Raw genomic sequence first — 44556 nt, 5'->3', positions numbered from 1 at the left:
ACCGTCTCTCCGATGCGTCTCAACCGTCTTTCCAGTCCGTCAGGCCGTCTCTCCGACCCGTCAGCACCGCCTCAGCAGCGCCGGTGAAGGGCGTTCTAAGTATAACATCGGGGAGCCGCAAGCGAAAAAATCAGAAATCGGCGAAAAAACTGCAACTTCCATATTTATTAATAAATTACATAAGGTTACCGGACCCCTCTGCGCGCGCAGACCTGCAATCGAAGCAATCGCAACGCAAGAAACTGAACCACGGGCGCGTTATTCACATAATTACCCACAGACCCGGGCAAAGTTCAGGCGGAATCGGCCGGTCCTGCACGAGTCATCAGGCTCGGCAACGGCAATCGCGCCACTAAAAGCCCGATGATCGCCGAAAGGTAGAGCAATGGCTCAAGCTGAAATCCCTTGACCAGCATCACATAGTGAACCCCGCCCAACAGAACCGCCGGGTAAACCAGTTTATGCAGCTTCCGCCAGCGCACCCCCAAATGACGTACCGACCAATTGTTCGAGGTCACTGCCAGTGGCAGCAGCAGAATAAACCCGGCCATGCCGACCGTAATATACGGGCGCTTCAGGATATCGGCCCAGATCTGGCTGAGCAGTTGCACGTCGAGCATCAACCAGACCAAGAGATGCAACGCAACATAGGCAAAGGCCAGCACACCAATTGACCGGCGAAACTTCATCAGGTTCAAGCCGAGATGCTGACGCAAAGGTGTAATAGCCAGACCTAAGATCAGAAGCTGCAAGGCCAACAGACCCAGCTCGTGTTCCAGCGCCTTTATCGGCTCGACCCCCAACCCCCCGGTCAGGGCAAGGTACAAAAGCCAGGGCGCTGGCAACGCCCCAAGCGCATAGACCGCCCAAATAGGAATCTTGCGCAAGGTCTGGTTCACACTCTGCATCGGCTCAGTAGTTCTCTTTCAGGTTCATACCTTCATACAGGCTCGCGACCTCGTCTTCATAGCCATTGAACATGAGCGTCGGGACGCGCTTGGCAAAAAGGCCACCGCCGATCTGACGTTCGCTGGCCTGCGACCAGCGCGGATGGTCCACATTGGGATTCACATTGCTATAGAAGCCGTATTCACGCGGTGCGGACATGTTCCAGCTGGTGGGTGGCTCGTCCTCGGTCAGGGTGATCTTCACAATCGACTTGATCGATTTGAACCCATATTTCCATGGCACCACCAAACGCAGCGGCGCGCCGTTCTGATTGGGGATGGGACGGTCATAAATGCCGGTCGCCATGATTGTCAGCGGGTGCATCGCCTCATCCAGACGCAGGCCTTCGCGATAGGGCCATTCCAGAATCGGGAAACGTGTGCCGGGCATCTCGTCTGGGCGATAGGCCGTCTCGAAGGCCACGTATTTCGCGCCGTCCTGAACACCTGCCATGTTCAGCAGATCAGCCAATTCGAAACCATTCCAGGGGATGACCATCGACCACGCTTCGACACAGCGAAAGCGATAGATGCGCTCTTCGACCGTCATCTCGGACATGATGTCCTTGAAGTCATATTCGCCGGGGCGGTCGACAAGGCCGTCGATCTGAACGCTCCAGGGTTCGGTCACCAGAGTATGTGCGTATTTGGCCGGATCATCCTTGCGGGTGCCGAATTCATAAAAGTTGTTGTACGAAGTGATCTCTTCCCAGGTATTCGGCTCAAGCGCGTCCTGCGCCGCCGCAGGCTGCGCCATCCCTGCCAGGCCCACACCTGCCAGCCCGGCCATAACCTGCCGCCGGTTCAGAAACGCCGCCCGTGGGGTGACGTCGGCATGTGTCAAAGTGTTGGTCCAGCGATGCGCCATCTAGGTCTCCGTAATCAGTTGTCCTCGGGGTTGAGGTAATGTGCTGATAGCACAGAGCCAAAGAAACAGGCGTAACGATTGAGCGAACGGATTGTAACGTATCGGGCGGATCGTCCGAGTTGTACAAGTTCAATCCTGATCTTGAGCAGCCCGGAAACCGTCACGCAAAGCCACAGTTTCGCCGCTTAGCTATGAAATTACTCGTTGCACAAATTTGGCCACCATTAAATATACAGATCATGTTCCGATCCCTGCTGTTCACGTTATTGCTTCTTGCCAATCCCGTGTTCGCTGATTTGCAATCCTGTCAAAAACTCTTTGATGCGGCACCTGCATTTCTAAGCGATCTGAAACAGACCGGCTCTCACAGCTATGAGGATGAGAAACCCGGCCTCGGGTATTCGCGGAGATTCACCAACCCATCCTCCAAGCTGACGGTTTTTTTCTACGACCATCAGCGGGACAAAGTGACGCCTGAACTGGCGCTGGAAAGCTTCAAACAAGCGGCGCGCGACATATTGATCGTGGCTGAGAGGAAAGGTGTGCAACTTGGAGAGATCAACGCCTATCAAATACAGGACGCGGAACAGCTGCTCCCTTTGCGCGCCGAGACGTTTTCATCGGACGGATCATCCGAACTGCTGGCGCTGGGGGTGGTTGACGACTGCATCGTAAAACTGCGCTTCACCGTGCGACTGCCCGTCGACAAGGCCAAGGATAAGCTCGATACCGTCATCGGTCATCTGCAACAGGGTCTTGCCAGCCCCATATGAAGAAGACCCGCCAATGCGGCGGGTCATTCATGTTTAGTGCACAACGGCATCATCCGGACGGGGCCGTTCAGAAGTGCCCAGCCGATCGCCGATGATCAGGCCATCCGAGCCCGCAGAGACCGGAACGGTTTCACCATCCCTGATCTCACCGGCGAGCAGCGCCTCGGCCAGCGGGTTCTGCAGGGCGCGCTGGATCACGCGCTTCAGCGGGCGTGCGCCAAAGACCGGGTCATAACCTTCGTTGGCCAGCCATTCCTTGGCGCCATCGTCCAGGGCCAGCTCGATCTTGCGGGCGGCCAGACGTTTCTGCAGACGTGCCATCTGGATATCGACGATGCCATCCATATCGGCCCGCTTGAGGCGGTCGAAGATGATCGTCTCATCCAGACGGTTCAGGAATTCGGGCCGGAAATGCGCCCGGACCGCATCCATCACATCCCGCCGTGCCTGCGCGCTGTCCGCACCTTCTGGCAACTGGCTGAGCGCCTGAGAGCCGAGGTTCGAAGTCAAGATGATCAGCGTCTGCTTGAAGTCCACGGTGCGGCCCTGACCATCGGTCAGCACACCGTCATCAAGAACCTGCAACAGCACGTTGAACACATCCGGATGCGCTTTTTCGACCTCGTCGAACAGCACGACTTGATAGGGCCTGCGCCGCACGGCTTCGGTCAGCACACCGCCTTCGTCATAACCAACATAGCCCGGAGGGGCACCGATCAGACGGGCAACCGCGTGTTTCTCCATGAACTCGGACATATCGATGCGCACCATCGCGTTGTCGTCATCGAACAGGAAGTTCGCCACGGCCTTGGTCAGCTCAGTCTTACCCACGCCAGTCGGTCCGAGGAACAGGAAGGAGCCCAACGGGCGGCCTTCGTCATTCAAACCCGCACGCGCACGGCGCACGGCGTTGGCCACGGCTGTGACCGCCGCATCCTGACCGATCACACGGGAATGCAGATCGTCTTCCATCCGCAGCAGCTTCTCGCGCTCACCTTCCAGCATCTTCGAGGTCGGGATACCAGTCCAGCGTTCAACCACCGAAGCGATCTGTTCCGGACGCACCGTTTCCTCAGCCATCATCTGGCTGCTTTCGGCGTTCTCAGCCTCGGTCAGCTTTTTCTCAAGCTCGGGGATGACGCCATAGGACAGCTCCCCGGCTTTCGCCAAGTTGCCTTCACGCTTGGCGATCTCCAGATCAGCGCGCGCTTTGTCGAGCTGTTCCTTAAGATCACGGGCACCCGCCAGCTTGTCACGTTCGGCCTGCCACTGGGCGGTCATCTCAGCGGATTTCTCCTGTAGATCGGCCAGGTCCTTTTGCAAGGTTTCCAGACGATCCTTGGAGGCTGCGTCGTCTTCCAGCTTCAGCGCCTCTTCCTCGATTTGCATCTGCAGGATCTGGCGATCCAGCTGATCGAGTTCCTCGGGCTTGGAATCCACCTCCATCCGCAGACGCGATGCCGCTTCATCGACAAGGTCAATGGCTTTGTCCGGCAGGAAGCGGTCGGTGATATAGCGATGCGACAGGGTCGCCGCCGACACCAGTGCCGAATCCGATATGCGCACACCGTGGTGCAACTCGTACTTTTCCTTGATGCCGCGCAGGATGCTGATCGTGTCCTCGACGGTTGGTTCAGCCACAACAACGGGCTGGAACCGGCGCGCAAGGGCTGCGTCTTTTTCGACGTACTTGCGGTATTCGTCCAGCGTGGTCGCACCGATACAATGCAGCTCACCCCGGGCAAGCGCAGGCTTGATCAGGTTGGCGGCATCCATCGCGCCGTCGGATTTACCCGCGCCGACAAGCGTGTGCATCTCGTCGATGAACAGGATGATCTCACCGGCGGCTTCGGTCACTTCGGTCAGAACGGCTTTGAGGCGTTCTTCGAACTCACCACGGTATTTCGCACCGGCGATCAGCGCACCCATGTCGAGCGCAAGCAGCTTCTTGTCCTTCAACGATTCCGGCACGTCGCCATTGACGATGCGCAGGGCCATACCCTCGGCAATCGCGGTTTTGCCGACGCCGGGCTCCCCGATCAGAACCGGGTTGTTCTTGGTTCGACGCGACAGAACCTGCATCGAACGGCGAATTTCCTCATCCCGCCCGATGATCGGGTCGATCTTGCCCTCAGCCGCAGCCTCGGTCAGGTCGCGCGCGTATTTCTTGAGCGCATCATAGCCCTCTTCCGCCGAGGCGGTGTCAGCGGTGCGCCCCTTGCGGATGTCGTTGATCGCTTCGTTCAGTTTCTGGGCGGATACGGCCCCGGCCTCCAACGCCTCTTTGGCTTTGGATTTCACCATGCACAGCGCCATCAGAACGCGCTCGACCGGGACAAAGCTGTCGCCCGCCTTGGTGGCAATCTTTTCGGCCTCATCCAGAACCTTCGCGGTCTGGCCGTCCATGTAAATCTGGCTCGCATCGCCGCTGACCTGCGGGATTTTGGTCAACGCAACATCCAGCGCCTCGACCACGCGGCTGGGCGCACCGCCAGCGCGTGTGATCAGGTTGCTGGCCAGCCCCTGATCGTCATCCATCAATGCCTTGAGTATATGTGTGGGCTCCAGCCTCTGATGCCCCTCGCGCAGCGCAATCGTTTGCGCGGCTTGCACGAATCCCCGTGCCCGCTCGGTGAACTTGTTCAAGTCCATTTTATTCTCCTTCTCTCAAGCGCCCCGGTGTGACGCGCCCGCCAGGCGGCACGCATCGGTCGAAGCCTCACATTCAATCTGGGAAATATCTCTGGCGGTTCAAGAGGCTGGACTACAGAATCCCGCGCTATTCGCGCTGGATCGTATAGACGGTGTAGCCTCCGGTTTCGGCCACCTGAACCGCGCCCAAATCATCGACAAGCGATTGCGCCGCCGCGCTGCCTGTCGGGCAGGAAACGAGATCCGCCGTGTGATCAAGGAAATTGCCGGTAAATGCCGTTTCACCGGTGAGCTGGCACCAGTCATCCTCGGATCTGTAGCCACCCACCAGACGCAAATCGTCATTTGTCGGGGCGGGCGCGGCCCCGGTTTCCGGCGTCTCCAGCGTTGGTTCTTCACAAGCGGCCATCATAAGGACCACGCCCACCAAAAGCAGTTTCTTCATTTCCTGTCCCTTTCTTTGCGAAATGCTGTTTTAAATTGACGTCATCATAGCACAGGCCGGCCACCTCGCGCATGGACAGAGAGGCCCGAACCCGTTAGGACGCAGTCGTTTGCCAAAAAGGAGCCCCCAATGTCCGATGACCGCCTGATCGTAGCCCTTGATGTTCCCAACGCCCTGCAGGGGCTGGCCATGGCCGAGCGGCTGGGCGACAGCGTCTCGTTCTACAAGATCGGGCTGGGCATGCTGACCGGTGGCGGGCTGGCGCTGGCCAATGAGCTGAAACAGGATCACGGCAAGCGCATCTTTCTGGACATGAAGCTGTTCGACATCGGCAATACGGTGGAAAACGCTGTGCGGGGGCTGGCGCAGTTCGATCTGGATTTCCTGACCGTGCATGGCGACCCGCATGTGGTGCGGGCGGCGAAAGAGGGGGCCTTGGGCAAGGATCTGAAAATTCTGGCGGTGACCATCCTGACCTCGCTGAACCGGGACGATCTGGATGCCAGCCTGCTGAAGGCCGGCGACGTTCAGGAGCTGGTGGTTGAACGTGCGGCGCGCGCGCTGGAGGCCGGGGCCGATGGCGTCATCGCCAGCCCGCAGGAGGCGGCACTGATCCGCGCCCTGCCCCAGGCCGAGGGCCGGTTGATCGTCACCCCCGGCGTACGGCCTGCGGGGGCTGCACTGGGCGACCAGAAACGTGTGGCCACCCCGGCCAATGCAATCGGAGATGGTGCGGACCATATCGTTGTGGGCCGTCCGATCTATCAGGCCGACGATCCGAAGGCCGCAGCGCAGGCAGTTCTGAACGAGTTAAATTCTTTGACACGGCATTAAATCCCGCGCGGAATCAGCGGGTATTAGGGCGGTTATGGCAGACAACCAATTGACGTAACGTCAATTTTTTCCGTTTCTGCGCCAAAACGTCCCTGTGCCCGAAAACACACATGAAACATGCGAGTTTTCTAATTCAACGCTTACGCCTATCGAAAACAGCCAATTTAAGCGATTCTTGGGGCAAGACACTCCCCAACGGACCGTGACTTCCTGAGGTCCGTTACCTTTCCCCCCGCCGTTGCGGGGGGTTTTCTTGTAAATGCTGTTCCTGAATCAAAGTTTGTTTTCTTCAAACAGGTAATCCCGAAGGCGATGTCTGAAATGTGGGATTGCCAGCGGGTTCGACAGAAAATCGCGTGGGCGCATCAACTGCCACCCCTGCCCTTCGTCGCCAAAGCGGATCAAGCCGACATCCCCGGGCGGACGTCGCGCGACGAAAAACCAGCTCTGATCATACTGACGAGACCAGAACAGATCGTCTGCCTGCAGATACAGGCCAACCTCTTCGGCTGTTTCCCGCAAAACACATGCCATTGGCGTTTCCCCGCTCTCGCGTCCCCCGCCCGGGAAATCCCAGTGGTTTGGGAAGGGAATGCCCGGCTTGTCGTCGCGCTGGATGACAAGCAATGCCTCGCCAAGGAACAGGGCGACTTTGGCTCCGGTAAACTCCATAACTAGCTTTTTCTTTGTCATCAGGCGCGATAGATTCTACCCCATTGATCGAACATTCCAAGGCGCTTCGGATCCGGGACCCTGCCATGCCAGCCATTTGCCGAGATTGCCTGACCATGCTGACCGACGAACGGCGATGCCCGTCCTGCGGCAGCCCGCGCGTGAAATCGCATCCCGAAATGTTTGACCTGACCATCGCACATATGGATTGCGACGCGTTTTATGCGTCAATCGAAAAGCGCGACAATCCCGATCTGGCGGACAAGCCTGTGATCATCGGGGGCGGTAAGCGCGGCGTAGTCTCGACCGCCTGTTACGTGGCGCGTATTCGTGGCGTGCGCTCGGCGATGCCGATGTTCAAGGCGCTGGCCCTGTGCCCTGATGCGGTGGTGATCAAGCCGCGCATGTCGCTTTATGCCAGCGTCTCCCGCGAAATCCGCGCGATGATGGATGAACTGACACCGGATGTGGAGCCCCTGTCACTGGATGAGGCTTTCATGGATCTGTCCGGCACCCAGAGGCTGCACGGCGCGCCGCCTGCGGTGATGCTGGCCCGGCTGGTCAAACGGATGAAGGATGAGCTGGGACTGACCGGGTCGATCGGGCTGAGCCATAACAAGTTTCTGGCCAAGGTGGCCTCGGACCTCGACAAACCACGCGGGTTTTCGGTAATCGGTAAGGCCGAGACGGCGGAATTTCTGCACGACAAGCCGGTGCGCCTGATCTGGGGCATTGGTCCGGCAGCGCAGGAGACGCTGGACCGGGCAGGCATTCGTACCTTCAGCGATCTGTTGCGCTGGGATCAGGAGGCGCTGACCGCCCGGTTCGGGTCGATGGGCTATCGCCTGTGGCATCTGGCGCGCGGACAGGACAAGCGCCGGGTTTCGGCCCATACGGCGATGAAATCGATCAGCAATGAGACCACATTTTTCGAGGATACGGCCAGCACCGATATACTGGACGGGCATATCTGGCGTCTGTCCGAAAAGGTGGCCGACCGGGCCAAGGCCAAGGGGCTGGCCGGGCGGGTGGTGACGCTGAAACTGAAACGGGCCAATCACAAGATCATCACGCGGCGCGTGTCACTGCGCGATGCGACACAGTTTGCCGACCGCATCTATCGCACCGCGCGTGGCCTGTTCGATCAGGTGGGGGATCAGGGCCCCTATCGCCTGCTGGGTTGCGGGTTGTCCGATTTGTGCCCGGAAGATCAGGCCGATATCTCGGGTGATCTGCTCGACCCCGGCGCGGTGCAACGTTCGCAGGCGGAACGCGCCACCGATGAAATCCGGCGGCGGTTCGGAACGGATGCCATCGTGAAGGGCCGCGCGCTGCGCTAGGTTATTCAGCTGCCAGTTGCTGCGGCTCGGACCCGATGGCGGCGATATCCGCCGTCACCCGCCGCAGCAGATCGCGGAAGGCCTGAAAATTGCCATTGGGCTGAATCGTATCCTCATCCATATAGAGCGAGCGGTCGATCTCGATCTGGATCGCGTGCTGATGACGCGCGGGCCGGCCATAGGTCTGGGTGACATAGGCCCCTGCAAAGGGCGTGTTGCGCACCACATTCAGCCCCGCCGAGGCAAAGGCCGATTCGATCTGATCCACGATCACGCCCGAGGCCGATGCGCCAAACCGATCCCCCAACACGATCTCGGGCCGTGCGTTCCGCGCGCCATTGGCCATCGCCACGGCCTCATGCGGCATCGAGTGGCAATCGATCAGAATCGCTTGTCCGAAGGTTGCGTGCGATTCGGCCAGCAGCGTTTTGAGACGCTGATGATAAGGACGCCAATAGGTGTCGATCCGCAACCGCGCCTCGTCCATCGTCAGCTTACCGTTGTAGATCGCCCGACCGTTCGCAACGACGCGGGGAATCACGCCCAGACCCGAGGCAACGCGCGGGTTGTGCCCCTGTCGGCGTGCGCCTTGGATCAGAGCGGGATCCAGCTCATCCGCGCTGCGGTTCAGATCAAGATAGGCGCGCGGCATCGCAGCGGCCAGCAAGGGCGCCCCAAAGACCGGGGCTGAATCAAACAGCTGATCGACAAAGGCATCTTCGGAGGAACGAATCACATTTCGGTTCAACACCGATCGCTTCAGCAACGAGGCCGGATAGGTCCGGCCACTATGCGGCGAGGCAAAAACCACGCAGGACGTGCGCCTGGCAGGCATATCCAGTAGATAGGTGGCGTTGGATGCAGCTATGGTCATGTGCCCTTCCGTTCATTCGCATTGAACATAGACCGGAAAATAGTTCTTCCAAACCCCTTGATCCCCCCAACGACTCCTTTTATAGACCCCGCTACCGGCGCGGGGTTCCGCGCCCCATTTCGTTATGGGGCAGGTCACGCAAAGGTTTCAGTGGGCGGTTAGCTCAGCGGTAGAGCACTTCGTTGACATCGAAGGGGTCACAAGTTCGATCCTTGTACCGCCCACCATGAATTCACTGTTCCGGGCATCCGGGACACCCGACAAACCCAGGCGCTGGCCACGTCTTTGATGAAGGCGCCGCAGATTGGAGACAGACCCATGAAGGTCAAGAACTCGCTCCGCTCGCTCAAGAACCGGCACCGTGACTGCCGGGTTGTGCGTCGCAAAGGCCGCGTCTACGTGATCAACAAGACGCAGCGCAAGTTCAAAGCTCGCCAGGGCTAAGAACTGCACATTCCGAATTGAAAAAACCGCGCCTTCGGGTGCGGTTTTTTTATGCGCAAAGAGCGCCTGTGTTCGCTGGCAGAAGACCTGCTGATGGGAATTATTTGTTGGAAGACGCGGCAATTTCGAGAACGAACTCTAAAATCGCATTGGCCAACACGTCAGGTCGTTGAACCGGTGCGCCATGGCTCACTCCGGGCACTATCATCAGCGTTGCGCCATCAACTTTTTGATACGTATATTCTGCCATCAACCGGTACTGTTCCAGAGTATTTTCTCCGTACATGATCAAGGTTGGGCAACCGATGCTGGCAAACTCTTGAGGTGAAAGCGGGTTGGCTGTTTCTGCATTTAAATCGGGCAGCATCGTATGGCGATTTTCCAGGTGCACTTTCTGAAAGTTTGGGTGAAGTTCTGAGAATCCTCCTGCCTTCAAATTGTAAACCGCTTCAAGACCAACACTTATCCCGCGCTCCAAATCGCCGCTTTGGGCCAACTTATAAGCCTGCTCCAGACGATTCCATGCGACCTCCCGCGCAAGTTTTAGCGATCCGTGTTCTGTCGGTGGCTCGCATTCAAAAGATGGCTCAAAGATAGCCAGCGAGAGGACACGTTCGGGTACCGTTGCCGCCGCGCGAAGCAAGATGCCACCCGCGTATGACCAGCCAGCAAGATGAACGGGTTTCTCTAACGCGCACAAAATATCGATCAGATCTTCTGTGTGAACGCGGCGCGCAAACGGTTTATCGTCCGGCCAGTTCCAATCACCGAAATGACGCTGGGTAATCGCCATGAATTGCGCCTTGCGCGACACCGATTGCCAAAAGCCACACCAAATTCGGTGGTCTGCCCACGCACCATGTACAAACAAAATGGGCTCGCCATGACCAACATCCACCATCGGAAAGCGCGTTCCGTTGACGACAAGTGGCCGCGCAACAGGCATACCCGATAAGTCGGCAAAGTGTGCATTTGGCTGCATGCAGGGCAGCCTAGTCAATGAAGGCCGGGCAGGCAAATTTCCGATCTCAGCGATAGCCGAACAAGCATGGCCGCACTGAGCCGGTGCTCTTCAAATTCATTTTTCCTTCGCGGATACCAGCGACCTTTTGCCCAACTAAATTTGTCGGATTACCTTGCATCCCCGTCAGAATCGTTTAATTGACTAAATCAGTCGGGTTATGACCCGCAGCGTATTCTAATTTTGGGACACATCATGCTGAAATCCTCCACCTGCGTCGCAGCCGCACTGACCACCTTGGTTGCCACCTCGGCCATCGCCGAAGGCGAGCTGAACCTCTATTCCTCGCGCCATTATGACACCGATGAGCGTCTGTATTCCGATTTCGAAGAGGCCACCGGCATCACCATCAACCGCATCGAAGGCAAAGCGGATGAGCTGATCGCGCGGATGGAAGCCGAGGGCGCAAACTCTCCTGCAGATATCCTGTTGACCGTAGATACATCGCGCCTGGCGCGCGCCAAGAACGCGGGTATCTTGCAACCGATCGAAAGTGCGGTTCTGGAAGAGCGCATCCCTGCGAACCTGCAGGACAGCGACAACCAGTGGTACGGCTTCTCACAGCGCGGGCGCATCATCTTTTTCGACAAGGAAAATGTCGAAAACCCGCCTGCAACCTACGCCGATCTGGCGAAACCGGAATACAAGGGGCAGGTCTGCATCCGGTCGTCGACCAATACCTACAACCAGACACTGCTTGCATCGATCATCACGCATGAAGGTGCCGAGGCCGCAAAAGACTGGGCAGTGGGTATCGTTGACAACATGGCCCGTGACCCGCAAGGGGGTGATACCGATCAATTGCGTGGTATCGTGTCCGGTGAATGTGAGATCGCCGTTTCGAACACATATTACTTCTCGCGCGCGATCCGCAAAGATGTCAAAGGCCTTTCCGATGACCTTGACAAGGTTGGCTTCGTATTCCCGAACCAGGACAGCTATGGCGCGCATATGAACCTGTCCGGCGCCGGCGTTGCGGCCAACGCACCCAACAAGGAAAACGCTATTCTGTTCCTCGAATATTTGGCCGGCGATCAGGCGCAGCAATATTTCTCGGCAGGCAATGACGAGTTTCCTGCTGTTGTGAGCGTCGACCTTGCAGACTCGGTCAAACAACTTGGTGAATTCAAAGCGGATGAGGTGAACCTGTCCGGGGTTGCCAAAAACATCCCTGAGGCGCAGAAAATCTTTAACGAGGTTGGCTGGAAGTAAATTCCATCCCTTTGGGCAGTCCAAAGAGCGCGGTAGATTCCGCGCTCTTTTTTGCTTACACGATCAATAATTTAAAGCAATAATCCCACATATGAGCATGATTCCCATATATGACCGATGTTAGATAATCTTTCTCATCGCCTTGCTGCGCGGCTGAATGAGTTGCGGCAAAGCCGCGGCTGGTCCCTTGATCAGCTGGCCAAGCAGAGCGGCGTCAGCCGCGCCACGCTGTCCCGGATGGAGAAAAGCGATGTCAGCCCGACGGCGGAAACTCTGGGTCGCCTTTGCGCGGCCTATGGCCTGCCGATGTCGCGCCTGCTGATGATGGTCGAGGACAGTTTCGAGCCGCGCGTTCCCTTTGAACGCCAGCCCGAATGGCGCGACCCCGAAACCGGGTTCACCCGCCGCTCCGTCTCGCCCCCAGCCACGGGGTTGAGTGGCGAGGTCATGGAAGGTCACCTGCCCCCCGAGACCGAGATCAGCTATGACAGCCCTCCGAAACCGGGGCAGGAACATCATCTGATCATGTTGGATGGCGAGTTGACTTTGACGGTGGATGGCGTCGATCACACTCTCGGCGGTGGCGATTGCCTGCGATACCATCTGTCTGGCGCGACCCGGTTTCAGACCGGCCCCGCACGCGGCGCGCGATATCTGTTGGTGCTGATATGATCACGCGATTGTCTGACGTAGATTTCGACGGGGCGCTTGAGGATCTGACCGACATCCTGCATGGCTGTGTCCACGATGGCGCCAGCATCGGGTTTATCCTGCCCTTCGCGAAAGAGGACGCCCGCAGCTATTGGCGGGATCACGTGCGTGCCGAATTGCAAGCCGGGATGCTCGACCTGTTCGCGGCTTATGTCGACGGGCGCATTCTGGGCACGGTGCAACTGATACCGGCTGCGATGCCGAACCAGCCTCATCGCGCGGACGTGGCTAAGCTGCTGGTCCACCCCCGGGCGCGCCGTCGTGGATTGGGTCGGGCGCTGATGGCGGCGCTGGAGGAGCGTGCGCACCAGTTGGGGCGCACAGTGCTGGTGCTGGACACCCGCAGCAGCGACCCCTCGCGCCTGCTGTATCAATCGCTGGGTTTTCAGATTGCCGGAGAGATTCCGAATTATTGCCGCAATCCGTTTGAAGATCGGCTGGAGCCAACCACCTATATGTACAAGGACATCGCCTAGCCGTTGGATTTGCGCACATTTGCGGCAAAGCAATAGCCGATCCCATGCACGGTCTTGATAAATGTCGGCGCGGCGGGATCGGGCTCGATCTTCTTGCGCAGGCGCGCAACATGCACGTCGATCGTGCGGTCGCCCACGAAGATCTCGCGCCCGCGCGCCTTGTCGAGCAGCTGATCGCGTGAAAACACCATATGGGGGTTGGTGACGAAGGCCTGCAACACTTCGAATTCGGTGGTGGTCAATGGTGTGGGCTCTGCCGCTCCCGCCGCGGTCAGGCTGCGTTGGTTTACGTTCAGAATCCAGTCCCCGAAAGTGATCAGGGGCATCTCGGCGCCGTTGACCGGCTTCTCGTCGGGACGGGCGCGGCGCAAGACCGAGCGGATGCGCGCCAAAACCTCGCGCGCTTCGAACGGTTTGGTGATATAGTCATCAGCGCCAAATTCCAGCCCAACAACGCGGTCAAAAATCTCGTCCCGGCCCGACAGCACAATGATCGGGATGTTCGAGTTCAGCCGCAGCTCGCGCGTGATGTCAAAGCCGTTGCGTCCTGGCAGGCCGATATCCAGCAGGATCAGGTCGATCTCTTCCCGCTCCAGCACCGCGTCCATGGCATTGCCCTCAGCGACACAGGTCACCTGACAGCCCTGCTTTTCCAGATAGCGTTGCAGGAACGAGGTGATCTGCGGGTCGTCATCGACAACAAGGATATGTTCTTTGACCATAGATATCTCTGGCTGGCACGGATTATTTGTAGACGCTGCCGCTGGCCCCTTGCAAGAACAGGAGGCGCGCGGCGGAACGGGGTGTGATCTGTTCAGAACCGGATGAAATCCAGCGCGCCACCGGCTGGCAGCGCCTCGGTCTCGGCCGGAATGACCGTAAGGCCATCAGCCTGCGCCAGAAGGGCAACACGTCCGCTGTAGGACGCGGCCATCAGGCGCAGGCGCGGTGTGCCGTCCGCTGTCGTGCCTTCGATACGGACCGGGCGGTACTCCCTGCGCCCTGACTTGCGTTCAAGCGGTTCGGCCAGAACAGCGCGTTCGGGGGTGCGTTCGGTTTGGTGCAGCCCTGCGCGGCGGGCCATCATCTGCGCCCCGATGATCTGCCAGGTGACATAGGCGGATACCGGATTGCCCGGCAGCCCGACATAAAGCGCGTTGCCCCGACGTCCGAACATGATCGGCTTACCGGGTTTCATCGCCACTTTCATCACGTCGGTCTCGCCGCCGATTTCGCTGAACAGACGCGGCATGTGATCTTCGTCGCCCACCGACACGCCGCCGGTGGTGACGATCAGATCAGAGGTATCGCAAGCGTCGCGCAACACCTGCTCCAACAGCGCAGGCGAATCTTCGACCGGCCCCTTGTCAGTCAGATCGATCCACGGCTTGTCCAGCAGGGCCAGCAGCATGTAGCGGTTCGAGTTATAGATCTGGCCCGGCCCCAGCGCCTCGCCCGGCTGGCGCAACTCGCTGCCGGTCGAGAAGATCGTGACCCTGAGCTTGCGGTAGACCTTAACCTCTCCATAACCCGAGGAGGCCAGGGCGGCGGCCTCGCGTGCGGTAATCTCGCAGCCGCGTCGCAAGATCGGGGCACCGGCCTTCAGATCTTCGCCCGCGCGGCGGATGTGCTGACCGGGTTCGGGGCGGCGGCCGAACTGGATGCGATCGCTCCGGAGGTCGCAATCCTCCTGCATCAGCACCGCATCGAAATCGGGTGGAACGGGCGCGCCCGTGAAGATGCGCAAGGCGCTGCCTTCAGGGGCCTCATGGGCGCCGCTGTCACCGGCGGCCACGCGCCCGGCCACCGGCAGTTCGAACACGGGGCCCGCGCCCAGATCACTGGTCCGGACGGCATAGCCGTCCATGGCCGAGTTGTCGAAGGCGGGCATGTCGATCTTGCTGGTGCAATCCTCGGCCAGCACCCGACTGATCGCCTGCGTCAGCGGCAAAGTCTCGGTATCCACAAGGGGTTCGGCAACGGACAGACCTCGCCGCAGGGAGTCGTCCACTGACAGGTACATATGGGCGTGGCGGTCGCAGCCGCAGCCATCAGCCATTTTGTGCCTCCAGATAGTCAAAAAGTTCCTCGAAGCCGGCGCGTTCCGCCTCGCCAAGTTTGGGCAGGTAGGCCTTGGCTTCTTCCAGATTCACGCTGGGATCGCCGACCACCAGCAGCATGACCATTCCGTGTCGACCATGCACGCGGCAACGGATGCCGTAAACGCCTTCCTTGTCGAAGGTCAGGTCCATCACCGGCTTGCCCCGGATTTCGAAACTGCGCGCACCCACCGGGATCATGCGCAGGATCGCCGAAACCGTGTGCCGCCCGGTCGATCCCTTGAACCGCACCGTGGCCCCTGCCGGAACCTGCAGCAGCTTGGGTTCAAAGCGAAAGGCGTGGGCGGGTGTGTCGGCATTCAGATCGATGATCTGATGTACCACGGCGACCTCGGGCAACTCTTCGGCCTGTGCGGAAGAGCCAAACCCCGTCGCCACCGCAATCACCAGCGCTGCGATGGCCTTGCCTGTGCGTGTCATCCGTTCCTCCGGCAGTCAGGCCGCGCGCGAGGGAGCCCTCAGCAGGTCGGCCAATGCGTTGATCATCACTGGCCACTGGGCGCGCCGGTCATGGTCGCGCAGTTCGGTCAGCAATCTGCGGCCAATGGACACCAGCGCGGGGGTGTTGTCATTGACATAGGTCACGATGCGTTGTTCCGGATTGGCCAGCAGGAAGGGCACAATGGCCGCCCCGGCCTGATCCGGCGCCATGTCCGACAACAGCCGCATCGCCGCCTGCCTGACCGGGGCCGACACGTCGTCCAGCAGGCTGCGCGCCACATCCGGGGCGCCGTCCCATCCGGTCAGGATGCACATGGCGTCGATGCGGAACGGGGTGTCGCCGGTTTTCAGCATCGCCCGCAGCTTGCCGCGCAGCGCGTCCTGCGGCGGCAGGTCCGACTGCTGCAGCAGATTGAGCGCCTGCAGGGACAGATTCGAATCGGTGTGCGACATGGCTTGGGTGATCAGCTCCACCAGTTGCTCCTGATCCAGCTCTGCCCCATAGCGCGCGACTGAGACACCCAGCGCCGAAAGCGCCTGAGCGGCGATGTCGGCCTCGGGGTCCTTGGCGATTTGCGCCAGCATGATCTGCATTCCCTTCACCTCGCCCAGCAGACGGATGGCGGACATACGGGTTTCACGCTCCAGCGCCTCGGCATTGTCGTCCAGCGCGACACGGCGGCGTTTGGGATGACGCATGGCCTTGGCGAGCAGCGCCTGCTCGCGCGGGGTGAGAGGCTGAACCTCGTCCTCCGCGGCCTCCTGCGTCATTTCCGCCGCGATGGCGTCATGGCCAAGGATCGCACCAAGGCTGGAGGTCGGGCCGTTTTCGCCCCCTTCCGAGACATCCAGCCCGGCCTCTTGCAGGGCGGCAATGTCGGTTTGCGGGGCCTCGACCTCGGTCTCATCGGCGATCGGCATCTGGGCCAGTGCGAAAGACAGCAGCAATTCGCGACCCTGCTGCTGGTTCACATGCGGGCGGGCGTCATTGGTGACGATCATCGCCAGCGACGCCACCGCCTTCAGCCGCACTGAGCGGAAGGGTGAGCGGCAGGCGCGTTGCAGCCATTCCGCCGCCTCGCGCAGGGGCGAGGTCGCCAGCGCATCGACGATGGCCCATTGCAGGCGTTCGGCCTGAAGGTCATCCGCGTCAACCGAAAACAGCGCGTTCAAACGGTCGGCCACCAGTCCGGGGGCCAGCGCCGCCAGCTGGCCCAACGCCTGTGCCGAAACCTCGGGCTGTTGACCGGTGGCCAGGAAATCCAGCACCTGCCAGCGCAGGTCGTCATGGTCGGAAATCGGCGTGCTGCGGTCGAGGCGATCGAGCAGGGCCAATTGCACCTTGGCCCCGGGGTCGCGCATCATGCGGTCCAGCAGTTCGGGTTCCGAGAAGCCCGATAGGTTCAGCGCCGAGATGCGGATGCCTTCGACCGCATCGGTCAGAGCTTGCTCGACCAGCGCCGGGTCGTTTGGCATCAGTGCCTCATAAGCGATCAGGCGCACCGCTCCGTCCTTGTCCTTCAAAGCCTTGCGGAGAATGCTTTCGGCCTCGGCGCCGCCAATCGTCGCCAATGTCCGCAGGGCGCGGTGGCGCAGGCGGCGGTTCGAGGATTGGGCGAATACACCCAAAGTCGGTACGGCAGGCTCGGCAATCCGCCCCAGCGCTTCGCAGGCCACATCGCCAAGTTCCTGCCCGTCTTCGTCCATCAACGCCATGACGATGGGCTCAATCGCCTCAGCGTCACCCATCTGACCCAGCGCCTTGATCGCGGCGATCTGGGTATCAAGCCAGTCGTCCCACTCGTCCTGATGCAACTCGTCCTCGTCCCATGTGATCTCCTCCCCACGCCCGATCACGAGGGTGCGCAGGTAAGGCGCGGCGTCTTCGGATTTCAAGGCGGCCAGAGCGGTGACGCAGGCCAGTTTCACATCGCCACAGGGATCGTGGATCAGGTTTTCCAACAATTGCGGCGCGGCGTCCTGCACGCCCAGCGCGCCCAGCGCCTGCGCGGCGTCCTGACGGACGTCTTCGTCGTCATCCAGCAGCGCCTCGACAAGTGCCGGGCTGTTGCCTGCGCCGATGGTGCTCAGCGCCTGAATGGCGCGCAGGCGGATCACGTCATAGTCGGATTTTGCCAGTTCGGAAAACAGGCTGGTGGCCTCGTCGCGCAGGGCGGTATCGGAATGGATATTCATATCGGGTCTGCCATGTTTGCGGTCGGGACAGGTTGGGTGAATATGGAAGGCAGGTTTCCCAACCGATACCTGCCTTCCAGTGAACCGGGGACGCCCAGCCCGTGGTCCCTTCTGCAGTGGGACCAGACCCGAGGGGCGGCATGGCGACCGCCCCCCGGAAAGCCGTCAGGCGATATCGCGCGGCGCGAAGGACATCGTACGGAACGAGGTCTTGTAGGGGCTTGGCCCCAGTTTGCGCAGCTTGGCAACGCCCATCTTGTAGTTGTAGTTTCCGCTGATCCAGTCGACGATCCGGCCCTCAAGCGCATTCGCGGGTTGCTGCATGTGCAGGAAGTCCATGTAAACCACGCTTTTCTTGATGGCGGGCGTTACCATGGCCACGGCAGTGATCGCCGCCTTGGTCAGTTCGATATGACCGTTTTCCATCAGTTTCGAGAACTGGAAGTCGTCGCCCTCCACCCCCAGCAGCGTGTGCTTGTTACCCGGCACGCGTTCCGAGTAGACCATCACATAGTCGCCGCTTTCGATGCCGCGCTCGGCCGCATCGTCGGGGTGAATCTCAACCCAGTTTTCCGGCCAGCGCTGCACGATATACGGGCGGCGACGGTCGTCAAAGCCAGACTGCCAGCGTTCGTTGATCCGACCGGAGGTCGCCCACAACTCGCCTTCTTCCTTGTTGGGTTTCAGCCATTCCCAATAGTCCGAGAACAGACCCCACGGCGATTTCTGGATGTTGCACTTGCCGGTCTGACTGTTGAAATGCGTCAGCTTCTTGTTGAACACATCCGCGCCAGCTGCTCCGGTATCGGGCAGGGTTCGGGTGGTGTCGTGCAGACGCTTGGTTTCAATCAGCGTGACGCCATCCGCATCCAGCATGACCGGGCATTGCACGCCGTCGGTGCCGAATTCGCGGACTTTCTGGTGCAGGCCTTTGCCTTCCTTCTTGGCCAAACGATAGACGGCGTGGAAGTCCTTGCGTGACCCGCGGGTAAAGCGCACGGCCTCTTCCGCGACTTCGTTCGAGCTCTGCCAGTCAAACCCGTCAAAGCCCATGCGTTGCGCCAGTTGCGCGATAATCCACCAGTCGGGTTTTGCCGCACCGGGGGCATCATAGAACTTCTGGTACAGGCGCAGACGACGTTCGCCGTTGGCCCGCAGGAAGTCCTCTTCGCCCCATGTCGCCGCTGGGAACACGATGTCAGCATAGCGGTTGCCGATCGGGTCCTGCAAATAGATGTCCTGGTTGATCACCACCATACCGCCGCTGTCGGCGCGGGCCTTCAGCGTATCGATCATCTCTTGCTTGTCGAAGCTGGCGATCTGGTGCGGGTTGCGGACGGTCAGCTCCTCGAACTTGTCGGCCAGTTGCTGGCTGCCGCACATGGATTGAATCCATGTTGTGCCGATCACATGGGCCATACGGGTATGACCTGCGATCAGATACCGGTCGGTATCCATGGCGCGGCGACGGCGGCCCGGCAGTTTCTCGGGCGATTTGTTGCGCGGGTATTTCCCGCCCTTCACGCCGCCCCGCTGGTGACCGCCGGCCCGGCCAATGACCTGACCCGGACGCCCGCCGCAGCCGCAGATGATGCCCAAAGCGGAAATCGCCTGCGTGTTGCCGGTGTTGTTGGACCAGTAGAACCCCTTCTCGATCATCACCGAGGTTTTGGGCCGTGTGCCATCTGCCTTGGGTTTGGCCAGCCATTCGGCGGCAGTATAGATTTTCTGCACGTCGATTTCGGCCATGGCGGCAGCGGCCTCAGGCGAGAACTCGTCCTGCGACAGCAACCATTCTTTCCAATCCTCGAAACCCTTGGTCTGGAACTTGCCCCAGGTCGTACGCCACTGCCATGGCGTGTTCCGAGTGCCCTGACCGAAGCCCGAGGAGCTCTCCCACTTGTTATTGACCCATTTCTTGATCCAGTCGCTGTCCTCCCAGCCATTTTCCACGATGACACGGGCAATGGCGTTGACGACCAGCAGGTCGGTGCCGGGCAGAACGTCGATATGCAGACCGCCCATTTTCTCAGCATGGGCCACACCGGCCGACCGGCGCGGGATCAGATAGATTTCTTTCTGACCGTTCTGCATCCCCTTCATCATCCACTGGGTATAGAGGATGGTCTTGGTCTCATACGGATCAGTGCCGCAGACCAGCAGGGTTTCCGCATCCCGCCAGTCCTCATATGACGGGCCAAAATTGTCAAAACCCGCATCCCGGAAACCGGGGGTCGAGGTCACGTCGGACGGCGTGTCGTGGAAGGTGAAGTTTGCGGTGTTGATATGGCGCAGCGCGTATTTCGAGATCGCATAGGTGTTCTCGATATACTGATAGCTGAAGGTCTTGACGCCATAAGCATTGGTGCCGTGTTTGGCGATGACGTGGTTGCCCACCTCCGCCGCCACATCCAGCGCCAGATCCCACGGAACCGGCATCAGGGTGCCATAGATCCGCATCAGCGGCGTCTTCAGACGGTCGCGCGTCGGTGTCTGCGGGTTATAGCATTTCTGCGCGATACACCCGCCACGTAAGGAGCTGTCGCCGTCGGTGTTGACGTATTGCGTGTCCTTGTCGGGAATGATCACCACATGGTGCGGCTGACCTTTGTGCAGGACGATATTGTGCTGGTTTGGCGCGACCCAGGCACCCAGAGGTGCAACGGGGAAATCCTCGCCAAAGGCGTTTTCGTCCGCAGTTGGACCACCGGGTTTGGCCGTCACAGGCCAGCGATAGACTTTGTAACCACAGGCCACGATGCAATAGTCGCAGGCGGTCGAGATGACCTCGGCGCCTTTGGGCGGCAGTGGGACGTTGGTTTCGGGTACGTAATACGGGGTTGCCATTGTCAGTCTCCCCTCCCCTTATGCAATCAGGTTGTCGTAGCGGCCGTAGATCAGGCCGAACATGCCAACGGCGTAGATGTCATCGCCGTCCAGTTCCAAAAGAACCTGCGGCAGCGACTGATAGGCCTGCCCCGAGACGAGGATGCCGTGCCGTGTCACGTCATAGGTGGACAGGTGCAGCGGGCATGGGCCCAGCACCTTATGTTCGGGCTTGTAGCTGTCATACATCGACCCGCCCTGATGGGTGCAAGTGAGGTTGAAGGCCACAACGTCCCGCTGCGGACCGATGCCACCGCCGCTTTCCACGCCGGTCTTGACCAGGATCGAGTCCGAATAGTCGCCCTCATCCGGGTAGTAGAACTCGACCGGCACATCCTGCTCTAACTCAGAAAGCTTGCCGATCAGCTTGCGCGGATAGGTGGACACCAATGCGGGCACCTGTTCGGCTTGACCGTGGCGGGTAGGCATGGCCACCATCACGGCAAAGGTCGTGGCACCCGAGGCGAACAGGAACTGGCGGCGGTTCACGGTGCAGGCCTTTTTGGCCTCGCCCGAACAGCTGCATCCGGTTGCGTTATGATCTGTCATGACGCTTACTCCTCTGCTGCCGCAGGAAGCGGCTGATAATCCGGCAGGTCGGGTTCCTCGATCAGGATTTCCGCGCCGGACAGGGATTTCAGGAAGGCCACCAGATCCGCCTTTTCCTGATCGTTCAGGCCAAGGGGTTGGATCAGCGGGGATTTGTTTTCAGCGAACTCGTTCTCACCGCCGCCCTGATTGTAGAATTCAACCACATCCTCGAGCGTCTCCAACATGCCGTTATGCATGTAGGGTTCGGTATAGAGGGTATAGCGCAGGCTTGGTGTGCGGAACTTGCCCTTGTCCGCCTTTTCCTTGGTGCGGAAATAGAAGCCGGGGTCGTCCTTGGTATGGCGGTAGAAATCCTCGGTCGAGCCTTTGGCATAAAGCTCGTACCGGAAGGTGACCTGCGCCAGCCCGTCCTCTTCCCAGCCGTCATAAGGCGGTACGCCGGTGTTGTAGTATTTCTCATCCGACAGCAGCGCGCCGTTATGGCATTCGGAGCATTGCGCCTTGCCGGTGAACAATTCCAGCCCGCGTTTCTGTTCTTCGGTCAGCGCCGCATCGTCCCCGCGCAGGTAATTGTCGAAGGGGGTGTCGGTCTGAACGATGGTGCGTTCAAATGCGGCGATGGCTCGCCATGCGTTCGATATACGCGGCCACTGGTCGCCGAACACGTCGTTGAACCGTTCGACATATTCGGGAACGAAGGCCAGCCGCGCCTCCATCATATCGGCCTCGCCGTTGCCGGCGACCGCACCGCCCGCGGCGGATTTGGCCTGACTTTCGAGGCTTTTGCTTGAACCCGCCCAGAACAGCTTGCCGTAATAGGCCGAGTTCACGATGGTCTGGCTGTTGCGCCAGTGAGTTGTGCCGGGATAGCCGAACGAGATCGGTGCTTCGACGTCCCAGCCCACATCGGGCAAGTGACAGGCCGAGCATGGGGTCGACGGGTTACCGCCCAGACGCGGATCGAAGAACAGCATCTTGCCCAGTTCGATCTTGGCCTCGGTCTGCGGGTTGTCCAGCGGGATGGGCGGCTCGCCCAGCGCCACCAGCGGCGCGTCGGGGTCGGGGTCAGCACCGCCGATACCGGCCTCGATCTCCATGCTGGTTTCCGCAATCGCCTGCGACCCGAGGACGGCAAACAGGGCAGCGGTGGCGATTGTGCCTGAAAGGTAAGACTTGAGGTCTTTCATGGGTCCACTCCTCAGTTTGTCGTTTCACGCCAGTTTTCGATTGGCTCGTAGAAGGCATCGATCTCTTCGGCGACGAAATCGGGGCCAGTCAGCGGCTCGCCGGACAGCGCCCGTAGGAAGGCCACCAGTTGCGCTTGCTCGGTCTCGTTCAGACCCAGTGGCTTGATGCGCGGGTCCTTGTTTTCATCGTCGCCACCACCGGCGTTGTAGAAGGCCACCACGTCTTGGAGCGTCGCAATCGAGCCGTTGTGCATATACGGCGCGGTGTAGGTCAGCTCGCGCAGCGTGGGGGTCATGAACGTGCCGAACGTATCGGCGGTGTGGGTGCGGATATACGCGCCCGGGTCGGCGCGCAGGTTCATGTAATTCTCGACGCCGAGGAACTTCATCATCGTCACGAAGGTGATGTGGCGTTCCGGTGTCGCCCAGATATCGGGGTTGTCGCCGACGCCGATATTGTGCGGCAGATCATCGGTGAACCGCTCGCCTGCGTGGCAGGAGTTGCAGCCGCTGTCATTGAACAGCTCATAGCCTGCCTTGGCCTCATCCGACATCTCGCCGGTATCGAACGGCGCGCCGCGCGAGATCAGCGTTTTCAGATATTCCGGGATGGCGTTGCGGGCCCCGCCGTTCGACGGTTCGCCAAATCCGGCGGCTTCGAACATCTCGACATAAACCGGATCCTGCTTGATGCGTTCCTGCATCAGACGCATGTCCATGTTCATGGAGTAGGTCTCGGTGATGCTTTCGCGGGTCACGTCGTTGAGATTGGTGCCGATGCGCCCGTCATGGAACCATGCGGCGCGTTTCGCACTGTTGATCAGCGTCGGCACGTTGCGGAAATGCAGGCTGCCGGCATAGGCGTCCGACAGGGCCTGCCCGTCCGTGAAACCGTTCTCCGGCTGGTGGCAGCTGGCGCAGGACAGCTCGGTATCGCCGGAAAGTCGCGGGTCGAAAAACAAACGTTTGCCAAGGGCCGCCTTGGCTGGGTCGAACTCTATGGCTTCGACCGGGCCCGGCTCTTGCGCCTGGGCCTGGTGAACCGGGAACGCGACGCCCATCGTCAGCAGTGATACTGTCGACAGCGCCGAGAACCATGTTCTGGCTTTGGTCATCATCTAAAAGCCCCTTTTCGCTATTCCGATCTCTCGGTTGGCCGAGGACCGGCTTTGCAAAGAGTAAAGGGCAGTTGTTTCGCGAGAATTTGATCCGGATTAAAATCTACGAAAAGATGTTAAGAAATGTAACGAACTCTAGCCGACCGATGCCCGGATGAAACGGGCAAGCTGCTGAATTTCAACCGGCTTCTGCGCCATGATCAGATTGTCGGCAGCCGTCAGATTTTCCATGTCATCGAAATAACTGCTGATCAGGATCGCGGGCACATCGCCCCTGACGGACCGCGCCGCATCGATCAGGGCGTTGCCCATCAGGCCCGGCATCTTGAGATCGGTCACGATCACATCATAGGCACCGGGATCGGTACTGAACGCCTGCAGCGCCTTGGTTGAATCAGCATAAGCTTCGACCCGGTAGCCATACCGCGTCAGCAACTGGCGAGTGATATAAAGCACGTTGTCGTCGTCATCTACCAGCAGCACATGTTCGTCTCCGGTGATTGCGGTGACTTCGGCTTGTTCCTCGTGGCTGAGGGCTGGCATCAGCGGATAGAACAGGCTGAAACACGTGCCTTCGCCGGGGGTTGACTGCAATGCAACCCGGCCGTGGCATTCCTCGACACTGTTATGCACGATGGTCAGGCCCAACCCGGTTCCCTTGCCGACCGGTTTGGTCGAGAAGAAGGGTTGGAAAATCTGCTGCTGCAACGCGTCGGACATGCCGGGGCCATTGTCCTGCACGTCCAGTTGGATAACGCCGATAGCATCGTCGGGCAGATCGTCCAGTGCATCGCGTCCGGCCAGCCCGATGCGCAGCACCACCTCGCCCGGCTGATCGCCCATCGCCTCGAACGCGTTGTGGCACAGGTTCAGCAGGGTCTGGAAAAACAATGTGCCATCGAAATCGGAAAAGGCGCTGTCGACGCCGATCTCGAAACGGGTTTCCACATTGGGCGGGGCCGAAACCCGGATCAGATCCAGCGCCTCTTGCGTGGCCTTGACCATATCGCCGCGCACGGGGTTGCGCGGGCGCTGCCGCGCGAAGGTCAGCATCTTGCGCACCAGGGCCTGCGCCCGCCGTGCCGCGATGCGGATGTGGTTAACCGAGGTCTGGATGTCCGCGTTGCCCTCGGCGTCCAGCTCGATCAGGTCGGCATTGCCGGTAACGCTCATCAAAACGTTGTTGAAATCATGCGCGACCGAGCCGGCAAGGATGCCGACGCCTTCCATCTTCTGCACCTGCGCGAACTGTTCATGTGTGCGCCGGGTTTCGGTCAGGTCCTCGCCGATGCCGATGTAATGCGTGATGGCGCCATCCTGCCCCACCAGCGGGAAGATCGCCGTCGAGGCCCAATAATGGGTTCCGTCCTTACGCAGATTGCGGAACACGCCATACCAGCTTTGACCCTGTTCCAGCCGCTGCCGAAGGTCGCTATAGACACCCTGCCCGGAATGGCCCGATTGCAGCATCTTCGGCGTATGCCCATAGATCTCATCCGGCGCATAACCGCTGAGATCAAAGAACTTGCGATTGGCATATTCGATCTTCAGATCGGTGTCGGTGATGATGATCGAAGCGGGGCTTTGTTCCACCGCGCGGGCCAGTTTGCGCTCGGCAAGTTCGACCTGCTCGCGCAGCTCAAGCTCGGTCTTGAACCTGTGGTTGGTGCGCAGAATGTTGGCGATCAGCAACGTGGTCAGAATGGCGATCACGCCGACCACGATGACCAACCCGACCAGAAAGACCGAGAAGTTGCGCACCAGACGCTCGCCATCCGAAAAGGCCCGGACCATGCCGGACAGGCGATCATCGCGCTCGGCAATCCAAAGTTGCTCCAGCGTGGCCAGTGCGGCAAGGGCGTCGCGGTCGTCGACCCGTACCAGCGCATCGACCTCCTCGGCGCTCAGACCGGCGGCAATCCCGGTCTCGATCCTGGGGATGTTGCCGATATATTCATGCGCAACCGCTTCGATCCGGTTCAGCGCATCCAGTTCGGGCGCAGACGGTCCCGCGCCGCGATAGGCTTCGATGGTGGCAAGCAGGTTGTCGGATTGCTGGCGCAAGGTCGGACCATAGGATGGGTCCTGCCGCAGAACATAGTTCTTGAAGTTGTGGATCAGCCCACCATAGCCGAAATATTCCCGGATATCCGAAATCCAATAGCCGCGCGGCGTGGTCTCCACCGAATAGCTCTGCCAGGCCGTCCGCATATCGCCGATCCGGCTGCCGGTTTCGCGCGACATGTACAGGAACACCGACAGGATCAGCGCAAGCGCGACACCGATCCCGATTGCCACCAGCCACAGCCGTTTGGGATAGTCTTCCGGTATGCCCTGACCCGTCGCCATGCGCACGCGACGGTCTAGGTGTCGATATCCAGCGCCAGCGCATGAATGCGCGGGACGATGTCGCCCAGCGCCTTGTGCACAGCGCGGTGACGCGCCACACGCGTCTGCCCGCCAAACGCCGCCGCACGGATGCGCACGTTGAAATGGCTCTCGCCGCCTTCCTGATACCCCGCGTGGCCGCGGTGGCTTTCGCTGTCGTCGATCACCTCAAGCTCACGCGGGTCAAAGGCTGTTTGCAGACGGTCGCGGATTTCGTCGGTCACGCTCATTTTTATGCTCAACGGCAAATAAATTGCCGCTCCCCTCTTCTACTTTCGGCTGCTTAGATTAAACTGCTGCCTCCGAGTCGAAAAGATGCCTTCGTGAGGATGAGCAGATGGTAAAGTCAGATCCCTTCGGGTTCGATATGTCCGTGTCCAGCGCCAAGAAAAAGAAGCCGCGCGGTCGTCGGGGCATGTCCGGCGCGTCCGAGACCTCGACCCGAATCTGCGACCACGAGGGCTGTGAAGAGGCCGGCAAGTTCCGCGCGCCCAAAGCGCCGGATGTGCTGGATGATTTCTTCTGGTTCTGCCAGCAGCATGTGCGCGAATATAACCAGAAGTGGAACTTCTTCGACGGCACCACCGAGGCCGAGCTGAACGCGCAGCGATCGAAGGACAAAGTGTGGGAGCGCGAGACCAAGCCGATGGGCGACCCCGAGGCACGCGCCTGGGCCCGTCTGGGCATCGAGGACCCGCATCAGGTGCTGGGCGAAAACGCCACCAAGAACCCCGGCCGCGCCAATTCCGGCGGCCGCCGCCTGCCCCCCACCGAACGCCGCGCCATCGAGATCCTCGAAGCGCAGGACAGCTGGTCGAAGGCCGAGATCCGCAAGGCCTACAAGAAGCTGATCAAGGTGCTGCACCCGGATATGAACGGCGGCGACCGGTCACAGGAAGAACAGCTGCAAGAGGTGGTCTGGGCCTGGGATCAGATCAAGGACAGCCGGAGTTTCAAGTAAGGGACGCGATTAGAACCGAAATCTGCGGAGGTCCCCGCTCGCAATTCGCGGGCGGTCGCCGTTTTGCAAGGTCCGCTTGCGTCAAAGGTACGTGTCTTCTTCTGAGCACGCAGCCCCGAATGAAGTGCGTATTGGAAAATCGTGTGAATTTATGAGAGACTCAGGCCGCGAATGACGCCACCCTGAAACTCAAAAAGAGCACACAGAACGATTTCTGAGCAGGGTGATTTCAAGAGGTTTGGGCAGTTGCATCATTCCAACTGGCGGTTTGATACGCCAGCTTTAGGAAAGGACATTGCTTATGCGCCTTTTGGCAAAGTTGTTTTTCGGAATTGCGTGTATTGCATCCTCTCCAGCGCTCGCCGAGGGCTGCTTTCGTGTGCAACTCGACCGCAATTTCACGATCGGGGATCTTCCCGGTGATGCCCCTGCAGAAGGGTTTGTCTGCTATGATCTGTCCGTTCCCAGCGGCCAGAATATGAGCATCGAACTCGTCAGCGGTCGAAACGTATCGATTACCGTTCCCGGATATTATGATGCGCGCAATGACAGGATGTTTCTGGGCGGTTTGCCTGGACATCTTGAGATACGTGTTTTCCAGTTGATGCGCGCAGTCCGGTCAGAGCCGTTTCTGGTCAGACTGAGATTTGAGCCATCCGGTAACGGCTGATCTCACTCGGTGGTCTCAAGCCGTCGAAGGTTGAAAGTTGTGCGGTTTGCCACGGCTCTGTTGCGTATTTCGGCCTGTTTCGAATTGTGCATTTGGCTAAGCAAAAAACACTGCCAGCCCATAGCCCGCACCAGAACTTCACCCCTACTCCGCGTTCCACCGAGGCGCACCAATTGATGCCGGCACACGGGGCTGCCCAGCCCCTTGCCGGCCGAGCGAATAAGGCCAGTTTCAAAGAAAACCCCGCTCAGCTTTTCAGATACGCCTCTTTCGCTTGCCCTTGTCCGCAATATATTGCACCACACTCGGGTTCAAACCCGGTGAACGGGCCAGAGGATAAGGACAAGGCGCATGGCTGACGGATCGATCGATATCAACGCAAAACCTACCGAGGATATCTCGGTCCGTGAGGTGTTCGGCATTGACAGCGACATGGCGGTCAAAGGCTTTGCGGAAGCCAGCGACCGGGTTCCGGCCATCGACCACACCTATAAGTTCGACCCCGAAACCACGCTGGCGATTCTGGCGGGCTTTGCCCATAACCGCCGGGTGATGATCCAAGGCTATCACGGCACCGGTAAATCGACCCATATCGAACAGGTTGCAGCGCGCCTGAACTGGCCTGCGGTGCGGGTGAACCTGGACAGCCATATCAGCCGGATCGACCTGATCGGCAAGGACGCGATCAAACTGCGCGATGGCAAGCAGGTCACCGAATTCCACGAAGGCATCCTGCCCTGGGCCCTGCGCAATCCGGTCGCCATCGTGTTCGACGAATATGACGCGGGCCGCGCCGACGTGATGTTCGTGATCCAGCGCGTGCTGGAGCATGACGGCAAGCTGACCCTGCTGGACCAGAACGAGATCATCACGCCGAACCCGAATTTCCGCCTATTTGCGACTGCAAACACCGTGGGTCTGGGTGACACCACCGGTCTGTATCACGGCACCCAGCAGATCAACCAGGCGCAGATGGACCGCTGGTCGCTGGTCTCGACGCTGAACTACCTCAGCCACGATGCCGAGACGATGATCGTGCTGTCCAAGGCGCCGCATTATAACACCGAAAAGGGCCGCAAAACCGTCAGCCAGATGGTGACAGTGGCTGATCTGACCCGGACTGCGTTTATGAACGGCGACCTGTCGACGGTGATGAGTCCGCGCACCGTGATCAACTGGGCTCAGAATGCCGAGATTTTCCGCAATGTGGGCTACGCTTTCCGCCTGTCCTTCCTGAACAAATGCGACGAGCTTGAGCGTCAGACCGTGGCCGAGTTCTATCAGCGTTGTTTTGATGAGGAATTGCCGGAAAGCGCGGCCTCTGCGAGCTTGGGGTGATTGCATTCTTTGTCATAGCTTCGGTCTGGGTCGTTTTTGATTCAGTTTGGCTGTTTGACAAAGTAGATTGGAAAAAGACGGCGCCTTCGGACATGACGGCGTCGCAATATGTTCACCTGACACGGTTGCGTTGGGAGTGTGTCATACTCTTCTTAGCAACAATGATCTGGAGTACGTTCATTGTCTAAACCAAACGACAACCCTGCTGATCCGTTCAAGAAGGCTCTGGCCGAGGCTACCAAGGTCATGGCCGATGACCCCGAGCTGTCGGTGACCTATACGGTCGACCCCTCGGGCATGTCTGGCGAGTCGATGCGGTTGCCGCAAGTGTCGCGCCGGATGACCCGCGAAGAGGTGCTGCTGGCGCGCGGCACGGCGGATGCTCTGGCGTTGCAGCGCAAGTATCATGACGATGCGACCCATGCCCGCTATGCGCCGCCGGGCGATATGGCGCGGGACCTCTATGAAGCGATGGAAGTTGCGCGCTGCGAGGCGATGGGCGCGCGGGATATGCCCGGCACCGCGTCCAATATCGACGTCAAGATCGGGCATGAAGCGATCCGGCGCGGTTATGACCAGTGCAAACAGCCAGCGGATGCACCTCTGGCGGTGGCGGCGGGCTATCTGATCCGGCATCTGGCCACCGGGCGCGATCTGCCGCCTGCGGCCGAGAACATCATGAACCTGTGGCGTGGGTTCATCGAAGAGCAAGCTGGTGGGACGTTGGAGAATCTGGACGAGATTCTTTCGGATCAGGCGGAATTTGCCAAGTTCGCGCGCCAAATGATCAAGGATCTGGGATACGGCGACCAGCTGGGCGACGACCCGGATGAGCTGGACGACGAGCAGGAGGATCAGGCCGAGGAAGACGCCGAGGAGCAGCCCGATCCCGACAGCACCGGTCAGGATGATCAGGACGAACAGGACGCCGATGCGACGCCTGAGCAGACTCAGGAAGAGCAGCAGGACCAGTCTCAGGCGCAGGTCTCGATGGACGAGATGGCCGAGGATGAGTTGGGCGATGAGGCCGAGATGCCCGAGGGCGAGGCCCCTCTGGAGCCGCCTGCCCCACCGCCAGCGTCCGAGGCCGATCCCGATTACAAGGTCTACCTGAACACCTACGATGAAGAGATCGCTGCCGAGGATTTGGCGGAACCGGCGGAACTGGAACGGCTGCGCGCCTATCTGGATCAGCAGCTTGAGCCTTTGAAAGGCGCTGTCAGCCGTCTGGCCAACAAGTTGCAGCGCCGGTTGCAGGCACAGCAGAACCGGTCGTGGGAGTTTGATCGCGAGGAAGGCATTCTGGATGCAGGCCGTCTGGCGCGGGTGGTGGCCAACCCCACAACGCCGCTGAGTTTCAAGGTCGAGAAAGACACCGAATTCCGCGACACGGTGGTGACGCTGTTGCTCGATAATTCGGGGTCGATGCGCGGCCGTCCGATCTCGATCGCCGCGATCTGCGCCGACGTTCTGGCGCGGACGCTGGAACGGTGCAACGTGAAGGTTGAAATTCTGGGCTTTACCACCCGGGCCTGGAAAGGCGGTCAGGCGCGTGAGGCATGGCTGAACGATGGCCGCCCGCAGCAGCCGGGGCGTCTGAACGATCTGCGCCACATCATCTATAAAGGGGCCGACGCGCCATGGCGGCGGGCACGGCCCAATCTGGGCCTGATGATGAAAGAGGGCCTGCTGAAGGAAAATATCGACGGCGAGGCGCTGGAATGGGCGCATCGCCGGATGCTGGCGCGGCGTGAGCAGCGCAAGATCCTGATGGTGATTTCAGATGGCGCGCCGGTCGATGATTCCACGCTCAGCGTGAACCCGGCGAACTATCTTGAGAAACACCTGCGCGACGTGATCGCAATGGTGGAAAAACGCAAGATGGTGGAATTGCTGGCCATCGGCATCGGGCATGATGTGACCCGCTACTACGACCGCGCGGTGACGATCACAGATGTCGAGCAACTGGCAGGCGCCATGACCGAGCAATTGGCGGCCCTGTTCGACAGCGACCCACGGGCACGGGCGCGGGTTATGGGGATGAAGCGGGTCGGTTGACGGCCCGCCGTCTTCGCGGCACACTCAAATCCATCCAAGCAAAGCTGTGCGCCATATAGGTCGCCGCCAGTGGCGATGTGCCGGATAGCGCAGCAAAGCAGTATCGAAGGGCAGGAACATACGCAGTTCTCCTGTCTGGTGATTGGACTGTGCCCCAACCGGACCAAGCCTGCTTGAAGCCGGTCCTGCGATTCCCCCTAGAAACCCTTGAGATTGTTGTTGAACCTTGTCGTTCCGCGAGAAACGGAGTGTATTTGCCCCATGCGCTATGAGTTTGCAGATTGTATTCTGGACGTGGATCGCCACGTCCTGACCCGCCGCGGTGAGCCGGTTGCAATAGAACCGCAGGTGTTCGATCTGCTGGTGCTGCTGGCAGAGCATCCGGGGAAACTGGTGCCCCGAGACGAAATCATCGCGCGGGTCTGGAATGGCCGCTATGTCTCGGATTCGACCATCAGTGCGCGCGTGGCAGCAGCACGGCGGGCGGTTGGGGATGATGGCAAAGCACAACGCATCATTCGGACAGTCGTGCGGCGCGGGTTGCAGATGACGGCGGATGTGGCCCGTGATACCGGCGCCGGTTCAGACGGCGACAGCCAGACGCAACGGTTGCGGTATGCCCGAGGTGCTGAGGGGCGCGCGATTCCCTATACGCTTTTCGGCGATGGGCTGCCTGTTCTGCGCATCGGCTCGGTCGTGCATGATCTAGAGGCCGAATGGCGCATCCCGTCAGAGCGTACCCGGTTGCAGGATATGGCAAGCCGGTTCCGGCTGCTGCGGTACAACAAGAACCACAGCGTCAGCTCGGATTCAGACCATCAGGCGGTGTATGATCGCAGGATTGAAGAGATTCTGAGTGTCACGCAGGCCGCAGGTTTTGACCGGTTTTCCATTCTTGGCGAAATGGGCGGAACCTTTCCCGCCTTGCACTTTGCCGCAAGATATCCGGAGCGGGTCGAAAAGCTGGTAATCTCTGGCGGATGGGCCGAAGGGCGCGATTACCGTGAAGAGGCCCGGCACCCCGACTCGATCCGGACGCTGATTTCCGAAGGTTGGAACACCCCGGGCAGCGGCTTTGCGATAGGCGCGGAATTCAGCTATTTCCCGGAAGGCCCGCTGGACAGCGTCCGGCATATGGTCGACGAAATGCAGGCGCTTTACTCCAGCGAACAAAGGCTTCTGTATCGCGACATCGCCAACAGCACCTCGATCCTGCATCTGCTTCCGAAGGTGCAATGCCCGACGCTGGTTTTGCATGGGCGGCACGCGGCGGTTCACCCCTTGTCAGAGGCGCGCAAGCTGGCGGCGGGGATTCCCAACGCTGCACTGGTGATCCTTGAGACCGGCAATCAGATCCCGCTGCCGGGAAATGACGTCTACGACACGTATATCCAAACCTTGCAGAGCTTTCTGGAAGCGGAAGAATAGCGCGGCACCGGGGCGCTGGACATTTTGCGCCACAGGCCGCAGGTTTGCGCGCAACAAGACCGACGAATGAGGCCCCGATGTTCCAGAGTTTCGAAGTGACCGCGCGCCCGGAACAGGGGCCTCCGCGACTGGCTGCGTTGCGGGCTGAGTTGGCGAAGGACGGGTTGGACGGGTTTCTGATCCCCCGTGCCGATGCGCATCAGGGCGAATATGTGGCCCCCCGGGACGAACGGCTGGCCTGGCTGACCGGGTTTACCGGGTCCGCTGGGTTTTGCGCGGCGTTGACCCATGTGGCTGGTGTGTTCATCGATGGGCGCTATCGCACTCAGGTCAAGGCGCAGGTGGCTGAGGAGTATACTCCGGTGCCATGGCCCGATGTCAGCCTGAGCGCGTGGCTGAAAGAACAACTGCCCAATGGCGGCAAGGTCGGGTTCGATCCGTGGCTGCACGCGGCCGGGCAAATCTCGGGCGCGCGGAAAGATTTGGGCGACAGCGGCATCGAGCTGGTGCGTTGTGACAATCTGGTGGATCGGGTCTGGGCCGATCAGCCCGACCCTCCGATGAACCCGGTCAAGGCACATCCGATTGAATTTGCGGGGGAAAGTGCGGACAGCAAGATCAACCGTCTTGCAAAGGCACTGCGAGAAGCCGGGCGCGCGGCGGCTGTGATTACGCTGCCGGATTCGATCATGTGGCTGTTGAACATTCGTGGCTCGGACATCGACTATATCCCGGTGGCGCATGGGTTCGCCATTCTGCACAGTGACGGATGTGTCGATCTGTTCATGGCCGCTGCCAAGCTGACCGAAGTCTCGGATCATCTGGGCGATCAGGTGACGATCCATGAGCCGGAAAGCTTCCTTGCCGCTGTCGAGAAACTGGAAGGCGCGGTGCAGGTAGACCCGAACACAGTGCCGCAGATCGTGGCGGAGGCGTTGCAAGACCGGATGGTCGAAGACGGAGACCCTTGCGCCCTGCCTAAAGCCTGCAAAAACCCCGCCGAGATTGCAGGCAGTGCCGAGGCGCATCTGCGCGACGCCGCAGCGGTTGTGGAACTGCTCTGCTGGCTGGATGCGCAGGTTCTGGGCAGTCTGACCGAGACTCAGGTGGTGACGCAGTTGGAAGAATGCCGCCGCCGGGATAATGCGCTGCAGGATATCTCATTCGATACAATCGCTGGTGCCGGGCCGAATGGTGCGATCATGCATTACCGGGTGACCGAGGAAACCGACAGCCGTTTGGAAAACGGTCAGATGCTGGTGCTGGACAGTGGCGGGCAGTATCTGGATGGCACCACCGATATCACCCGGACAATCGCCATCGGTGACGTGGGGGAAGAGGAAAAGACCTGCTTCACCCGTGTGCTCAGGGGCATGATCGCCATGTCGATGCTGCGCTGGCCGGTCGGCATGGCCGGGCGCGATATCGAATGCGTGGCGCGCCTGCCGCTTTGGCTGGCGGGGCAGGATTTCAACCATGGGGTCGGGCATGGTGTGGGAACCTACCTCAGCGTGCACGAAGGCCCGCAGCGCCTGTCGCGCATCAGCCATGTCTCGCTGGAGCCGGGCATGATCCTGTCCAATGAACCGGGATATTACCGCGAAGGGGCCTTTGGCATCCGGCTGGAGAACCTCGTGGTGGTGGAAGAGGCCCCCGCCTTGCCCGGTGGCGATGACGAGCGGGCCATGCTGCAATGGCGCACGTTGACCTATGTGCCCATCGACCGGCGCCTGATCGTGGTGGACATGCTGAGCCGCGAAGAACGCGCCTGGCTGAACGCTTATCACCGCGACGTGGCGGAAAAAATCCGTCCAAGGCTGGGCGAAGCCGCTCAACTGTGGTTGGATGCCGCAACTGCGCCGGTCTGACACCGGTTTGTCACATAGAATGTGCAAGGGGAAACCCGCAAGAGCCGACGGAAGGAACAGACATGGCCAATCAGATCACGATCCGCAAAGCACAGGGCAAATGGAGCGTCCGGTCGGGCGGTGCCATTCTGGGTGAGACCAGCAATGCGCTTGAGCTACTGGATGGGGACAATGACCCGGTGATCTACTTCCCACGCTCTGACATCGCGATGGCCTTTCTGGACCGGACCGACAAGGTGACCCATTGCACAAGCAAAGGGGACGCAACACATTTCTCGATCGTGAATAAATCCTCGGTCACGGAAAACGCTGCGTGGAGCTATGAGGACCCAAGCGACGCGGTGGCCGCGATCAAGGATCATCTGGCCTTCTACCCTCAGGACTCGATCAAGGTGGAACAACTCTGAAGGCCACAGTGTGGCCGGTTAACAGGTCAAAGAACTTCGGATAAGCTGCGGGCATTGTCATTTAGATTTTTGCCCGAGGGTTTGCTTTGAAGAAAATCGTAATCTGCTGTGATGGCACCGGCAATGAGATCAAGGAAAACCAATCCAACGTTCTGAAATTCTATCGCGTCCTGAAGGAAAGCGAGGATCAGATCGGGTTTTATGATCCCGGCGTCGGCACGATCTCGAACAGTGGCGCTTGGAGCCGTTTCAAGAATCAGCTCAAGGGTGTGTTCGGACTGGCCACCGGCTATGGGCTGGATGCCAACGTGCTGGACGCCTACAGGTTCCTGTTGCGTCATTATGAAGACGGAGACGAGATTTATCTGTTCGGCTTTTCGCGCGGGGCCCATACGGTGCGGGTTCTGGCCGGGTTTATCAACATGGTCGGTCTGCTGCATGGGCATCAGGAGCATCTGTGTGCCTACGCGCTGACGGCCTACAAGCAGTCCGGTGCAAAAGACGCATTCGACATCGCCTGGCGCGTGCAGGAGGTTCTTGATGCCCGCCATGTCACCATCCGGTTCATGGGATGCTGGGACACGGTCGCCTCGGTCATCGTGCCGCGCCCGGACCGGATGTACCTGCCTTCGCTGGAATCTCTACCCTACACGCATATGAACCCCTGCGTGCGGGTGTTTCGCCATGCCTGCGCCATTGACGAGCGGCGGCGCATGTTCCGCCTGTCCCGCTGGGAAGAGCCGCAGTTGTTCAAGACAAACCCTTTCATCAAGGATGAAGATGCCGAGCCGCAGGACATCAAGCAGGTCTGGTTCGCGGGCGTGCACGGGGACAATGGCAGCGGATATCCCGAACAAGAGAGTGGCGCGGCGAAATACCCGTTGGGCTGGATGGTGGACGAAGCGCGTAACCATGGGCTGGTGTTCCGCGAGACCATGGTCAAGCGTCTGGTGAATGGCGAGACCCCGAAAAATGTCAAACCCGGCAGCAAACGCGACTATGCCGCGCCCAGCGCGAAGGCGCAGTTGCATGACTCGATGACGTTCTGGTGGCGGTTCCTTGAATATCTGCCCAAGCGCAGGAAACGGCATGACAATCCCAAAACGCAGGAAGAAGGCGGCCTTTATCTGCCCTTGCACGAGCCACGTTTCATCCCTGACGGGGCCATGATACATGCCTCGGTGCGGGAAAGGATGGCGATGAATACCGGCTACGCCCCGGAGAATCTGCCAAACACATGGTCAAACCCGGAGGATGAGAATGACTAAGCGGAACGCTTCCATCGCGGCATTGCTGATGCTGACACCTGTTGCTGCGCTGGCCAATACCGGGCTGGCAAATCCGGCAGCGACCTATTGCATCGCGCAGGGCGGGCTTTATGGCATTCAGGACGGGGCCGATGGCCAAAGCGGGATTTGCCAGTTGCCGGACGGCACCAGGATCGATGCCTGGACCTATTTTCGCGAAAACCACTCTGACCATAAAAGCGACAGCTTTGTCAGGCTTGCAAACCCGGCAGCGACCTATTGCATCGAAATCGGCGGCAGCTATCGCATTGAAGACACCGATCAAGGTCAGGTGGGTATCTGCACCAAGCCTGATGGTACGTCGCAGGATGCCTGGGCGCTGTTTCGGGCGGAAAACCCGGAATAAGTCCGGTCTTTTGTCAGACCGAAAACAGGCGACGCTTGGAGGCGCGGATTTCGCGTTCCTGCTGCTCTTGCCCTTTGCGGAATGAGCTTTCGACAAAATCCATGTGATCGCGGGCGGCTTTTTCGGCCCAGTCCGGGTCACCCTCCAGAATAGCCTGAGCGATTTCCTTGTGCTGGGCCAGCAGCAATTCGCCCGAGCCGTCCATCGTTCTTAGAAACCGGCGGTTATAGAAGACGCCCTGACGGGTCAGATCATAGACCGAAGCCATCATGTGGATCAGCGTGGTATTCTGGCTGGCATCGACAACCGCCGAATGCAGGCGAAAGTCGGCCTCTTCACTGGCGTCGGCATCGTCTTCTTCCCACGCCCTTTGCATCTCGTCGATGATTTCCGAGATGCGTTCCTTGTCGGATTGCGTGGCCCGCAGCGCGGCAAGATGGCTGGCAAACGCCTCCTGCTCGCGCCGGTATTCGAGATAGTCGTAGAACGCGCCGCCATGCCGGGCGTAAAGCGACAACAGCGCCGGAGACATTGCCCGACCGGTCAGCGCCGCGATGAACGTCCCCTCGCCATGTCGCACCGAGACCAGGCCCCGCTGTTCGAGGATCTGCAGCGCCTCGCGCAGTTTAGGGCGCGAGACGGACATCGCCTCGGCCAGGTCCCGTTCCGAGGGCAATCTGCGGCCTTCTTTCAGGATGCCATCGACGATCATCGTCTCGATCTGCTCGACCACCGCGTCGGCAATTGATTCGTGGCCGATGGGCTCAAAAGGGCTGTTGTTGCTCATGCCGATCCTGCTGCGCGTCATTATTCGTGAATTTTTAGTTGTTCACTAAATTTACCAATCCGCCAAGTTTATGCAAGCAATACTACCCAAAACTACGGATGGATGTCGATTTTCTATCTGTTTGCAAAATATAGATAACTTCTAAACCCTCAGACTTTTGGCACGAAATGCCCCTGATTTGGCATCACCTCAGAATGGCTCGCCCCATGCGATCAGTGGTAAATAAAATTGTTGACTACTAGTGTTGGTAAAAAATATTTACCTCTTATGTCGCCGCCATGGCGGGATTTTCGGCAGTCGGTTGATCGGCTGGCACATACCTTGGAGGAGAAACCATGAAGACCACCCTGACATCACTCGCCGTTGCGGCCTCGCTGCTGGCGGCTCCGGTTGCCCATGCAGCGGACAAGATGCTGCTGAAAACCCCGATTGCGTTCTCGACTGCGCTGCCGGGGCTAGGTTCGCCGATCCCGCGCGTGGCCGAGCAGCTGGACCTGATGTCCGGCGGTACGCTGAAGATGAAGGTCTATGAGCCCGGCAAGCTGGTTCCGCCGTTTGAAATTCTGGATGCGGTGTCTTCGGGCAAGATCAACTCAGGCTATACCACCGCCGGTTACTGGGCGGGCAAAATCCCGGCCGCGCCGCTGTTCTCGGCCGTTCCGTTCGGGCCTGAGGCGGGCGAATACATGGCATGGCTGTATTACGGCAACGGCATAAGCCTGTATCAGGAGATGTATGATCAGGCCGGTTTCAACGTCCACGTCATCCCCTGCGCCATCATCGCCCCTGAAACCTCGGGCTGGTTCGCGAATGAGATCAACAGCCCCGAAGATCTGAATGGTCTGAAGATGCGCTTCTTCGGTCTGGGCGGCGAAGTGATGCAGAAGCTTGGCGTCGCGACCTCGCTGCTGCCCGGTGGTGAGATATTCCCGGCGCTGGAAAAGGGCGCGATTGACGCGACCGAGTTCTCGATGCCCGCCATCGACGCGCGCCTCGGCTTCCACAAACTGGTCAAGTACAACTACTTCCCCGGCTGGCACCAGCAGGCGACGGTGTTTGAGCTGATGATCAATAAGGACGTCTGGAACGAAGCCAGCGACCAGCACAAAGCAATCATCGAAAATGCTTGTAAGGCGTCGATGGCTGACAGCTTTGCCGAAGGCGAAGCGATCCAACACGCAGCGCTGCTGGACAATGTCGAAAACAACGGCGTTCAGATCAAGCAATGGAATGACGAGATGCTGTCGACCTTCCGCGCGACCTGGGAAGAGGTTGCCGCAGAGCAGGCCGCCAATGACGAATTCTTTGCCAAGGTTCTGGCCGACATGACCGAGTTCCGCGACGGTTACGCCGTCTGGAAAGAGAACGCGTTCCTCCCCCGCAAGTGATTAAACACTTGCGAATTTCTGAGGGCGGCACCGATCCGCTGCCCTCAGAACCCAGATTTTCTTCATTTCCCAAACGACCCGGGCGCATTCCCGTCCCCACCGCCAAACTCTTGAGGAGGAGACCATGGCCGAGACACAGCGTCATCAGGACGACCCGATTGAAGTCTATGAAAGCATCCTTGAGCATGGCGAGCCCGACCGCCAGAAACTGGCCGTTGCCATCGACAATGGCGTCAAGGCGGTGGGCCATGTGGTCATGTGGGCCAACCTGCTGCTGGTTGCGGCCATCGTATCGCAAGTGGCGCTGCGCTATTTGCTGAACCAGAACTACCCCAAACTGGATGAAATTCAGTGGCATTTCTACGGGCTGGTGACGATGATCGGCATCTCTTACGCTCTAGTCACTGACAGCCATGTGCGGGTGGATCTGCTGCATATGCAGCTCAGCCAGCGCGCGCGGCGGATTATCGAGATCATCGGGATTTTTACCCTGCTGGTGCCGTTCATCTATCTGATGATCGATCAGGGATACGACTATTTCTACGAAAGCTGGCGGGTCAACGAATCCTCGGACAGCCCCACTGGCTTGCCCGCACGTTGGGCCTTGAAAGGCGTGATCCCGGCCAGTTTCATTCTGCTGGCTCTGGCAGCGGGCGCGCGGCTGATCCATGACCTGCACGCGCTGTTCATGAACCTTGAGGAAGAGCGACAGGGCAAAGGCCTGCGCCTGATCCTCTGGGCCTTGCTGGGCTTTGCCGTGGTCGCGACCGCGCTGACTTTCCTTGTCGAGACGACCGAGGAAAAGCTGGTCATCGCCATGTTCCTGACCTTCATCGCGCTGCTGTTCACCGGCTTCCCGGTCGCGTGGACGCTGGCGGGAGTCGGTGTTGCCTATTGCGGTCTGGCCTATCTGTTCGACAACGGCATGATGAACTGGACCGGGCTTGAGGAAACGCTGACCGGGCTGGACTATCTGACGCTGGGCGCGGTGGTGAACCGCGTCTATGCCACCATGTCGAATGCGGTTCTGGTGGCGCTGCCGATGTTCATTTTCATGGGCCTGATGCTGGACGAATCCGGTGTAGCCGAGCGGCTGATGTCTTCAATGCAGCGCCTGTTTGGAACAGTGCGCGGCGGGTTGGCAATCACGGTAACGATGATCGGCATCATTCTGGCCGCCTCGACCGGCATTATCGGGGCGTCTGTGGTTCTGCTGGGCGTGCTGTCCCTGCCTTCGATGATGGAGCAGAAATACAGCCCCTCATTGGCCGCCGGTGTGGTCAGCGCATCGGGGACACTGGGCATCCTGATCCCGCCGTCAATCATGCTCGTGATCATGGCGGACCAGATGGCCTTGTCGGTCGGCGATCTGTTCATGGCCGCAGTGTTCCCCGGTGTGATCATCGGAGCATTGTATCTGACCTATATCTTCGTCATCGCGCTGATCAAACGCGACGTGGCCCCGGTGCCTGAGGGCGCAACCCGTCCCGACTGGGCAGCAGTCAAGGACGTGCTGATCGCCGTACTGCCGACACTGGCGCTGATCCTTGCCGTACTGGGGTCGATCTTTGCGGGCCTGACCACGCCAACCGAAGCCTCGGGCGTGGGCGCTTTGGGCGCGACACTGCTGGCGCTGGGATATCGCAAGTTGACGCTGGCCAAGCTGGTGAACGTACTGAAAGCCACGTTCAACACCACTGCCTATATCTTTGCGATCTTCCTGGGTGCGACGGTGTTCTCCTACGTCCTGCGGGAACTGGGCGGTGACGCTCTGATCGAGGATATGATCCATGGCACCGGACTTGGCCCCAACGGCACCGTATTCATGATCCTGTTCATCGTCTTCCTGCTGGGCTTCGTACTGGACTGGATCGAAATCACGCTGATCGTCCTACCCCTGATGCGACCCATCGTGAACGGGCTGGGCCTTGAAATCGACGGCTTTGGCGTTATCGATGAACCTGCGCTGGTGTGGTTCGTGATCCTTGTGGCGGTGACCTTGCAGACCTCGTTCCTGACGCCCCCAGTTGGGTTTGCGCTTTTCTACCTGAAAGGGGTCTGCCCGCCCGAGATCAAGCTGACCGATATCTACAAAGGCATCATCCCGTTCGTGATCCTGCAGTTGACCGGCCTGTTCTTTGTCTTCCTATGGCCGCAACTGGCGACCTGGCTTCCTTCGGTCGCGTATTAAGGAGGGCTACGGGATGACCGATTCCGATCTGATCAAACGTCTTCAGACCATTTGCGGGCGGCGGCGCGTTTTGACCTCAGCCCGCAGCACCCGGCATTTTCGTCGGGGGTTCCGATCGGGTGAAGGCGACGCGCTGGCGGTGGTTCAACCCGCCACGTTGTTGGAACAATGGAAGGTGTTGCAGGCCTGTGTCGCCGCCGACAAGATCGTCATCATGCAGGCCGCCAATACCGGCCTGACCGAAGGGTCTACGCCCAAGGGCCGCTATGATCGCGATGTGGTGCTGATCAATACGCGGCGGATGGATGATCTGCATCTGATCAATGATGGCAAACAGGTGATCAGCTTTCCGGGCAGCACCTTGTTTGCGCTGGAAAAGCTGCTGGATCCGATCGGGCGTCAGCCGCATTCGGTGATTGGATCATCGTGCATCGGGGCCTCGGTCGTGGGCGGGGTGTGCAACAATTCGGGCGGTTCGCTCGTCGAGCGTGGCCCCTCCTATACTGAACTTTCTCTGCACGCCCGCATCACGCGGGATGGCCAACTGGAACTGGTCAATCATCTGGGAATAAACCTGGGTGACTCGCCCGAAGAAATCCTGACCCGTCTGCAGAACGGTGATTTCTGCACAACAGATGTCGAGACCGACAATCGCAAGGCCTCCGACACCGATTATGCCCGCCGGGTGCGCGATGTGGATGCCGACACCCCGGCCCGGTTCAACGCCGACAAATCCCGCTTGTACGAGGCCGCCGGGTGCGCCGGAAAACTCGCCGTCTTTGCCGTTCGGCTGGACACCTATCCCAAGAACGGCAGCGAGCGTACATTCTATGTCGGCGCCAAGGACACCAGCGCCCTGACCGAGCTACGCCGCCGCATCTTGTCGGGGTTCAACACCCTGCCGGTCAGCGCCGAATATATGCATGAAGAGGTCTTCGACATCTCGGATCGCTACGGCAAGGACACCATGGTGATGATCGACAAGCTGGGCACCGACCGGCTGCCCACCTTCTTTGCGTTGAAAGGTGCGGTGGATGCGCGGTTCGAGGCTATTCCGGGTCTGTCGAATTTCACCGACCGTTTCATGCAGTTCACGATGCGGTTCTGGCCCGATATCCTGCCCCGCCGGATGCGCGCCTATCGCGACCGCTTCCCCCATCACCTGATCCTGAAAATGCACGATGGTGGCATCGACGAGGCGCGCGCGCTGCTGAGCGACATGGTGGATGAGGAGCGTCTGGATTTCTTCGAATGTGACCCGCGCGAGGCCAAGATCGCCGGTCTGCACCGCTTTGCTGCTGCCGGGGCCGCAATCCGTTACATGAAAGTGCACGCGCATGAGGTCGAAGACATCATCGCGCTGGACATCGCCCTGCGTCGCAATGATGTGAACTGGTTCGAGGAATTGCCCCCCGAGCTGGCGGATCAACTGCTCAGCAAGCTCTATTACGGGCATTTCATGTGCCACGTTCTGCATCAGGATTACATCGTGAAGAAAGGGGCCGACCCCAAGGCGCTGAAGGCAGGGATGCTGGAGATTCTGGATCAGCGCGGGGCCGAGTACCCGGCCGAACACAATGTAGGACACCTTTATGCGGCCAAGCCGGATCTGGCAGCGTTCTACAAATCGGTTGACCCGACCAACAGCATGAACCCCGGCATCGGGAAAATGTCGCGCAACAAGCACTATAGCTGACGGGCTTTTTGGCCACGAAAGACTCGACTCTGCATCCAAGGAAACCTAAAAAGAACAAATACAGAACATTTGGTTTCCAGCATGCTCGATGGCACCCGACGGCGTATCGTTTCACTGTGGTTTCCCCGGCTGGCAAGCGACCGGGCTCTGCGTCTGCGTCCGGTCGAGGGGCCGTTTGTTCTGACGCTGAAACAGAACAATGCAAACCGGGTGTATTGCCTGAACACGCAGGCCCAGCGGCAGGGCCTGCATTGCGGCATGCCCTACTCCGATGCCCGCGCCTTTTGCCCCGATCTGCAAAGCCATCCCGCCGACCCGCAGGGGGATCAGCGGTTTCTGCACGCTTTGCGCCGCTGGGCGACCCGCTATTGCCCCTGGGTCGGGCTCGAGGGTGAGGATGGGCTGGTTCTGGACATCACCGGATCGGCGCATCTTGCGGGCGGGGAAGAGATGATGCTGACCGATATGCGCAGGCGTCTGGCCCGGGCCGGGCTGGCGGTGCAGATCGGCCTTGCCCCGACACGCGGCGCGGCCTGGGCCCTGGCGCATTATGGTGAAGGGGTCGCGGATGAGGATACGCTGAAAGCCATCCGCGCCCTGCCGGTGGCGGCGCTGCGGCTGGATGAGGACACCTCGGTCGCGCTGCAACGGCTGGGCCTGCGCCGGATTGGCGAGCTGGCGCAAACCCCGCGCGCGCCATTGACGCGCCGGTTTGGCCCCGAGGCGCTGATGCGGCTGGATCAGGCGCTGGGGGATCAACCCGAACAGATCACCCCGTTGGCCGATCCGCCCCATTACGGCGTGCGCATGACCCTGCCTGAACCCATTGGCCTGCTGTCCGACATGATGGCCGGGGCCGAACGGCTGCTGGAACGGCTCTGCGACAAGCTGAAAGCGCAAGAGATGGGTGCGCGCAAGCTGTGCATGACCCTGCGCCGGGTGGATCAGGATCACCAGCAGGTCGAGCTGCGCCTTGCCCGCCCCCTGCGCGATCCGCATCGCATCCTGCCCCTGTTCGAACGCGGACTGGCCGAGGTGGATGCGGGCTTCGGGATCGATCAGTTCCGGCTGCAGGCCACGCAGGTCGAACCCCTGCCCGTGCGCCAGATCAGCCGCGCCGTAAGCCGGGACAAGGATCAGTTGGACGACCTGATCACCCGCATCGGCACCCGGATCGGGCTGGAACAAATCCACCGCCTGCTGCCTGCGCAAAGCCATATCCCCGAGCGCAGCTTCATCATCTCGCCCGCCGCCTATTCCGACCCCGCAGGCGGGTGGGCCGCCCTGCGTCCGCGCCCTCTGCAACTGTTTCCTCCGGAACCCATTGCCGGATCGGGCCCACATCCGCCGCGCCGCTTTCGCTGGCGGCGCATGTCGCTGACCACGGGCCGCTCAACCGGCCCTGAACGCATCTGCCCCGAATGGTGGCTGGAGGACGAGAACTGGCGCACGGGCTTGCGCGATTACTGGCAGGTCGAAACCCGGCAGGGGCGGCGGTTGTGGCTGTATTACACGCCGCAAAATCCGGGATGGTTCGTGCATGGGGAATTCGCATGAGCAAACCGAACCCGCCCAGCTCACACGCGCAGGACCCCGGCTATGCCGAGTTGGGCGTGACCACCAATTTCACCTTCCTGACCGGGGCGTCCCACCCCGAAGAGCTGGTGACCCGCGCGGCCGAACTGGGCCTGAAGGCCATCGCAATCACCGACCGGAACTCACTGGCCGGGGTGGTTCGGGGCTGGAGCGCGCTGAAAGAGCTGCGGCGCGAGGCCGAAGGGGCGGTTCAGATCCGCTCGCAGCACCGCCTCGATTCTTCATCCCGACAAGAGGTCGGGCATGTGCAGCCGCTCGACAAACCGGATGTGCCCGCCCTGCCCAAGCTGATCGTCGGCTGCCGGCTGGTTCTGCGCGACAGCGCGGTGCACTGGTTGGCCCTGCCCCGTGACCGCGC

Annotated in this window: 38 protein-coding genes and 1 tRNA gene (1 of these 39 cut by a window edge); 21 read left to right on the top strand and 18 right to left on the bottom strand. The window is 60.0% G+C overall.

Going from position 1 to position 44556, the window contains the following annotated elements:
* Positions 1–293 precede the first annotated feature (293 nt).
* Together msrQ and msrP are read right to left on the bottom strand one after the other, a co-directional pair.
* Positions 294–908: a protein-methionine-sulfoxide reductase heme-binding subunit MsrQ gene (gene msrQ, locus ACR0K9_RS17585; protein ID WP_480825149.1), complete on the bottom strand. Its 615-nt coding sequence runs from the start codon at positions 906–908 to the stop codon at positions 294–296.
* A 4-nt stretch (positions 909–912) separates the two neighbouring features.
* Positions 913–1815: a protein-methionine-sulfoxide reductase catalytic subunit MsrP gene (gene msrP, locus ACR0K9_RS17580; protein ID WP_480825147.1), complete on the bottom strand. Its 903-nt coding sequence runs from the start codon at positions 1813–1815 to the stop codon at positions 913–915.
* A 119-nt stretch (positions 1816–1934) separates the two neighbouring features.
* Between msrP and ACR0K9_RS17575 the strand changes: the two genes are divergently transcribed.
* Positions 1935–2588, top strand: a complete 654-nt coding sequence (locus ACR0K9_RS17575) for a hypothetical protein (protein WP_480825145.1) — start codon at positions 1935–1937, stop codon at positions 2586–2588.
* Positions 2589–2621: 33 nt separating this feature from the next.
* Here ACR0K9_RS17575 and clpB read toward each other — a convergent pair whose 3' ends face one another.
* On the bottom strand, positions 2622–5240 hold the full coding sequence (gene clpB / locus ACR0K9_RS17570) for an ATP-dependent chaperone ClpB (protein WP_480825143.1): 2619 nt from the start codon (positions 5238–5240) through the stop codon (positions 2622–2624).
* Between the two features lie 127 nt (positions 5241–5367).
* On the bottom strand, positions 5368–5685 hold the full coding sequence (locus tag ACR0K9_RS17565; protein ID WP_480535446.1) for a hypothetical protein: 318 nt from the start codon (positions 5683–5685) through the stop codon (positions 5368–5370).
* A gap of 129 nt (positions 5686–5814) precedes the next feature.
* Here ACR0K9_RS17565 and pyrF point away from each other — a divergent pair, with 129 nt between their 5' ends.
* A complete protein-coding gene (gene pyrF, locus ACR0K9_RS17560; protein ID WP_480825141.1) occupies positions 5815–6519 on the top strand; it encodes an orotidine-5'-phosphate decarboxylase in 705 nt (234 codons plus the stop codon).
* A gap of 273 nt (positions 6520–6792) precedes the next feature.
* Here pyrF and ACR0K9_RS17555 read toward each other — a convergent pair whose 3' ends face one another.
* On the bottom strand, positions 6793–7191 hold the full coding sequence (locus ACR0K9_RS17555) for an NUDIX hydrolase (RefSeq protein ID WP_480825155.1): 399 nt from the start codon (positions 7189–7191) through the stop codon (positions 6793–6795).
* 86 nt (positions 7192–7277) lie between these two features.
* On the opposite strand from ACR0K9_RS17555, the gene ACR0K9_RS17550 reads away from it, so the two are divergent.
* Positions 7278–8531 (top strand): DNA polymerase IV, encoded by a 1254-nt coding sequence (locus ACR0K9_RS17550; protein WP_480825140.1) that lies wholly within the window; start codon positions 7278–7280, stop codon positions 8529–8531.
* A 1-nt stretch (position 8532) separates the two neighbouring features.
* On the opposite strand, the gene ACR0K9_RS17545 is transcribed toward ACR0K9_RS17550, so the two are convergent.
* Positions 8533–9405, bottom strand: a complete 873-nt coding sequence (locus ACR0K9_RS17545; RefSeq protein ID WP_480825138.1) for an N-formylglutamate amidohydrolase — start codon at positions 9403–9405, stop codon at positions 8533–8535.
* Between the two features lie 152 nt (positions 9406–9557).
* On the opposite strand from ACR0K9_RS17545, the gene ACR0K9_RS17540 reads away from it, so the two are divergent.
* Both ACR0K9_RS17540 and ykgO read left to right on the top strand, forming a co-directional pair.
* A tRNA-Val gene (locus ACR0K9_RS17540) sits at positions 9558–9632 on the top strand.
* Positions 9633–9723: 91 nt separating this feature from the next.
* On the top strand, positions 9724–9849 hold the full coding sequence (gene ykgO, locus ACR0K9_RS17535) for a type B 50S ribosomal protein L36 (protein ID WP_005648635.1): 126 nt from the start codon (positions 9724–9726) through the stop codon (positions 9847–9849).
* Positions 9850–9949: 100 nt separating this feature from the next.
* Here ykgO and ACR0K9_RS17530 read toward each other — a convergent pair whose 3' ends face one another.
* Positions 9950–10831 (bottom strand): alpha/beta fold hydrolase, encoded by an 882-nt coding sequence (locus ACR0K9_RS17530; RefSeq protein WP_480825136.1) that lies wholly within the window; start codon positions 10829–10831, stop codon positions 9950–9952.
* A gap of 234 nt (positions 10832–11065) precedes the next feature.
* On the opposite strand from ACR0K9_RS17530, the gene ACR0K9_RS17525 reads away from it, so the two are divergent.
* From ACR0K9_RS17525 to ACR0K9_RS17515, 3 genes are all read left to right on the top strand, one after another.
* Positions 11066–12082 carry a Fe(3+) ABC transporter substrate-binding protein gene (locus tag ACR0K9_RS17525; protein ID WP_480825134.1) on the top strand — a complete coding sequence of 339 codons (1017 nt, stop codon included), beginning with the start codon at positions 11066–11068 and terminating at the stop codon, positions 12080–12082.
* A gap of 117 nt (positions 12083–12199) precedes the next feature.
* Complete coding sequence (locus ACR0K9_RS17520; protein WP_480825132.1) at positions 12200–12754, top strand: helix-turn-helix domain-containing protein; 555 nt, start codon at positions 12200–12202, stop codon at positions 12752–12754.
* 8 nt (positions 12755–12762) lie between these two features.
* Positions 12763–13269 (top strand): GNAT family N-acetyltransferase, encoded by a 507-nt coding sequence (locus ACR0K9_RS17515; protein ID WP_480825130.1) that lies wholly within the window; start codon positions 12763–12765, stop codon positions 13267–13269.
* On the opposite strand, the gene ACR0K9_RS17510 is transcribed toward ACR0K9_RS17515, so the two are convergent.
* From ACR0K9_RS17510 to ACR0K9_RS17465, 10 genes are all read right to left on the bottom strand, one after another.
* Positions 13266–13991: a response regulator gene (locus ACR0K9_RS17510; RefSeq protein ID WP_480825128.1), complete on the bottom strand. Its 726-nt coding sequence runs from the start codon at positions 13989–13991 to the stop codon at positions 13266–13268. The genes ACR0K9_RS17515 and ACR0K9_RS17510 overlap by 4 nt on opposite strands.
* A gap of 92 nt (positions 13992–14083) precedes the next feature.
* Positions 14084–15328 (bottom strand): molybdopterin molybdotransferase MoeA, encoded by a 1245-nt coding sequence (locus ACR0K9_RS17505; protein WP_480825126.1) that lies wholly within the window; start codon positions 15326–15328, stop codon positions 14084–14086.
* Positions 15321–15809, bottom strand: coding sequence for a plastocyanin/azurin family copper-binding protein (locus tag ACR0K9_RS17500; protein ID WP_480825124.1), 489 nt, complete (start codon positions 15807–15809; stop codon positions 15321–15323). The genes ACR0K9_RS17505 and ACR0K9_RS17500 overlap by 8 nt, the downstream gene beginning before the upstream one ends.
* Before the next feature lie 15 nt (positions 15810–15824).
* Positions 15825–18026, bottom strand: a complete 2202-nt coding sequence (locus ACR0K9_RS17495; RefSeq protein ID WP_480825122.1) for a HEAT repeat domain-containing protein — start codon at positions 18024–18026, stop codon at positions 15825–15827.
* Between the two features lie 165 nt (positions 18027–18191).
* Positions 18192–20873, bottom strand: a complete 2682-nt coding sequence (locus ACR0K9_RS17490) for an arsenate reductase (azurin) large subunit (RefSeq protein ID WP_480825120.1) — start codon at positions 20871–20873, stop codon at positions 18192–18194.
* 18 nt (positions 20874–20891) lie between these two features.
* Positions 20892–21461, bottom strand: a complete 570-nt coding sequence (locus ACR0K9_RS17485) for an arsenate reductase (azurin) small subunit (protein ID WP_039543441.1) — start codon at positions 21459–21461, stop codon at positions 20892–20894.
* Positions 21462–21466: 5 nt separating this feature from the next.
* Positions 21467–22651 carry a cytochrome-c peroxidase gene (locus ACR0K9_RS17480; RefSeq protein WP_480825118.1) on the bottom strand — a complete coding sequence of 395 codons (1185 nt, stop codon included), beginning with the start codon at positions 22649–22651 and terminating at the stop codon, positions 21467–21469.
* 11 nt (positions 22652–22662) lie between these two features.
* A complete protein-coding gene (locus ACR0K9_RS17475) occupies positions 22663–23769 on the bottom strand; it encodes a cytochrome-c peroxidase (protein ID WP_480825116.1) in 1107 nt (368 codons plus the stop codon).
* Between the two features lie 135 nt (positions 23770–23904).
* Entirely contained in the window at positions 23905–26118 is a 2214-nt protein-coding gene (locus ACR0K9_RS17470; protein WP_480825153.1) for a two-component system sensor histidine kinase NtrB, read from the bottom strand.
* A gap of 14 nt (positions 26119–26132) precedes the next feature.
* Complete coding sequence (locus ACR0K9_RS17465) at positions 26133–26387, bottom strand: BolA family protein (protein ID WP_480825114.1); 255 nt, start codon at positions 26385–26387, stop codon at positions 26133–26135.
* Positions 26388–26494: 107 nt separating this feature from the next.
* Between ACR0K9_RS17465 and ACR0K9_RS17460 the strand changes: the two genes are divergently transcribed.
* From ACR0K9_RS17460 to ACR0K9_RS17425, 8 genes are all read left to right on the top strand, one after another.
* Positions 26495–27118, top strand: coding sequence for a DnaJ domain-containing protein (locus tag ACR0K9_RS17460; protein ID WP_170716335.1), 624 nt, complete (start codon positions 26495–26497; stop codon positions 27116–27118).
* A gap of 1021 nt (positions 27119–28139) precedes the next feature.
* Positions 28140–29126 (top strand): cobaltochelatase subunit CobS, encoded by a 987-nt coding sequence (cobS, locus tag ACR0K9_RS17455; RefSeq protein ID WP_480535470.1) that lies wholly within the window; start codon positions 28140–28142, stop codon positions 29124–29126.
* A 180-nt stretch (positions 29127–29306) separates the two neighbouring features.
* Positions 29307–31184, top strand: coding sequence for a cobaltochelatase subunit CobT (gene cobT / locus ACR0K9_RS17450; protein WP_480825112.1), 1878 nt, complete (start codon positions 29307–29309; stop codon positions 31182–31184).
* A 261-nt stretch (positions 31185–31445) separates the two neighbouring features.
* A complete protein-coding gene (locus tag ACR0K9_RS17445; protein WP_480825110.1) occupies positions 31446–32612 on the top strand; it encodes an alpha/beta hydrolase in 1167 nt (388 codons plus the stop codon).
* A 77-nt stretch (positions 32613–32689) separates the two neighbouring features.
* Positions 32690–34480: an aminopeptidase P family protein gene (locus ACR0K9_RS17440; RefSeq protein WP_480825108.1), complete on the top strand. Its 1791-nt coding sequence runs from the start codon at positions 32690–32692 to the stop codon at positions 34478–34480.
* A 62-nt stretch (positions 34481–34542) separates the two neighbouring features.
* Positions 34543–34887, top strand: coding sequence for a DUF427 domain-containing protein (locus tag ACR0K9_RS17435; protein WP_480535476.1), 345 nt, complete (start codon positions 34543–34545; stop codon positions 34885–34887).
* A gap of 86 nt (positions 34888–34973) precedes the next feature.
* Positions 34974–36155 (top strand): DUF2235 domain-containing protein, encoded by a 1182-nt coding sequence (locus ACR0K9_RS17430; protein WP_480825106.1) that lies wholly within the window; start codon positions 34974–34976, stop codon positions 36153–36155.
* Positions 36148–36540 (top strand): DUF333 domain-containing protein, encoded by a 393-nt coding sequence (locus ACR0K9_RS17425; RefSeq protein WP_480535479.1) that lies wholly within the window; start codon positions 36148–36150, stop codon positions 36538–36540. The genes ACR0K9_RS17430 and ACR0K9_RS17425 overlap by 8 nt, the downstream gene beginning before the upstream one ends.
* 13 nt (positions 36541–36553) lie before the next feature.
* On the opposite strand, the gene ACR0K9_RS17420 is transcribed toward ACR0K9_RS17425, so the two are convergent.
* Positions 36554–37327 carry a FadR/GntR family transcriptional regulator gene (locus ACR0K9_RS17420; RefSeq protein WP_480825104.1) on the bottom strand — a complete coding sequence of 258 codons (774 nt, stop codon included), beginning with the start codon at positions 37325–37327 and terminating at the stop codon, positions 36554–36556.
* Between the two features lie 335 nt (positions 37328–37662).
* On the opposite strand from ACR0K9_RS17420, the gene ACR0K9_RS17415 reads away from it, so the two are divergent.
* The 5 genes from ACR0K9_RS17415 to ACR0K9_RS17395 all read left to right on the top strand — a co-directional run.
* The gene (locus tag ACR0K9_RS17415; RefSeq protein WP_480825102.1) at positions 37663–38715 is read left to right on the top strand and encodes a TRAP transporter substrate-binding protein; all 1053 of its coding nucleotides are present in this window, start codon (positions 37663–37665) and stop codon (positions 38713–38715) included.
* 124 nt (positions 38716–38839) lie between these two features.
* Positions 38840–40906, top strand: coding sequence for a TRAP transporter large permease subunit (locus ACR0K9_RS17410; RefSeq protein WP_480825100.1), 2067 nt, complete (start codon positions 38840–38842; stop codon positions 40904–40906).
* Positions 40907–40919: 13 nt separating this feature from the next.
* The gene (gene dld / locus ACR0K9_RS17405; RefSeq protein ID WP_480825098.1) at positions 40920–42602 is read left to right on the top strand and encodes a D-lactate dehydrogenase; all 1683 of its coding nucleotides are present in this window, start codon (positions 40920–40922) and stop codon (positions 42600–42602) included.
* Between the two features lie 81 nt (positions 42603–42683).
* Positions 42684–44159 carry a Y-family DNA polymerase gene (locus ACR0K9_RS17400; protein ID WP_480825096.1) on the top strand — a complete coding sequence of 492 codons (1476 nt, stop codon included), beginning with the start codon at positions 42684–42686 and terminating at the stop codon, positions 44157–44159.
* Positions 44156–44556, top strand: the beginning of a protein-coding gene (locus ACR0K9_RS17395) for an error-prone DNA polymerase (RefSeq protein ID WP_480825094.1). The gene runs 2947 nt beyond the window's last position; 401 of the gene's 3348 nt are visible here — the first part of the coding sequence; its start codon is at positions 44156–44158; its stop codon lies off the right edge, out of view. The genes ACR0K9_RS17400 and ACR0K9_RS17395 overlap by 4 nt, the downstream gene beginning before the upstream one ends.

The organism is Ruegeria sp. L12 (assembly GCF_056531745.1).
This window is presented reverse-complemented; position numbering and strand designations above follow the sequence as displayed.

Coding starts and splice junctions, on each gene's coding strand:
- ACR0K9_RS17495 (WP_480825122.1), bottom strand. CDS start 18,026: ATGAATATCCATTCCGATACCGCCCTGCGCGACGAGGCCACCAGCCTG.
- cobS (WP_480535470.1), top strand. CDS start 28,140: ATGGCTGACGGATCGATCGATATCAACGCAAAACCTACCGAGGATATC.
- ACR0K9_RS17480 (WP_480825118.1), bottom strand. CDS start 22,651: ATGAAAGACCTCAAGTCTTACCTTTCAGGCACAATCGCCACCGCTGCC.
- ACR0K9_RS17555 (WP_480825155.1), bottom strand. CDS start 7,191: ATGGAGTTTACCGGAGCCAAAGTCGCCCTGTTCCTTGGCGAGGCATTG.
- ACR0K9_RS17425 (WP_480535479.1), top strand. CDS start 36,148: ATGACTAAGCGGAACGCTTCCATCGCGGCATTGCTGATGCTGACACCT.
- msrP (WP_480825147.1), bottom strand. CDS start 1,815: ATGGCGCATCGCTGGACCAACACTTTGACACATGCCGACGTCACCCCA.
- msrQ (WP_480825149.1), bottom strand. CDS start 908: ATGCAGAGTGTGAACCAGACCTTGCGCAAGATTCCTATTTGGGCGGTC.
- ACR0K9_RS17510 (WP_480825128.1), bottom strand. CDS start 13,991: ATGGTCAAAGAACATATCCTTGTTGTCGATGACGACCCGCAGATCACC.
- ACR0K9_RS17460 (WP_170716335.1), top strand. CDS start 26,495: ATGGTAAAGTCAGATCCCTTCGGGTTCGATATGTCCGTGTCCAGCGCC.
- ACR0K9_RS17530 (WP_480825136.1), bottom strand. CDS start 10,831: ATGCAGCCAAATGCACACTTTGCCGACTTATCGGGTATGCCTGTTGCG.
- ACR0K9_RS17505 (WP_480825126.1), bottom strand. CDS start 15,328: ATGGCTGATGGCTGCGGCTGCGACCGCCACGCCCATATGTACCTGTCA.
- ACR0K9_RS17420 (WP_480825104.1), bottom strand. CDS start 37,327: ATGAGCAACAACAGCCCTTTTGAGCCCATCGGCCACGAATCAATTGCC.
- ACR0K9_RS17490 (WP_480825120.1), bottom strand. CDS start 20,873: ATGGCAACCCCGTATTACGTACCCGAAACCAACGTCCCACTGCCGCCC.
- ACR0K9_RS17565 (WP_480535446.1), bottom strand. CDS start 5,685: ATGAAGAAACTGCTTTTGGTGGGCGTGGTCCTTATGATGGCCGCTTGT.
- ACR0K9_RS17470 (WP_480825153.1), bottom strand. CDS start 26,118: ATGGCGACGGGTCAGGGCATACCGGAAGACTATCCCAAACGGCTGTGG.
- ykgO (WP_005648635.1), top strand. CDS start 9,724: ATGAAGGTCAAGAACTCGCTCCGCTCGCTCAAGAACCGGCACCGTGAC.
- ACR0K9_RS17400 (WP_480825096.1), top strand. CDS start 42,684: ATGCTCGATGGCACCCGACGGCGTATCGTTTCACTGTGGTTTCCCCGG.
- ACR0K9_RS17440 (WP_480825108.1), top strand. CDS start 32,690: ATGTTCCAGAGTTTCGAAGTGACCGCGCGCCCGGAACAGGGGCCTCCG.
- ACR0K9_RS17525 (WP_480825134.1), top strand. CDS start 11,066: ATGCTGAAATCCTCCACCTGCGTCGCAGCCGCACTGACCACCTTGGTT.
- ACR0K9_RS17435 (WP_480535476.1), top strand. CDS start 34,543: ATGGCCAATCAGATCACGATCCGCAAAGCACAGGGCAAATGGAGCGTC.
- pyrF (WP_480825141.1), top strand. CDS start 5,815: ATGTCCGATGACCGCCTGATCGTAGCCCTTGATGTTCCCAACGCCCTG.
- ACR0K9_RS17465 (WP_480825114.1), bottom strand. CDS start 26,387: ATGAGCGTGACCGACGAAATCCGCGACCGTCTGCAAACAGCCTTTGAC.
- ACR0K9_RS17500 (WP_480825124.1), bottom strand. CDS start 15,809: ATGACACGCACAGGCAAGGCCATCGCAGCGCTGGTGATTGCGGTGGCG.
- ACR0K9_RS17545 (WP_480825138.1), bottom strand. CDS start 9,405: ATGACCATAGCTGCATCCAACGCCACCTATCTACTGGATATGCCTGCC.
- ACR0K9_RS17520 (WP_480825132.1), top strand. CDS start 12,200: ATGTTAGATAATCTTTCTCATCGCCTTGCTGCGCGGCTGAATGAGTTG.
- clpB (WP_480825143.1), bottom strand. CDS start 5,240: ATGGACTTGAACAAGTTCACCGAGCGGGCACGGGGATTCGTGCAAGCC.
- ACR0K9_RS17475 (WP_480825116.1), bottom strand. CDS start 23,769: ATGATGACCAAAGCCAGAACATGGTTCTCGGCGCTGTCGACAGTATCA.
- ACR0K9_RS17410 (WP_480825100.1), top strand. CDS start 38,840: ATGGCCGAGACACAGCGTCATCAGGACGACCCGATTGAAGTCTATGAA.
- ACR0K9_RS17445 (WP_480825110.1), top strand. CDS start 31,446: ATGCGCTATGAGTTTGCAGATTGTATTCTGGACGTGGATCGCCACGTC.
- ACR0K9_RS17415 (WP_480825102.1), top strand. CDS start 37,663: ATGAAGACCACCCTGACATCACTCGCCGTTGCGGCCTCGCTGCTGGCG.
- ACR0K9_RS17550 (WP_480825140.1), top strand. CDS start 7,278: ATGCCAGCCATTTGCCGAGATTGCCTGACCATGCTGACCGACGAACGG.
- dld (WP_480825098.1), top strand. CDS start 40,920: ATGACCGATTCCGATCTGATCAAACGTCTTCAGACCATTTGCGGGCGG.
- ACR0K9_RS17485 (WP_039543441.1), bottom strand. CDS start 21,461: ATGACAGATCATAACGCAACCGGATGCAGCTGTTCGGGCGAGGCCAAA.